General features: G+C 64.3%; 53 protein-coding genes (2 of these 53 cut by a window edge). 22 read left to right on the plus strand and 31 right to left on the minus strand.

All coding sequences use genetic code 11. The features are described 5' to 3' along the window. Positions 1-508, minus strand: the 5' portion of a protein-coding gene (locus HNS03_RS16595) for a methylmalonyl-CoA mutase family protein (protein ID WP_367196849.1). The gene continues 1,487 nt to the left of window position 1, outside the view; the window shows 508 of its 1,995 coding nt (coding positions 1-508); the start codon lies at positions 506-508; the stop codon falls past the left edge of the window. Between the two features lie 270 nt (positions 509-778). On the opposite strand from HNS03_RS16595, the gene ccrA reads away from it, so the two are divergent. From ccrA to HNS03_RS16615, 4 genes are all read left to right on the plus strand, one after another. Next, a complete protein-coding gene (ccrA, locus tag HNS03_RS16600; RefSeq protein ID WP_367196851.1) occupies positions 779-2,053 on the plus strand; it encodes a crotonyl-CoA carboxylase/reductase in 1,275 nt (424 codons plus the stop codon). Between the two features lie 252 nt (positions 2,054-2,305). Then, positions 2,306-3,322, plus strand: coding sequence for an ABC transporter substrate-binding protein (locus tag HNS03_RS16605; protein ID WP_367196852.1), 1,017 nt, complete (start codon positions 2,306-2,308; stop codon positions 3,320-3,322). A 667-nt stretch (positions 3,323-3,989) separates the two neighbouring features. Further along, positions 3,990-4,904: an oxaloacetate decarboxylase gene (locus tag HNS03_RS16610; RefSeq protein WP_367196854.1), complete on the plus strand. Its 915-nt coding sequence runs from the start codon at positions 3,990-3,992 to the stop codon at positions 4,902-4,904. Positions 4,905-4,931: 27 nt separating this feature from the next. After that, complete coding sequence (locus tag HNS03_RS16615; RefSeq protein ID WP_367196856.1) at positions 4,932-6,080, plus strand: 2-methylaconitate cis-trans isomerase PrpF family protein; 1,149 nt, start codon at positions 4,932-4,934, stop codon at positions 6,078-6,080. A gap of 113 nt (positions 6,081-6,193) precedes the next feature. Here the strand turns inward: HNS03_RS16615 and tcuA are convergent, their stop codons facing one another. From tcuA to HNS03_RS16645, 6 genes are all read right to left on the minus strand, one after another. Then, complete coding sequence (tcuA, locus tag HNS03_RS16620; protein ID WP_367196858.1) at positions 6,194-7,708, minus strand: FAD-dependent tricarballylate dehydrogenase TcuA; 1,515 nt, start codon at positions 7,706-7,708, stop codon at positions 6,194-6,196. A 155-nt stretch (positions 7,709-7,863) separates the two neighbouring features. Continuing rightward, entirely contained in the window at positions 7,864-8,577 is a 714-nt protein-coding gene (locus tag HNS03_RS16625) for an ABC transporter ATP-binding protein (protein ID WP_367196859.1), read from the minus strand. After that, entirely contained in the window at positions 8,574-9,347 is a 774-nt protein-coding gene (locus HNS03_RS16630; protein ID WP_367196861.1) for an ABC transporter ATP-binding protein, read from the minus strand. The genes HNS03_RS16625 and HNS03_RS16630 overlap by 4 nt, the downstream gene beginning before the upstream one ends. Before the next feature lie 2 nt (positions 9,348-9,349). Then, positions 9,350-10,336: a branched-chain amino acid ABC transporter permease gene (locus HNS03_RS16635; protein WP_367196863.1), complete on the minus strand. Its 987-nt coding sequence runs from the start codon at positions 10,334-10,336 to the stop codon at positions 9,350-9,352. Further along, positions 10,337-11,206 (minus strand): branched-chain amino acid ABC transporter permease, encoded by an 870-nt coding sequence (locus HNS03_RS16640; protein WP_367196864.1) that lies wholly within the window; start codon positions 11,204-11,206, stop codon positions 10,337-10,339. 49 nt (positions 11,207-11,255) lie between these two features. Then, on the minus strand, positions 11,256-12,416 hold the full coding sequence (locus HNS03_RS16645; protein ID WP_367196866.1) for an ABC transporter substrate-binding protein: 1,161 nt from the start codon (positions 12,414-12,416) through the stop codon (positions 11,256-11,258). 140 nt (positions 12,417-12,556) lie between these two features. Here HNS03_RS16645 and HNS03_RS16650 point away from each other — a divergent pair, with 140 nt between their 5' ends. The 4 genes from HNS03_RS16650 (at position 12,557) to HNS03_RS16665 (ending at position 17,487) form a co-directional block, all read left to right on the plus strand. Beyond that, the gene (locus HNS03_RS16650; protein WP_367196868.1) at positions 12,557-14,029 is read left to right on the plus strand and encodes an aldehyde dehydrogenase; all 1,473 of its coding nucleotides are present in this window, start codon (positions 12,557-12,559) and stop codon (positions 14,027-14,029) included. 184 nt (positions 14,030-14,213) lie between these two features. Then, positions 14,214-15,197 carry an NAD-dependent epimerase/dehydratase family protein gene (locus HNS03_RS16655; protein ID WP_367196869.1) on the plus strand — a complete coding sequence of 328 codons (984 nt, stop codon included), beginning with the start codon at positions 14,214-14,216 and terminating at the stop codon, positions 15,195-15,197. 35 nt (positions 15,198-15,232) lie between these two features. Continuing rightward, on the plus strand, positions 15,233-16,027 hold the full coding sequence (locus HNS03_RS16660) for an N-acyl homoserine lactonase family protein (protein ID WP_367196871.1): 795 nt from the start codon (positions 15,233-15,235) through the stop codon (positions 16,025-16,027). A gap of 47 nt (positions 16,028-16,074) precedes the next feature. Then, positions 16,075-17,487 carry an MmgE/PrpD family protein gene (locus tag HNS03_RS16665; RefSeq protein ID WP_367196873.1) on the plus strand — a complete coding sequence of 471 codons (1,413 nt, stop codon included), beginning with the start codon at positions 16,075-16,077 and terminating at the stop codon, positions 17,485-17,487. Positions 17,488-17,504: 17 nt separating this feature from the next. Here the strand turns inward: HNS03_RS16665 and HNS03_RS16670 are convergent, their stop codons facing one another. From HNS03_RS16670 to HNS03_RS16710, 9 genes are all read right to left on the minus strand, one after another. Then, positions 17,505-18,188 carry a GntR family transcriptional regulator gene (locus tag HNS03_RS16670; RefSeq protein ID WP_367196875.1) on the minus strand — a complete coding sequence of 228 codons (684 nt, stop codon included), beginning with the start codon at positions 18,186-18,188 and terminating at the stop codon, positions 17,505-17,507. 488 nt (positions 18,189-18,676) lie between these two features. Beyond that, entirely contained in the window at positions 18,677-20,191 is a 1,515-nt protein-coding gene (locus HNS03_RS16675) for an AMP-binding protein (RefSeq protein ID WP_367196877.1), read from the minus strand. An 82-nt stretch (positions 20,192-20,273) separates the two neighbouring features. Then, positions 20,274-21,314, minus strand: a complete 1,041-nt coding sequence (dctP, locus tag HNS03_RS16680) for a TRAP transporter substrate-binding protein DctP (protein ID WP_367196878.1) — start codon at positions 21,312-21,314, stop codon at positions 20,274-20,276. 39 nt (positions 21,315-21,353) lie between these two features. Next, complete coding sequence (locus HNS03_RS16685) at positions 21,354-22,637, minus strand: TRAP transporter large permease (protein WP_367196880.1); 1,284 nt, start codon at positions 22,635-22,637, stop codon at positions 21,354-21,356. Then, the gene (locus tag HNS03_RS16690) at positions 22,634-23,206 is read right to left on the minus strand and encodes a TRAP transporter small permease (protein ID WP_367196881.1); all 573 of its coding nucleotides are present in this window, start codon (positions 23,204-23,206) and stop codon (positions 22,634-22,636) included. The genes HNS03_RS16685 and HNS03_RS16690 overlap by 4 nt, the downstream gene beginning before the upstream one ends. A 168-nt stretch (positions 23,207-23,374) precedes the next feature. Continuing rightward, positions 23,375-24,244, minus strand: coding sequence for a CoA ester lyase (locus tag HNS03_RS16695; protein WP_367196943.1), 870 nt, complete (start codon positions 24,242-24,244; stop codon positions 23,375-23,377). Further along, on the minus strand, positions 24,244-24,699 hold the full coding sequence (locus HNS03_RS16700) for a MaoC family dehydratase (RefSeq protein ID WP_367196882.1): 456 nt from the start codon (positions 24,697-24,699) through the stop codon (positions 24,244-24,246). The genes HNS03_RS16695 and HNS03_RS16700 overlap by 1 nt, the downstream gene beginning before the upstream one ends. A 20-nt stretch (positions 24,700-24,719) precedes the next feature. Continuing rightward, entirely contained in the window at positions 24,720-25,886 is a 1,167-nt protein-coding gene (locus HNS03_RS16705; RefSeq protein WP_367196883.1) for an acyl-CoA dehydrogenase family protein, read from the minus strand. A gap of 10 nt (positions 25,887-25,896) precedes the next feature. Further along, positions 25,897-27,132: a CaiB/BaiF CoA transferase family protein gene (locus HNS03_RS16710; RefSeq protein ID WP_367196884.1), complete on the minus strand. Its 1,236-nt coding sequence runs from the start codon at positions 27,130-27,132 to the stop codon at positions 25,897-25,899. 268 nt (positions 27,133-27,400) lie between these two features. On the opposite strand from HNS03_RS16710, the gene HNS03_RS16715 reads away from it, so the two are divergent. Next, positions 27,401-28,174 carry an IclR family transcriptional regulator gene (locus HNS03_RS16715; protein WP_367196885.1) on the plus strand — a complete coding sequence of 258 codons (774 nt, stop codon included), beginning with the start codon at positions 27,401-27,403 and terminating at the stop codon, positions 28,172-28,174. Positions 28,175-28,280: 106 nt separating this feature from the next. Further along, positions 28,281-29,039 carry an aspartate/glutamate racemase family protein gene (locus HNS03_RS16720; RefSeq protein WP_367196886.1) on the plus strand — a complete coding sequence of 253 codons (759 nt, stop codon included), beginning with the start codon at positions 28,281-28,283 and terminating at the stop codon, positions 29,037-29,039. A gap of 226 nt (positions 29,040-29,265) precedes the next feature. Here the strand turns inward: HNS03_RS16720 and HNS03_RS16725 are convergent, their stop codons facing one another. Beyond that, the gene (locus HNS03_RS16725; protein ID WP_367196887.1) at positions 29,266-30,645 is read right to left on the minus strand and encodes an FAD-binding oxidoreductase; all 1,380 of its coding nucleotides are present in this window, start codon (positions 30,643-30,645) and stop codon (positions 29,266-29,268) included. Between the two features lie 17 nt (positions 30,646-30,662). Next, on the minus strand, positions 30,663-32,315 hold the full coding sequence (locus HNS03_RS16730; RefSeq protein ID WP_367196888.1) for a thiamine pyrophosphate-requiring protein: 1,653 nt from the start codon (positions 32,313-32,315) through the stop codon (positions 30,663-30,665). 278 nt (positions 32,316-32,593) lie between these two features. On the opposite strand from HNS03_RS16730, the gene HNS03_RS16735 reads away from it, so the two are divergent. The 4 genes from HNS03_RS16735 to HNS03_RS16750 all read left to right on the plus strand — a co-directional run bounded on the left by HNS03_RS16735 (position 32,594) and on the right by HNS03_RS16750 (position 36,803). After that, a complete protein-coding gene (locus tag HNS03_RS16735) occupies positions 32,594-33,610 on the plus strand; it encodes a TRAP transporter substrate-binding protein (protein WP_367196889.1) in 1,017 nt (338 codons plus the stop codon). 152 nt (positions 33,611-33,762) lie between these two features. Then, a complete protein-coding gene (locus HNS03_RS16740; protein ID WP_367196890.1) occupies positions 33,763-34,788 on the plus strand; it encodes a TRAP transporter substrate-binding protein in 1,026 nt (341 codons plus the stop codon). A gap of 203 nt (positions 34,789-34,991) precedes the next feature. Further along, a complete protein-coding gene (locus HNS03_RS16745; RefSeq protein WP_367196891.1) occupies positions 34,992-35,507 on the plus strand; it encodes a TRAP transporter small permease in 516 nt (171 codons plus the stop codon). Then, the gene (locus HNS03_RS16750; RefSeq protein ID WP_367196893.1) at positions 35,508-36,803 is read left to right on the plus strand and encodes a TRAP transporter large permease; all 1,296 of its coding nucleotides are present in this window, start codon (positions 35,508-35,510) and stop codon (positions 36,801-36,803) included. Positions 36,804-36,913: 110 nt separating this feature from the next. Here HNS03_RS16750 and mdlC read toward each other — a convergent pair whose 3' ends face one another. Beyond that, positions 36,914-39,997: a benzoylformate decarboxylase gene (gene mdlC, locus HNS03_RS16755; RefSeq protein ID WP_367196895.1), complete on the minus strand. Its 3,084-nt coding sequence runs from the start codon at positions 39,995-39,997 to the stop codon at positions 36,914-36,916. 191 nt (positions 39,998-40,188) lie between these two features. Here mdlC and HNS03_RS16760 point away from each other — a divergent pair, with 191 nt between their 5' ends. Next, positions 40,189-41,088: a LysR family transcriptional regulator gene (locus tag HNS03_RS16760; RefSeq protein WP_367196896.1), complete on the plus strand. Its 900-nt coding sequence runs from the start codon at positions 40,189-40,191 to the stop codon at positions 41,086-41,088. An 8-nt stretch (positions 41,089-41,096) separates the two neighbouring features. Here HNS03_RS16760 and HNS03_RS16765 read toward each other — a convergent pair whose 3' ends face one another. The 7 genes from HNS03_RS16765 to HNS03_RS16795 form a co-directional block, all read right to left on the minus strand. Continuing rightward, positions 41,097-41,609 (minus strand): flavin reductase family protein, encoded by a 513-nt coding sequence (locus tag HNS03_RS16765; protein ID WP_367196897.1) that lies wholly within the window; start codon positions 41,607-41,609, stop codon positions 41,097-41,099. Beyond that, complete coding sequence (locus tag HNS03_RS16770; RefSeq protein ID WP_367196899.1) at positions 41,606-42,139, minus strand: NAD(P)H-dependent oxidoreductase; 534 nt, start codon at positions 42,137-42,139, stop codon at positions 41,606-41,608. Before HNS03_RS16770 ends, HNS03_RS16765 begins: the two co-directional genes overlap by 4 nt. Before the next feature lie 82 nt (positions 42,140-42,221). Beyond that, positions 42,222-43,784: a gamma-glutamyltransferase family protein gene (locus HNS03_RS16775; RefSeq protein WP_367196901.1), complete on the minus strand. Its 1,563-nt coding sequence runs from the start codon at positions 43,782-43,784 to the stop codon at positions 42,222-42,224. Positions 43,785-43,821: 37 nt separating this feature from the next. Beyond that, positions 43,822-44,835 (minus strand): TRAP transporter substrate-binding protein, encoded by a 1,014-nt coding sequence (locus HNS03_RS16780; protein WP_367196902.1) that lies wholly within the window; start codon positions 44,833-44,835, stop codon positions 43,822-43,824. A 43-nt stretch (positions 44,836-44,878) separates the two neighbouring features. Then, on the minus strand, positions 44,879-46,717 hold the full coding sequence (locus HNS03_RS16785) for a TRAP transporter large permease subunit (RefSeq protein WP_367196904.1): 1,839 nt from the start codon (positions 46,715-46,717) through the stop codon (positions 44,879-44,881). A gap of 65 nt (positions 46,718-46,782) precedes the next feature. Next, positions 46,783-47,913, minus strand: coding sequence for an LLM class flavin-dependent oxidoreductase (locus HNS03_RS16790; RefSeq protein ID WP_367196906.1), 1,131 nt, complete (start codon positions 47,911-47,913; stop codon positions 46,783-46,785). A 23-nt stretch (positions 47,914-47,936) separates the two neighbouring features. Further along, on the minus strand, positions 47,937-48,788 hold the full coding sequence (locus HNS03_RS16795) for an ABC transporter substrate-binding protein (protein WP_367196944.1): 852 nt from the start codon (positions 48,786-48,788) through the stop codon (positions 47,937-47,939). A 272-nt stretch (positions 48,789-49,060) separates the two neighbouring features. On the opposite strand from HNS03_RS16795, the gene HNS03_RS16800 reads away from it, so the two are divergent. Then, entirely contained in the window at positions 49,061-49,435 is a 375-nt protein-coding gene (locus tag HNS03_RS16800; protein ID WP_367196907.1) for an ArsR/SmtB family transcription factor, read from the plus strand. A gap of 209 nt (positions 49,436-49,644) precedes the next feature. On the opposite strand, the gene HNS03_RS16805 is transcribed toward HNS03_RS16800, so the two are convergent. From HNS03_RS16805 to HNS03_RS16815, 3 genes are all read right to left on the minus strand, one after another. Beyond that, positions 49,645-50,550, minus strand: coding sequence for an NADP-dependent oxidoreductase (locus tag HNS03_RS16805; RefSeq protein ID WP_367196909.1), 906 nt, complete (start codon positions 50,548-50,550; stop codon positions 49,645-49,647). A gap of 128 nt (positions 50,551-50,678) precedes the next feature. Next, positions 50,679-51,446: an SDR family oxidoreductase gene (locus HNS03_RS16810; protein WP_367196910.1), complete on the minus strand. Its 768-nt coding sequence runs from the start codon at positions 51,444-51,446 to the stop codon at positions 50,679-50,681. Between the two features lie 66 nt (positions 51,447-51,512). Then, positions 51,513-52,433, minus strand: a complete 921-nt coding sequence (locus tag HNS03_RS16815) for an NmrA family NAD(P)-binding protein (RefSeq protein ID WP_367196912.1) — start codon at positions 52,431-52,433, stop codon at positions 51,513-51,515. Between the two features lie 226 nt (positions 52,434-52,659). Here HNS03_RS16815 and HNS03_RS16820 point away from each other — a divergent pair, with 226 nt between their 5' ends. Further along, the gene (locus HNS03_RS16820) at positions 52,660-53,040 is read left to right on the plus strand and encodes a winged helix-turn-helix transcriptional regulator (RefSeq protein WP_367196913.1); all 381 of its coding nucleotides are present in this window, start codon (positions 52,660-52,662) and stop codon (positions 53,038-53,040) included. 105 nt (positions 53,041-53,145) lie between these two features. Here HNS03_RS16820 and HNS03_RS16825 read toward each other — a convergent pair whose 3' ends face one another. Both HNS03_RS16825 and HNS03_RS16830 read right to left on the minus strand, forming a co-directional pair. After that, positions 53,146-53,397 carry a hypothetical protein gene (locus HNS03_RS16825; RefSeq protein ID WP_367196914.1) on the minus strand — a complete coding sequence of 84 codons (252 nt, stop codon included), beginning with the start codon at positions 53,395-53,397 and terminating at the stop codon, positions 53,146-53,148. Then, a complete protein-coding gene (locus HNS03_RS16830) occupies positions 53,334-53,609 on the minus strand; it encodes an LLM class flavin-dependent oxidoreductase (RefSeq protein WP_367196916.1) in 276 nt (91 codons plus the stop codon). The genes HNS03_RS16825 and HNS03_RS16830 overlap by 64 nt, the downstream gene beginning before the upstream one ends. 188 nt (positions 53,610-53,797) lie before the next feature. Between HNS03_RS16830 and HNS03_RS16835 the strand changes: the two genes are divergently transcribed. The 5 genes from HNS03_RS16835 to HNS03_RS16855 form a co-directional block, all read left to right on the plus strand. Then, positions 53,798-54,661, plus strand: coding sequence for an intradiol ring-cleavage dioxygenase (locus HNS03_RS16835; protein ID WP_367196917.1), 864 nt, complete (start codon positions 53,798-53,800; stop codon positions 54,659-54,661). A gap of 67 nt (positions 54,662-54,728) precedes the next feature. Next, positions 54,729-55,904, plus strand: a complete 1,176-nt coding sequence (locus HNS03_RS16840; protein WP_367196919.1) for a muconate/chloromuconate family cycloisomerase — start codon at positions 54,729-54,731, stop codon at positions 55,902-55,904. A gap of 5 nt (positions 55,905-55,909) precedes the next feature. Beyond that, positions 55,910-56,299, plus strand: coding sequence for a hypothetical protein (locus HNS03_RS16845; protein ID WP_367196921.1), 390 nt, complete (start codon positions 55,910-55,912; stop codon positions 56,297-56,299). Further along, positions 56,296-57,144 carry an alpha/beta fold hydrolase gene (locus tag HNS03_RS16850; protein ID WP_367196923.1) on the plus strand — a complete coding sequence of 283 codons (849 nt, stop codon included), beginning with the start codon at positions 56,296-56,298 and terminating at the stop codon, positions 57,142-57,144. The genes HNS03_RS16845 and HNS03_RS16850 overlap by 4 nt, the downstream gene beginning before the upstream one ends. Before the next feature lie 12 nt (positions 57,145-57,156). After that, positions 57,157-57,671: the 5' portion of a LysR substrate-binding domain-containing protein gene (locus tag HNS03_RS16855; RefSeq protein WP_367196925.1), read on the plus strand. Its footprint extends 385 nt past the window's final position; the window shows 515 of its 900 coding nt (coding positions 1-515); the start codon lies at positions 57,157-57,159; its stop codon lies beyond the right edge, outside the window.

Raw genomic sequence — 57,671 nt, forward strand, 5'->3', positions numbered from 1 at the left:
TGATCGGATTGAATTTCGGCGCCTCGCGTCCGGTCCAGGAAATCACGTCGGTGATCAACTTCAGCGACGGTGCCGGCGGAAACACATAGGTGCCGCGCGAGAGATATTCCTTGATGATGTCGTTCTGGGTGGTGCCGGTGAGTTTCGCCCGCTCCGCCCCGGTTTCGTCGGCCACCGCCACATACAACGCCAGCAGCCAGGCCGCCGTCGCGTTGATGGTCATCGACGTGTTCATCTGGTCGAGCGGGATCTGATCGAACAGGACACGCATGTCGCCGATATGGGCGATCGAGACGCCCACCTTGCCGACTTCGCCGCGTGCCAGCGCGTGGTCGGGATCGTAGCCGGTCTGGGTCGGCAGGTCGAACGCAACCGACAGGCCCGTCTGCCCCTTGGCCAGGTTCGACCGGTAGAGCGCGTTCGACGCCTTGGCCGACGAATGGCCCGCATAAGTGCGGAAGATCCACGGCTTGTCCCGCGCCCCGGCGGTGTCGTTCACGCCGCTCATTTGACATCCCTCCCTCAATCGACGGAAAGCCGGGCCAATACCCGTCTTCCGCACGCGCGCGTCCGTTGTGAAGCGTGCGCCGCAGCAAATCTTGAGACAACCCGACCGCGCATGCAACCGACGAGTGGGGCTTGCGGTTTGGCCGCTTCGTGACAGATGCTGGGCATCGGTATCGGGCTCGTGTCACGGTCGGCGATCATGGCCACGACCTCTGGACACGTGAATATTGCACTGCAATATAGCAGAATGCCGTCGACAGGGGAGGAAACAATGTCGGGTGCACCGGCCACTGCCGAAAAAGACCTCTACGAAATCGGAGAGATCCCGCCGCTCGGCCATGTGCCGTCGAAGATGTACGCCTGGGCGATCCGCAAGGAGCGTCATGGGCCGCCGGAGACCTCCATGCAGGTCGAGGTCGTCCCGACCTGGGAGATCGACAGCCACGATGTCCTGATCCTGGTGATGGCGGCCGGCGTCAACTACAACGGCATTTGGGCGGCCCTCGGCACGCCGGTCTCGCCGTTCGACGGCCACAAGCAGCCCTATCACATCGCCGGCTCCGACGCTTCCGGGATCGTCTGGGCTGTCGGCTCCAAGGTCACCCGCTGGAAGGTCGGCGACGAGGTCGTGGTTCACTGCAACCAGGACGACGGCGACGACGAGGAATGCAATGGCGGCGACCCGATGTTCTCTCCGTCCCAGCGGATCTGGGGCTACGAGACGCCGGACGGCGGTTTCGCCCAGTTCGCCCGGGTGCAGTCGCGCCAACTCATGCCCCGGCCGAAGCACCTGACCTGGGAAGAATCGGCCTGCTACACGCTGACGCTCGCGACCGCGTACCGGATGCTCTACGGCCATCCGCCGCACACGGTGAAGCCCGGCGACAACGTGCTGGTCTGGGGCGCTTCCGGCGGGCTCGGCGTGTTCGGCGTTCAACTCTGCGCGGCCGCAGGCGCCAACGCCATCGGCGTCATCTCCGATGAGGACAAGCGCGAATTCGTGCTTTCCCTCGGCGCGCGCGGCGTCATCAACCGCAAGGAGTTCGACTGCTGGGGGCAACTGCCCAAGGTGAACAGCGAGGAGTACGGGGTCTGGGCCAAGGAGGCCCGTCGCTTCGGCAAGGCGATCTGGGACATCACCGGCAAGGGCAAGAATGTCGACATCGTGTTCGAACACCCCGGCGAGGCGACCTTCCCGATTTCCACCTTCGTGGCCAAGCGCGGCGGCATGATCGTGTTCTGCGCCGGCACCACCGGGTTCAACATCTCCTTCGACGCCCGGTATGTCTGGATGCACCAAAAGCGCGTGCAGGGCTCCCATTTCGCGCATCTGAAGCAGGCGACGGAGGCCAACCGGTTCGTGATCGACCAGCGTGTCGATCCCTGCATGAGCGAGGTCTTCCCCTGGGCGCAGATTCCGCGCGCCCACATGAAGATGTGGAAGAACGAGCATGCGCCGGGCAACATGGCCGTGCTGGTCTCCGCCCCGACGACGGGCTTGCGCACCTTCGAGGACGTGCTCGAAGCCGGCCCGCAGGCGGCCTGACGACACAACGCTTTTGCCCGCGCAGCGAACGCGCGGGCAAAGCTTTCTTCCACCGGGACATGCTTCAGCGCCCTCCCTTTTCGATCATATCGACAAGGTCTGGACAGGACGTCCCCCAAGAAGCCGATTTCGTTTGCGGGACGACTGCATTAGGGTTCGGGTCGGCTGGGCGCGCCGGTGTCGTAGACGGAGCGCGTGTGGCCATGCGCCCTCGCCCGTTCCGACCGCAGCCGACACGATAGGATCCGGACCATGCCTTCCGCCTCTTACCCGTATGCGCTCGCCGGCGCCTTGCTCTTTGCCTCGCTCGCGCCGCTTCCGGCCGTTGCGGCCGACGATACCTGCGAGCTCGACCGCCCGGTGATGTTTGCGGGCCTCGACTACCAGTCGGCCGCCTTCCACACCGAAATCGCCAAGTTCATCACCAAGAACGGCTATGGCTGCGCCGTCGACGACCTGCCCGGCTCGGTGATCCCGCTGATCAACGGCGTCGCCCGCGGCGATGTCGACGTGATTATGGAGATCTGGACCGCCAATCCGGCCCAAGCCTGGGTGGATGCCGAGGCGCGCGGCGAGGTGGTCCCGCTCGGCACCACCTATCCCGATGCCCAGGAAGGCTGGTTCGTGCCGAGCTACCTGGTCGACGGCGACGAGGCGCCGATCCCGACCCTGAAGCGCGTCGAGGACCTGCCGGACTATGCCGACACGTTCCAGGATCCGGAAGAGCCGAGCAAGGGCCGCTTCTACAACTGCCCGGCCGGCTGGCAGTGCGAGGTGGTCAATTCCAAGAAGCTGATCGCCTACGGGCTCAGCGATTCCTACACCAACTTCCGCCCCGGCACGGGAACCGCGCTCGCCGCCGCCGTGGAGGCGGCCTATCTGCGCAAGAAGCCGATCCTGTTCTATTATTGGACGCCAACGGCGCTGATGGGCGAATACGCCTTCGAGAAGCTTGAAGAGCCGGAGTTCAACCAGAAGATCTGGGACGACATGCTGGCGAGCGACGATCCCGACACCGCGACCGCCTATCCGGTCAGCAAGGTCATCATCGGCGCCAACAAAGCCTTTTCCGAAGAGGCGCCGAACCTGACGGCGTTCCTCACCGCCTACACCACGACCAGCCAGCTCACCAGCGAAGCCCTGGCCGGCATGGAAAAGAACGGTACCTCCGCCGCCGAAGCCGCCAAGACCTTCCTCAAGAACCGCGAGGACGTCTGGGGCAAATGGGTGCCGGAGCCGGTCGCCGAGAAGGTCAAAGCCGCGCTGTAGCCTCTAAGGACTTCGGGCCGAAGAGACCTGAAGTCTTCGCAAATGGTTCCAATGAATTGGAGCGGGACGCCGGCTGACATCGGCTCCCGCTTTTTTTTGCGATCCCGCTCCGGCTCGTACGTTCGCGAGACCCGTGTAGCTTTTCCTGGAATCGCCAAACGGCTCCAACCCTTTGTTTTGGCGCATTTCCGGGCGGAGGCGATTTGGTCGAATGCACCGATCGGTCCGCGTTCGGCAGGTGCCGAATACGGACCGATCGGAGCTTTCTACGTCGAGCACCTTATCGGCGCGCAGGATGCTCGATGAGCAAGAGCGTAGGAAACCGGCCGGTTTTGCCGTTCCGGCTTCTTCCAGGGGCCGGCTGCTGCGAGGCAGCAGTCGGGCACATCGACCCGTTTCTCGAGCTTTTCCAGGAAAAGCAGGGACCACTTTTCCGTCCGGGAATGCGGTCTTTCTTTCGGCCGCATTTTCCGACGCTTCGTGCGAAGAGCGCATCCCTGGAAGCTGGTTGCGTCGCCGGCGTCTCCGATCGGTCATCGGCTCGACGATCGTAACGCTGACGCCCACCATATCCCTCTGCCTCACCCCTTGCCAACGGTTAAATGTCAACAGTTGACATATCGCAATGGCCAGCCGTAATTTGGCGAACAACAATCCGGAACGCGATATGCTTGAAACACCCGAAACGCCGAAACAGCCGCGCTTCAACGAAGACTTCGGGGGGCGCCGTTTGGCGTTCCGAAGCCTGGTGGAGGCCCGGAGCGCCGCGCTTCTGCCAGGCACGCCGAACCCGCTCAGCGCGCGGATCGCGCAGGACGTCGGGTTCGAGGCGCTCTACTTGACCGGCGCCGGACTGACCAACACCAATCTCGGCCTGCCGGACCTCGGGTTGATCACCGCCAACGACGTCATCGACATGACCGCGCGGATCAGCGACGTCTGCACGCTGCCGCTGATCGTCGACATGGATACCGGGTTCGGGAACGCGCTGAATGCCTATCACACGGTGCGCCAGCTCGAGCGCGCCGGCGCCTCCGCGATTCAAATCGAGGATCAGATCTTCCCGAAAAAGTGCGGTCACTTCGCCGGCAAGGCCGTCGTCCCGGTCGAGGAGATGCTGGGCAAGCTGAAGGCCTGCCTCGACGCGCGGCGCGATCCGAACACCTCGATCATCGCCCGCACCGACAGCCGGGCGGTCGAGGGCTTCGAGGCGGCATTGGACCGGGCCTATAAAATGTCGGAGGTAGGGGCCGACATCGTTTTCGTGGAGGCCCCGCGCAGCATCGAGGAGATCAGGGCCATCGGCGGGCTGCCAAAGCCGCAGCTGATCAACCTGGTCGTGGGCGGGCAGACGCCGATGCTCGGGCTGGAGGAACTCCGCGACGCCGGCTTCTCGCTCGTCCTCTACGCCAATGCCGCCCTTCAGGCGTCGATCAAGGCGATACAGGACGTGCTGACCTCGCTGCACACCCATGGTTCTTTGGCCGAGGTGGAAGGTCAACTGGCGACGTTCGTGGAAAGACAACGACTGGTCGGCAAGCCGGAAATCGATACCCTGTCGGAGCGATACCGAGGCGCCTGACCGAAGCCGGGACATCAAGAGCGGACCATGAAGCTACGTGAACTGCCGGCCGTCTTCATGCGCGGCGGAACCTCGAAGGCTTTGGTTTTCAAGATCGACGACCTGCCCGCCGACCGGACGGACTGGGACGCGATCTTCCTGGCGGCGACGGGATCTCCGGATCCGTACGGGCGGCAGCTCGATGGCATGGGCGGCGGCCTCTCATCGCTTTCCAAGGTTTGCGTCATCGGCCCCCCGACTAGGCCCGATGCCGATGTCGACTACACCTTTGCCCAGGTCTCGATTCCCACCGAGAGCGTCGACTACGCCGGGAATTGCGGGAACATGGTGTCCGCCATCGGCCCCGCGGCGATCGACCTTGGCCTGGTCCCCTGCCCGCCCAATGGCGAGGCCTGCTTGCGCATTCACAACACCAACACCGACAAGATCATCGTTGGCCGGTTTCCGGTCGAAGACGGCGTGCCCGCCGTGGATGGCGATCTCGCAATAGACGGGGTCGCCGGCACCGGCGCGCCAGTCCGTCTTGATTTTCTCGAGCCCGGCGGATCGAAGACCGGCGTGCTGCTGCCAACCGGCGCCCCGGTTGACGTATTGCCCCTCGAAGACGGCCGCACCGTTCGCGCAAGCCTCGTCGATGCCGCCAATCCGTGCGTCTTCGTGGCCGCGACGGATCTAGGAAAAACCAGCACTGAGGCGCCCGACGCGCTCGCGGACGACGTCGACTTCATGGCGACGATGGACCAGATCCGCTGCGCCGGCTCCGTAAAGATGGGGCTGGCGCCGGATCTGGCAGCGGCGCGCAAACTCGGGAGCATTCCCAAGGTCGCGATGGTTGCGCCGCCCACCGCGGTCACCACCCTTTCCGGCGTGCCGATTGCGGCGGAGCAGATGGCATTGCTGGTGCGCATGATCTCCATGGAGCAGCCGCATCGGGCCTTGCCGATCACCGGAGCGATCTGCCTTGCTATCGCCACGCGGATCCCCGGCTCGATCCCCCAGACCTTGGCCGCAACGGACGATGGCCCGCTGACCCTTTGCCATCCATCGGGCTCGCTCCTGGTCGATTCAGCGGTCCACCAGCGGGACCGCACATTCCTGGCCGAAAGCGGAACCGTCTACCGAACCGCCCGCAAGCTGTTTGCCGGCCATGTCTTTTTCCGCGATCGTCGGGACTGACAACCGAACCGAGGCACGGCCATTTGCTGCCAAGCCGAATTGAACGGATCGGCTCGGCGGTCTCCTGAACCGGAAACCGCCGAGCCGAGCCGTCATTATTGCGCGGGCGGCCGTCAGCCGCTCACCGTCGCCAGGTTCTCGGTCGCCGAGGCGCCGACATAGGCCGCCGCACTTTCGCCGGCGAGCTTCCCGAACACCGAGCCGGACATCAGCCCGGTGCCGCCGGGATAGTTCTCGAAGAACAGGCCGCCGACCAATTCGCCCGCCGCGTAAAGGCCGGGGATCGACTGATCGGTCATGTCCTGGACTTCGCCCTTGGTATTGATCTGCAAGCCACCGAAGGTGAACGTAATGCCTGTTGTGGTCACGAAAGCCACATAAGGCGGCTTGTTGATCGGCAGTGCCCAGTTCGACTTGGGCGGCGTGATGCCCGTGGTCGTCTTCCCGTCGAGGATCGCCGGGTTGTACTTCTGGTCGCCACAGGCGGCGTTATACTCCGCAATCGTCGCCGCGAGCTGCTGCGGGTCGAGCTCGAGCTGCTCCGCCAGCTCCTCGATCGTATCGGCCTCCGCCTTGGTGACCTCCTTGATGCGGTATTCTTCGCGCAGCATGTGCACGGTCTGCTGATCGAAGATCTGGATGGCGGTGCGCTGCGGCTGCGCCATGATTTCGCGGCCGAACTTCGCATAGGTGAGATTGCGATAGTCCTCGCCCTCGTCGACGAAGCGTTCGCAATTCACGTTGACCATGATGCCGAGCGGATAGGAGTGCTTCTGGAAGTTGTCCAGCACCCAGCGGTCGCCATAGGGCGGCGCGGAGATGTCCCACTCGCAGGCATGGCAGCTCGACCAGTTGCCGTAGGGTTTGGCGCCGATGTCCAACGCCATCTTGATGCCCTCGCCCATATTGTGCCGGGTTCCGCGCACGCGGCAGAGGTCCCAGCCAGGGCCGAGATAGCGCACGCGCATCTCCGGATTGGACTCAAAGCCGCCGCACGCGAGGATGATCGCCTTGGCGGTGATGGAGGCGTAACCCTCCTTGGTCCTGACGCGTACGCCAGTCACCGTGCGATCTTCCGACTGCAACAAGCCGACAGCGGCGGTGCCGTAGCGGATCTCCACGCCCAGCTTGGCCGCGCGCGTCAACTCCGCCTCGACAAGGCCGGCACCGCCGCCGACGGCTTCGATGTTCACGCCGCCATAGAAGTGGTGCTTGCCGTCGACGAGATAGGACTGGCGTCCGAACATCGGCACGAACCGGATCGAATGGCTGCGCAGCCACGCCATTGTCGGCCGCGACCGGTCAATCAGAAGATGCGCCAGGTCTTCGTCGGCCTGGTGGTGCGTCACGTCCATCAACTGGTCGTAGAAAAACTTCCGGCTGTGAGACGGCAGCACGATCTGGTCGCGCTCGGCATCGGAAAGATCGGTCAGGATGTCTTGAACGACATCCTCCAGTCCCTCATGGGCAAACCGAAATCCGCCGGCGGTGAAATAGGAGTTGCCGCCCTTTTCCTCTTCGGGAGCGCGCTCCAGGACCAGAACGCGGGCGCCGTTCTCGGATGCCGACAGCGCGGCACATAGCGCCGCATTGCCGGCGCCGACGACGATGACATCATATTCACTCACCCAGTTTCCTCCTATCGCTCGAACTGCCGCCTTGCGACGGCGTCATTTCACCAAAATGTAAACTGTCGACAATTTGAGATCAATCGGCCCGTCTCGGGAGCCGGCGGACGTCCCACCCTCCCGGTCCTTGGCGCCACACTGCGAAAGGGCACAGATCAACTTCCGAGATAGGCCTTGCGGACGTGTTCGCTCTTGGAAAGCTCGGCCGCCGTCCCCGACAGGGTGATCTCGCCGCTCTCGATCACATAAGCGCGGTTGGACAGGCGCAGCGCCATGCTCGCGTTCTGCTCGACCAGCACGATCGAGATCCCTTCGTCCCTGTTGATTTCCTCGATGATCTTGCCGATTTCCTGGACGCGGATCGGGGCCAGACCGAGGGAGGGCTCGTCCAACAGCAACAGTCGCGGCCGCGCCATCAGCGCCCGACCGATCGCCAGCATCTGCTGCTCGCCGCCGGACATGGACCCGGCCATTTGCCATTCCCGCTCGCGCAGGCGCGGGAAATAGCCGTAGACACGCTCGATCGAGCGCGCGATCTCCTCCTTGTCCTCTTTCAGATAGGCCCCGAGGAAAAGGTTTTCGCGCACCGTCATGCGCGGAAAGACGCGCCGGCCTTCCGGCGAGAGCGTGATCCCGAGCCGGACCACCGACGGAGGCGCGAGCTTGGAGATATCAGTATCTCCGAACGTGACTTTCCCGCGCGACGGTGGCGTCAGGCCCATGATCGCTCGAAGCGTCGTCGTCTTGCCGGCCCCGTTGCTGCCGATCAAGGCGACGACCTCCCCCTCCCCGACGGTCAGGGAAACCGACCGCAAGGCCGACCGCTGGCCGTAGTTGACGTCGATGTCGTCGATCGCAAGCGCGCTCAATGGACTGCCTCCGCCCCCAGATAGGCCTCGATGACCTGCGGATTGGACTTGATCTCGTCCGGTTTGCCTGCGGCGATCTGCTCGCCGTGATCGAGCACAATGATCCGGTCGCAAATGCCCATGACGAGGCGCATATCGTGCTCCACGATCAGGACACTCGCCTGGCCGCTCTCGTGGATCTGGCGGATCAGCCGTCCCATCGCGGCCGATTCCTCCGGATTCAAGCCAGCCGCCGGCTCATCCATCATGATCACCTTGGGCTCCGAGGCGAGCGCGATCGCCACTCCCAGCCGACGCTGGTAGCCGTAGGGCAACGCCCCGGCCAAATGGTCGTGGACATGGGCAATCCCGACCTGATGGAGCAGCTGCATGCAGCGCTCTCGGGCGCGCTCCATCGCCTCTGCCGATCCCGGCGTCGGCAGCAGCGAGCCGAGGAAGCTGACATTCATGCGGGTGATGGCGCCGCGGATCACATTCTCCAGAACGCTCGCCGCCGGGAACACGCTGGTCGCCTGGAATGTCCGCGACAGGCCCAGGCGCACGATGCGGTTCGGCCTGAGCCCGACGATGCTCTGGCCGTCGAACGAGATCTCACCCGAAGACGGCGGCAACTGTCCGCTGACGACATTGAAGCAGGTGGTCTTGCCCGCGCCGTTCGGGCCGATCAGACCCACCACTTCCGCGTCCCCCACCATGAAGGAGATGTTCTTCAGCGCCCACAGGCCACCGAACCGCTTCTGGACGTCTTTGACTTCGAGAACCGGTTTCATCGTCAGCCCCTGTTCGGCTTCACGAGCGAGGCGAGCGAAATGAGGCCGCCCGGGAGGAAGCGAAGGACAACGATCATGACGGCGCCGTAGAGGATGTGCTGCATCCCCGCGAAATCCCGCAACAGCTCGGGAAGCGGCGTCAAAAACAACGCTCCGACCAGCGCGCCCCAGTAAAGCGACCGCCCTCCCACCACGATCATCGTGATGAAGGCGACCGAATTCTGGAAGGTGAAGGTGTCCGGCGAGATGTAGCGAATATAGTGCGCCATCATCGCCCCGCCGACGCCAGCGATCCCACTGCCGATGGCGAACGCCACGATCTGGAAGCGCGACGTGTCGATCCCGCAGGATTCCGCCAGATCGATATTCTGCTGGATCGAATGAAAGGCCCGACCGAACATCGACCGGTTGAGCGCCCAGGTCAGCAGCAGAACCAGTATGAACATCGCAAACGCGAAGTAGAAGAACGACGACCGCGATGCGAAGCTGAGCCCGAACAGGGCCATCGGCGGAATGCTGATCAGCCCGTTGGCGCCGTTGGTGACATCCGACCAGTTGAGCGCGACCAGCGTGAAGATCTGGCCGAACAGGAAGGTGACCAGAACGAAGTAGACCCCGCGCAGCCGCAGGATGACCGCCCCCAGAAGCGCAGCCGACGTCGCCGTCGCCAAACCGCTGATGACCAGCGACAGGAGCGGCGGCACCCCAAGTCTCAGCGCCAGCAACGCGGAGATGTAGGCGCCCAGCCCGGCAAACGCGGCGTGGCCGAGCGACAGCTGGCCCACCGAGTAGATAATCCACAGGCTGAGCGCGAAAATCCCGCTGAGCAGCGTCAGGTTGGCGATGTGGACGTAGAACAGGTTGGGCAGCAGGCTGGGCACGAACGCAGCGGCGCCACAGGCCACAATCACGAGCACCAAGGGCGTCCAGGACCGCCGCGCCGGATCCGACGGGGCGGACTTGTCGAGCACCATCGACGTCTCCCTCATCTATGCCTCCCGATGGCCCAGCAGGCCGGAAGGCCGGATCAGCAGGATCCCGATCACCAGGGCAAGCTGCAGGATGTCGGCGACCACCGAGCCCAGCATGGTCGCGCCGTAGCTTTCGATCAGCCCGAGCAGGAGCCCGCCCAGGATCGCTCCCGGGATCGACCCCAAACCGCCGAGAATGACGACGATGAAGGCTTTGAGCATCGGCGTCGTGCCCACGAAGGGCGAGACCGCGAACACCGGAGCCATCAGCGCACCGGCAACGGCGGCCAGCGCCACGGAGATCCCGAACGCCAGAGGAAAGATGCGATCCACCGAAATGCCCTGGATCAGCGCCGCTTCCTGATCTTGGGCGACCGCCCGCATCGCGCGTCCGAGCTTGTGCTTCTGCATGAACAGCCAGAACCCGCCGACGATCACGGCCGCCGCGGCGATGACCAGCAGGCGCGACCAGGTGAAGACGACGGGCCCGACATGCAGCGACCCTTCGACCACGTCCGGAATCGCACGCGGCGAGGCGCCGAAGAACATGAGAACGGCGTTCTGCAGAACGACCGAAATCCCGAGGGTGGCGATCATGCCGGTGAGTTCGTCGGATCTCAGCGGACGAATGACCAGCCATTCGACCACCATCCCGATCAGACCCACGCAAACCGCCGCCAGAACCAACGTGAGGACGAACGGGACTTCCCACTGGGCGAACGTGTAGAACGCGACAAGACTGCCGATCATGTAAAATTCGCCGTGGGCGAAGTTCACGATCCTCATGATTCCGAAGACCAGCGTAAAACCGACCGCCATCAGCATGTACATCATGCCGATGACCAGGCCGTTCACTCCGGCCTGGACCGTGAGCGTCATAAAATCCATTTCGCATCTCGCGGAATTTGAGGTGGCGCAGAGCGCCACCGTTTTACGACTACTCGCAGCGAGTCGGGCTGCAGGTCGCCACGACCTTCGGCTCGCCGTCGGTCACATGACCGATGCTGTAGGGGACGAAGAGCTGCCGCTGGGTGCCCCAGTAGTCGTTGCCGATCCACCGGGCCTTGCCGGCCGGCCCTTCGAAGTCCGAAATCTTGCTCATCGCTGCCGCAACGGCGTCTGTGTCGTCGACCGATCCGGTTTCGCGCATCGCCTCGAACACCATCATGATCGAAGTATAGAAGCCCGGGCTGAACGCGTTCATCGTGCCGCCATAAGCCTTCTCGAACCGTTCCTCATAGGCAACGGCGCTCGGCAGCGACGGGTCGTATTCCTGATGAACGTAGAGCCCTTCGGAGGCTTCGGGGCCGGCAACGGCCAGAATGTCCGGCGTGGCATCGCCGCCGGTGCGAACGATATTGCCCTTGAAGCCGAGTTCGCGGAGCTGCTTCACCAGAAGGCCCGCGGTCTGGGGCGGGCTGCCGTCGAGCTCGAAAGTGTCGATGCCCTGGGCCAGCACACGGGTCAGGATCGGTACGAAGTCGACGCGACCGCGCTCGTAGAATTCCTGCGCGGGAAAGCTCGCCCCGGCCGCCTCGTAGGCCTTGGCCAGATCGTTCACCATCGCCTGACCGGTCTCGTCGTTCGGGAACAGCCCGCCGACTTTTTTCGCGTCCAGATTCTTCACCACCCATTCGATCTGCGGCTTGGCGTACACTTCCGTCGGCAGAATGGCGCGGAAGCTGTAGGGATATTCCTTCGCCGCGGCGATCGGCGTGAAACCGGCCGTCAGGGTGATCTTCTTGTTTTCGGTGGCCATCGGAACGAGAGCGGCCAGCGGCGCGGACCCGAGCGGCCCGACGACAAACGCCGCATCGTCCTCGAAGATGAGGCGATTCATCGCAGTCACGGCATCGTTCGGCTTATAGTGACTGTCGTAGGCTGCGATCTTGAGATCGTAGGTGGTGTCCCCGACCTTCAGGCCGCCGTCCTTCTGGACGTCCTCGATTGCGAGTTCCAGCGCGCCCTTCATCGCGCTTCCCCAGGCCGCGGCGCCACCCGACAACGGCGCAACAAGGCCGATTGTCATGGTCTCTGCATGCGCGGCGGTCCCGAGGGCGATGACCGGAACACTCAGTGCCAAAGCGAGTGATCTCACGACTTTCCTCCCCTGTTTTCGGGCGGAGCACCCACCCGGTTGATGGACTTATGTCCGCAATCCAGCCTTCAGTCAACTGTTGACACTTTACAGTTTGCCAATCAGGTTGTGCCCGCTTCTAGGGCGGCAGGGAGGAAACAATGCGTGCGTACGGGCTTTTCATCGGCGGAGAGTGGGTTGGAGCCTCGGCCGGTCGAACCTTCCGGTCGACGAACCCTTATACGGGAGAGCCGTGGGCGACTTTGCGGGAGGCAACCGCCGAGGACGTCGACACCGCCGTCGCCGCCGCGCGAACCGCTCAGAAAGACTGGCAGGCCACAAGCGGGGCACATCGCGCGGAGGCCCTACACGCGATTGCCTCCGCCGTGCTTTCCCATGCCGACGAGCTGGCTGTCTTCGAGACCACCGACAACGGAAAAATCATCCGCGAAACGCGCTCCCAGATGCGCTTTTTCGCCCGCCTGTGCCGCTACTATGCCGGCTATGCCGATAAGCTCTACGGCAGCGTCATTCCGCTCGACCAGCCGACCGTCTTCGATTTCACCGTGCGCGAGCCCTATGGCGTCGTTGGGCTGATCACGGCGTGGAACTCGCCGATCAGCCTGCTCGGCAACAAGCTGCCGGCCGCACTCGCCGCTGGAAACTGCGCGGTGGTGAAACCGTCCGAACACGCCTCGGTCTCGACGCTGGAGCTGTGCAAGATCTTTCAGGAGGCCGGACTGCCGGCCGGCGTCGTCAATGTCGTCACCGGAGGCCCCGAAGTGGGCGCCGCGATGGTGGCCCACCCGGACGTGGCCAAGATCAGCTTCACCGGAAGTCCCGGGGTCGGCCGGAAGATCGCGGCGGCAGCGGGTAAGTATCTGAAGCCCGTCACTCTCGAACTCGGCGGCAAGTCGCCCAACATCGTGTTTGCCGACGCCGACCCGGAAGCGGCGACCGTCGGAGCGCTCGCCGGAATCTTCGGAGCGACCGGACAGACCTGTGTCGCCGGCTCGCGCCTCCTGGTTCAACGTCCGGTCTACGACGACATCGTCGGGCGCCTTGCCAAGCGGGCCGAGGCGATCAAGCTCGGTGATCCGCTCGACCCCGCCTCCGAAATGGGGACCGCGGCCAACCAGCCCCAGTTCGATCGCATCATGGCGTCGATCGAACGCGCAAAATCGGACGGCGCCCGTCTGGTCACCGGCGGCGCCCGCGCCACCGGCGATGGGCTCGACAAGGGCCTCTTCATCCAGCCCACGATCTTTTCAGATGTCGCCAACACCATGCACGTCGCGCAGGAGGAGATCTTCGGCCCGGTGCTGGCCGTCCTGCCCTTCGACGAAGAGGACGAGGCGGTCGCGATCGCCAACGACATCCCGTTCGGGCTTGCCGCCGGCGTCTGGACCAAGGACGTTTCGCGCGCGATGCGCATGATCCCGAAGCTGAAAACCGGCGTGGTGTGGGTCAACACCTACCGGGCCGTTGCCGCCCAAGCCCCCTTTGGCGGCGTCAAGGACAGTGGCTTCGGCCGCGAGCGTGGCGAACAAGGGCTCCTGGAGTTCTCCACCGTCAAGAACGTAATGATCGACTATTCGAGCGAGATCCGGGACCCGTTCGCCATCAAGAACTAGAGCATGTCCAGGCCAAGTGGAAACCGGTTGGCCGTCCGGACATGCGTCAAAACAAAGGGTTAGAGCCGATCGGCGTTTCCGTGAAACGCTGACAGGCTCTAAGACCTGGCTTCTGAACTGGACTGCGCCGCGGCAACAACCAGCGCGCAGCGAAACAAGATCGACGTGAAGGAAACGCAAGACGATGAAGATCAAGGACGGAAAATTTCTGATCACCGGCGGCGTCAGCCTGATCGGGTCGCACATCACCGAGCAACTTCTGGCGGCCGGCGCCGGCGAGGTGATGCTGTTCGACAATTACTCGCTCGGCTCGCCCGACCTGATCGCGGACCTTCTGAAGGACGAGCGCGTGACGCTCGTGCGCGGCGACATCACGCGCATCAACGAGCTCTATGACGCACTGGACGGGGTCGACGGGCTGTTTGCCGCCGCCGCCTTTCTCACCCTGCCCTTCAGCCAGAACCCCGGCCTCGGGCTCAACGTCAATGCGATCGGCCAGTTCAACGTGTTCGAGGCGTGCCGCTATCGCGGCGTGAAGAAGGTGATCTTCTCCTCCTCCGTGGCGACCTACGGCGATCCCGAGTCCGGCCTGATTGACGAGGATACACCGTTTCGCTGGCACACCATGCAGCCGGCCGGCGTTCTCTACGGAACGACCAAGATCCTGGGCGAAACGCTGGGCAACCTCTATTCGGCCCGCCACGGCGTGAACTCCGTGTCGCTGCGTTACGCGACCGTCTACGGCGAGCGCCAGCACTATCGCGGTGTGAACGCGCTCTACATCATCAAGACCTACGACGAGCTCGTCCAGGGCCGCCGGCCGGTGATCCCGGGCGACGGCAGCGAGGTGCACGACTACGTCCACGTCGCCGATGTGGCGCGCGCCAACCTGATGGCGATGGAAAGCGACGTCACCGGGGAATCGTTCAACGTCGCGACCGGCAAGGCCACGTCGCTCAACCGCCTGGTGGAGATCATCAGCGACATCATCGGGACCGACCTGAAGCCGGAGTACAAGGAGACCGCCGGGCAGGTCCGGGTGACAACCTCCAGCACGCTCGACTTTTCCATCGAGCGGATCGAACGCGCGGTTGGCTGGAAACCCGAGATCTCCATCGAAGACGGCATCGCGCGCCTGATCCGCTGGCGCCAGAGCCAAGCGGCTTAAGCACGCTCAGGCCGCGAGAACGAGAACATCTAACCATGTCCGACTATGTCATCCACGCCATCAAATATGCCGAGATCGCCGACCGCACGGCATCCCAGAACTTTCTCAATGGCAACGACGCCCACGACGGACCCATGCCGATGGATTTCTTCGTTTGGGTCGCGGTCGGCGAGGAGCGGACCTTCGTCATCGACACCGGTTTCGACCAGGTGACAGGCGCCCGGCGCGGGCGCCAGGTCTGGCGGCCGGTGGCGGAAGGGCTGAAAGCGGTCGGCGTGGCCCCACAGGCGATCGACGACGTGATCGTCACGCACATGCATTACGACCACTGCGGCAACCACGAGCTGTTTCCGCAGGCGCGCTATCATCTACAGGAACGCGAGATGGCCTACTGCACCGGACCGTGCATGTGCCATCACGCGCTCCGGCACGCCTTCGATCTCGACGACGTGCAAACCATGGTGAAGCGCGTGTTCGAGGGTCGGGTTCAGTTCCACGACGGCAACAGCGAGATTGCGCCCGGCCTGAGCGTCCACTGGGTGGGCGGTCACTCCAGAGGGCTGCAGGTCGTGCGGGTCCGCACGAAGCGCGGCTGGGTCGTGCTAGCCTCCGACGCCTCACACTACTACGCCAACATGGAGGGTCACGCGCCGTTCCCCGTGGTGGTCGATGTCGCCGATATGCTCAACGGCTACGACACGATGCAGGCGCTCGCCTCCTCGCCGCGCCACATCGTGCCGGGGCACGATCCGCTGGTGCGCGCGCGCTATCCCTCATCCGACAAAGGCGACGCGATCGTCCGGCTCGACCTCGACCCGGCCGCCGCGTGAGGCAAGCCGGTCAGCCGTCCGCCCTCCATTTCCTCAGAAAGACCGACATGACGACGCAGGCTGCCGCCGACGAGGCGCACGAGATACTGGCCCCCTCAAGCGCATTCGCAGCGTTTGCAGCGTCCACCCGCTATGAGGACATTCCGGCCGCCGTCCTCGAGCGCGCCCGCATCCACATCCTCGACGGGCTCGGGCTTGCGCTGGCCTCCACCACCTTCCCGTTTGCCGGCCCGACGCTTGCCGCCATGGCGGAGCTCAGCGGCGGCGGCGGAAGCACGATCATCGGCTCAACGGCAACCGCCGCGCCGCGCGATGCCGCAATCGCCAATGGTGTTCTGATCCACGGGCTCGATTACGACGACACCCACCTGCAGGCGATCGTGCATCCAACCTGCGCCGTGCTGCCTACCGTCCTTGCGCTTGCCGAACAGCACGGCCTCAGCGGACGCGAGGCGCTGACGGCCTTCTGCATCGGCATGGAGATCGCCGTTCGGATCGGGGCTGCGGTGAACGGCGGCTTCCACCACACCGGCTTCCACGCGACCGGCGTGATCGCGCATTTCAGCTCCGCCGTGGCCGCCGGCCGCCTGCTCGGCAACGATGCCGCCCAACACGTCTCCGCCCTCGGGATCGCGGCCAGCACCGCGTCCGGCATCCAGGTCTTCCTGGAGGAAGGCGCCTGGACCAAGCGGCTGCATCCGGGTTGGGCGGCCGCCGGCGGGATCACCGCCGCCATGCTGGCGCGCCACGGCTTCAAAGGGCCGAGCCGTGCGCTGGAAGGCCGGTTCGGCCTGTTCGAGACCCACCTCCACGACCACATCGCGGACGTGAAAGCGCAATTCCTGACCGAGGGTCTCGGCGAGACCTGGATGATGGCCGACACCGCGCTGAAGCCCTACCCTGTCTGCCACTTCATCCATGGCTGCGCAGACGCTGCGCTTGCGCTGCGCGAAGAAATCGGCGGTGCGCAAATCGAGGCGGTGGAGATCCGGCTGCCCGAGGACACGCTGAAGATCGTCGCCGAACCGATCCAGCAGAAGCGCAACGTCACCAACGAGTACGAGGCCAAGTTCAGCGCCCCGTTCGTCGTCGCTTCGGTGCTTCTCAAAGGACGCTTCGGGCTTCCAGATCTGACCGACGAGGCACTGGCCGACCAGGCCGTGCACGCGCTCGCTCGAAAGTGCGACTGCCGCGCCGATCCCCAGTCGCTGTTTCCGACCTATTTCTCCGGCGGCGTCTTGGTCCGGCTGCAAGACGGTCGCACGCTGGAGCGCCACGTGCCGATCAACCGTGGTGCCGGCGAGCGGCAGATGACGCTGGACGAGGTGACGGAGAAATTTCGGGAGAACGCGTCGCTGGCTATTGCGAGCGAGCGGGCCGCGGCAATCCGCGCGGCCGTTCTCTCAATTGCGCAACATCCGTTTGCGCAATTGACGCAGACGCTGCGCACCGTCGGCTGAGCGCGAAAGAGACGACGCTACGATCCCTCGGACGCCAAAGCCAAACGAGCGTGGATCCGGGCATTGCGGATATGGGTCCGCATCGCCTCCTCGGCGGTGTCCGGATTGCGCGATTGAAGCGCTGCGACAATCGCCTGATGCTCGGTCAGCGCCTGGGTCGCGCGCCCGACCATCGTGGAGGATTTATAGCGATAGATCCGCAGGAGATCGTAGAGATCGCCAGTGATCATCGCGATCAAAAGGTCGTTTTCGGAAGCTTTGGCGATCCGGAAATGGAAGTCGAAGTCTCCGCTCTGCTGATAGTAGCCCTCGCCCGAGGTGACTTCGCGCTGTTGCGCATGCTGATCGAGCAGTCCGCGCAGCCGATCGAGCTCCCTTTCGGGAATGCGTTCCGCCGCCAGCCGGCAGGCCATGCCTTCGAGCGCTTCGCGCACCGTCAGAAGATCGTCCAGCCGCTGCGGGGATAATTCCGGCACCCGCACGCCGATATTGGCGGTCCGTTCGAGGAGGCGCCGTCCTTCCAACCGACGGATCGCCTCGCGCAAAGGGCCGCGACTGATCCCGAAATCGACGGCGAGCGTCTGTTCGCGCAACCGCTCGCCGGGAGCGATTTCCCCGCCGATGATCGCCGCCTCGAGCCGCGCCGTCACTTCGTCGACAAGAGATTTTGCCTCGATCTTTGAAGAAAACTTCTTCGTCACCGCTGGCCCATCCATCTGAACTCGCAAACCGTTTGCGCCCTCATAAGCCATTCTAGAATTCAATGAAATCAACAAACTGTTGATTGTCGACAGAAATACGTCGGCAGCCGGTAAATGGGAGTCGGAGCGCGCACCTCCTCACGGCCGAGGCCGAGCCGGCACAGCCACTCGAAGCCCGAGCGAACGTATTTTCAGGCGAAGTGGAAACCGGCTCGCCGTACGAAAATGCTTTGAAACCGCAACTGAAAGCCGTTCCGCACTTCCGTGGAAAGCAAAACGTCTCCGAGTTCAAGAACTCGCAAATCTGCAGGTCATGGCACCTGAAAGCGCTCTACAAAAAGAAAGAGCCGCTCCGCAGTCTCTCGAATGCGGAGCGGCTCCAAAAGCCAAAAGATCGCTCGGGGCTGCCGGCTTTAGGCCCGTTCATCCTTTTACAGAATCGCAAAACAGTTTGGCCAGGACAGGGCCCGCACGGGGCCGAAGGCCGGTCAGCCGTCCATCTGCTCGCGCAGATGGGATCTGAGCTCGGTTTTCAGGATCTTGCCGTAGTTGTTCTTCGGCAACTCCGCGATGAAGACATAATCCTTGGGTCGCTTGAACCGTGCGATCTCGGACCGGCAGAAGCGATCCAGCTCGTCCGCGGTCGGCGCGCCATCCGTCGCCGCGACGACGAAGGCCACAACATCCTCGCCCCATTCCCGGCTCGGACGTCCGACAACGGACACTTCGACGACTGCAGGGTGGCGAAGCAGCACCTCCTCCACCTCGCGGGGATAGATGTTGGTGCCGCCGGAAATGATGACGTCCTTGGAGCGATCCTTCAGCGCGACGAAGCCGTCCTCGTCCATCGCGCCGGTGTCGCCGGTCCGCAGCCAGCCATCGCGCAACGTGTCGGCGGTTGCCTCCGGATTGTTCCAGTAACCGGCCATCACGGAGGGGCCGCGCACGACGATCTCGCCGGTCTCATCCGCCGGAAGAACGGTGCCGTCCTCCCCGACGATGCGCACCTCCACGCAGGAATGCGCCGTACCGACGGAACCGAGGCGCTCGCGCCAGCGGGGATGGATCCGGTCGGCCACCACGCCACGCGACAACGCGGTAATCGTCATCGGGGACTCGCCCTGGCCGTAGATCTGCGCGAAACGGGGACCGAACTGGTCAACCGCTTCCTCGATGTCGGCCACATACATCGGGCCGCCACCATAGACGATGGTCCGAATGCCCTCGCCGGAATGTCCGATCGATTTCGCGTGCGCGATCAGGCGGCGCACCATCGTCGGGGCGGCAAACATCGAGAGGTTGCCGACCGTATCCGCAAGCTCCAGGATCTCCGCCGGATCGAAGCCACCGGAGACCGGCACGACATGCCGGCTACCCCGCAAGACGTGCATGAAATTGTAGAGCCCCGCCCCGTGCGACATGGGCGCGGCATAAAGCGTGGCATCCTCGGCGAAGACATCGTCGACATCCACGAAGTAGGCAAACGTCATCGCCTGCAGGTTGGCAACGGAGAGCATGACGCCCTTCGGCCGACCTGTGGTGCCGGACGTGTAGAAGAGCCAAGCGAGCGCATCCGAGGGCAGCGCAACCGGCTCGGACAACCCGCCATGGGCCCGCATCTCATCGAACCCGGTGCCGATCAGCGACACGGTCGCCACGTCGCCGCAGACCTCGTCTCCCCTGCTCGTCAGCATCAGCCGCGCACCGGAGTCCGCGACGATGAAGGCCGCCTCGCGGGGATGAAGCTTATGGTTGATCGGCACAGCGACGGCGCCGGCAAACCAAATGCCGTAGAGCGCCTCGAGATACGCCGTGCAATTGCCCGCGAAGAGGGCGACACGATCGCCGCGGCCGACCCCGTAGAGCTCCCGAAGCGCACCGCCGATCCGCGCGGCCCGTTCCGCGAACACGCGGTAGTTCACCACGACGGTCGAGCCCTGAAGCAAGGCCGGCGCATCGGGCACGCGCCGCGCGGTGCGCACAAGCCAGTCAGCGAGGTTCATCTGAGCACACTCTTTGCCTCTGTGGCGGGCGGACCGGTCAGGCGAAAACACCTGGCCGGTCGTTTCTCGGCCGCCGATTGGGTCAGTCCGACGCGCCCTTGTTGGCAAGCGCCTCGCGGAAGGCCTTCAGCACCTCCGTTCCCGGCTTGCCACGCCCGTCGAGCCCGGAAGCCCATTCCGTGCCGATCGTAGCAAGGGCGTCGTCGATCTGCGCCTTATCGGCCTCCGGCAAGGCCACGAAAGACACGCCTTGCTTGGCCATCGCGTCCTTATCGGAGCTGTCGAGCTTATCCGCCACCTGGCAGGCCGACTTCGTCACCTCATCGCCCGCGTCGGCCATCGCCTTCTGAACGTCTTTCGGGAGCTGGTCCCATTTCTCCTGGCTGATCATGTAGCTGAAGATGAACGAACCGAAATTCATGTCCTTGGTCGCGTAGGACAGCATCGACGTCAGATCGTACGGACCAATACTGGAGGCCGGGAACAGGACGCCATCGATGGTGCCGCGCGAAAGCGCCTCGCGGGTCTCCGGAGCGGAAATCGCGACCGGAACGGCCCCGAGCTTCTTGACGGCCAGCTCCTTGGTGCCGCCGGTGGCCCGCAGCTTCAGACCCTCGAAGCTGGACGCGCCGGTGATCTCCTGGGACTTCGTGAAGATCTGATAGGGCGGCAGAACCAGCACGAACAGCATGCGGACGCCGTTCTCCTTCAGCTCCACCTCGTCCAGCGTGCCGCCGGGCTTGGCCAAGGACCAGTAGGCGAGCGTGCCCTTGCAGGACGTCGAGAAGGCTTCGGGAAGCTCGCCCACGGTGGAAAGCGGCAACTGGTCGGCGACATAGGAAATGCCGACATAGCCGACATCGGTCACCCCGGTCTGGGTCAAGGACAGGAGGTCCTTGGCCTTGCCCAACTGCTGGGCCGGGTAATATTCGAAGTCCACCTTCCCGTCGGTCAGCTCGGCGACCCGGTCCATCCAGACCTTGGTCATGTTTTCCGCAATATAGTGGCCAGTGGGCAGGCTGTCGGCCACGCGCACAGTCACCTCCTGTGCAGAGGCCGCCGTGGTCGCAAGACTGGCCGCCACGACGCATGCCGCCGTCAGCCCTCTTTTCATTATCGTCATTGTCAGGTCCTCCCTTTTTTCAGCTCAAGTCATCCCGCCTCACATCGTCGAAGGCAGCCACAGCACGAGGGCGGGAAAGGCGGTGAGAAGCGCGATCACGATCAGATGCGCCCACACGTGCGGCATCACCCCCCGGAACAGCTCTCCGAGCGGTCGGCGCGTATAGCGCGCCACGACGAACACGTTCATGCCGAGCGGCGGCGTCACCATGCCCACCTCCGCGGTGACGACGATGATGACGCCGAACCAGACCGGATCGAAGCCGAGGGCCATCACCAGCGGCAGGACGACCGGCACGGTGAGGATCAGGATTGCGATCTGATCCATGAAGAAGCCGAGGATCAGGTAGCCGATCAGGATGATCGTAATGATGATCCACGGCGAAACGGCCAGCGCCGCGACCCAGTCGGTCAGGTCGTTGGTTACCCGGGTCAGGGTGAAGAAGTAGCCGAAGATGTGGGCGCCCAGGATAATGAACAGGATCATGCAGCTCGTCTGCGCCGCGCGCCGCAACGCCCGCCACAGGCCCTGCCCCGTCAGCCGACGCTCCCAGGCGGCAAGCAGCATGGCGACAAACGCGCCGATGCCTGAGGCTTCCGTCGGGGTGGCGAGACCCGTGTAGATCGACCCGGTCACCGCGATGAAGAGCAGAAGCATCGGGCCCACGCGCTTCAGCGCGGCAATCTTCTCGGCGAACGAGTAGCTCCGGCTCTGAGGCGCGGCGCCCGGCTCGATGCGGACCAGAAGCGCCACCGTCAGGATGATCGCCAGGGTGACGATGATGCCGGGAATCAAACCAGCGATCAGCAGTTGGCCGATCGGGATGTCGGCAATGATGCCGTACAGGATCAGGGCGATCGAAGGCGGGATCAGCATCGCCAGCGTGCCGGAAATCGCCACCACGCCTCCGGCGAGCTTCGGATCGTAGCCCTCGTCCATCATCGCCGGGATCGAGGTGGAGGCGAGCGTCGCAGCGGCGGCGGTGCTGGATCCGGAAATCGCACCAAAGCCGGCGCCGGCAAGCGCGGTGGCCATCGCGACGCCGCCGCGCACGCGGCCCATCCAGATCGTCGCCGCCCGGAACAGGTCCGATGCCACGCCGGACAGGATGACGAACTCCGCCATCAGGATGAACATCGGGATCGTGATGATCTCGTAGGAGTTCGCCGACGACAGCGGCGCGGTTTTCAGGATCCCCCCGAGAATCGGCATGCCGCCCACCAGATAGAGCCCGAGGGCCCCGGACACCGCCATCGCAAGAGCGACGGGAAGGCCGATGAGGAGAAGCAGCACGAGGGCGCCGAGGGCGATGGCGACGGTCATTCGGCGTCCTCCCCGGCGGACGAGGTGACCGGCGGCGGCGGCAGCTCGACGAGATCGTGGCCGCTAATGCAGGAGGCAAGGTGCCCGAAAACGCGAAGGATGCTCCGCAGCATGACAAGCCCGGTTCCCACCACCACGATCGCGTAGGTGGGCCAAGTCGGCCAAGGCATGGTCGTGCTCAGCCGGCTGTCGGCCGCCCAGGCGCTTTCCAGTCTAAGCCACGCCTGCCAGGCGATGAGCGCCAGGACCACGGTCGCAGCCGCATAGCCCAAGGCAAGCAGCAGATGCCGCGTTCGGTGCGGGATCAACGGCTGGAACAGATCGATCGCGACATGTCCGTGGTGATGCAGCGTATCGGAGAGCGCGAAAAAGAACGCGGCGACAACCAGATAGGCGGCGATCAGCTCGTAGGACCAACCAAGCGGCGCGGAAAACGCGTAGCGCATGATCACATCCCACACGACGATCAGCATGATCGAGCCGATCGCAATCGACGACAGTGCGACCAGGACGGTCTCCACTTTCGCCAGCACGACAGACGGCCAGCCGATCTCGGTGCGCTCGCTCACGCCTTCCTCTCCCAAGCCCTAGAGCCTTTTCCGCTCAGACGGGAACATCTGAACGATAAAAAAGGCTCCAGATTCAATTACTTGAGTAAGTCCTTGCCGTTCAAATCGATGCAATTTGAACGGGACCTGCTCTCTCCTCCGGCACCCGTCTGCGCGGGCCTGTCCCGGTCATGATCGTCGACTACGCGCGACCGCCGCCAGGATCTTCTGCGCGGCCCGCTCGTGCGGCTTGTCGACCATCCGTCCGTCGATCGTGACGACCCCGGCTTTCGGATCGTCGCGAAAGGCGGAGACAACGCGTTCGGCCCAAGCGACCTCGTCCGGCCCCGGCGTGAACGCACGGTTGACCGGCTCGACATGGCTCGGATGGATCACCGCCTTGGCGGCAAACCCGTCGCGCTGGGCCGCGCGCGCCTCCCGCTCCAACCCGTCGAGATTGCCGATGTCGGTGTAGACCGTGTCGATGGCGGCAATGCCGGCGGCCGCCGCTCCCATCAGGCACAGATTCCGCGCAAGCCGGAACGGCTCGCAGAGCATGCCGTCGACGATGTTCTCGCTCGCCCCGAGCGAGGCGGAGAGATCTTCCGCGCCCCACATCAGCCCCCAAAGCCGCGGGCCCGCCGCCTTGTAGGTGCCGAGGCCAAAGACGGCATCCGCCGTTTCCGTCGCCACCGCGATGATCGAGGTCGCGCCCACCTCATGGCCGGCGGCAGTTTCGAAGGCCGACAGATAGTTCGCCAGGGTAGCGACATCGCCCCCGCAGGTCGATTTCGGCAACACGATGCCGTCGGGGCGGAGCGGCATGACGGCGGCGAGATCGTCGAGGGTCAGTCCCGTGTCGAGCGCGTTGACGCGCACGAACAGGCGCTGCGCGGTCCGTTCCGCCTCCAGCATGGCGCGTGTTTCGCCGCGTGCCGACACCTTGGAGGCGGCTGAAACGGAGTCCTCAAGATCGAGGATCAACGCGTCGGCGGACCCCTGCCTGGCCTTTTCGAACTTGCGCGCGCTGTCGCCGGGGACGAACAGGAAGGAGCGCATCACGCCGTCTCCCGCTTGCGCATCATCGCCGAGCGCCGACACACCGCCACCACGTCGCCATGCTGGTTGAAGCACGTGTGTTCCAGCTCGACGATGCCGACGTCGCCGCGCGACTTGCTTTCGCGCTTTGAGATCACCCGGGTCTCCGCGCGCAGCGTATCGCCATGGAAGACCGGCTTGGGAAAGCGCACGTCGCTCATGCCGAGATTGGCGACGGTGGTCCCGAGCGTGGTATCCTGCACGCTCATGCCAACCATGATGGACAGCGTGTAGAGGCTGTTGAACAGTCGCTGCCCCCACTCCGTCTTGGCGGCGAAATCCGCATCGATGTGAAGCGGCTGCGGATTCATCGTCATCAGGCTGAAGGTGGTGTTATCCGCTTCCGTCACCGTCCGCGTGAGCTCGTGACGGAACACGTGATCGACGGTGAAGTCCTCATAATGTAGGCCGGCCATGGTCTGTGCGCCTCCCTGTCTCAATAGGATTTTGGAAGGCCGAGCACGCGCTCGGCGACGTAACACAGCGCCAATTGCTGGCTGACGGGCGCGATCCGGGGCACCATGACTTCGCGCAGGTAGCGCTCGACGTGATACTCCTTGGCGTAGCCGAAGCCGCCATGGGTCATGACCGCGGTCTCGCAGGCGGTAAACCCCGCCTCGCCGGCCAGATATTTGGCCGCGTTCGCCGCCGCTCCACACGGCAGCCCCTGGTCATATTGCCAGGCAGCCGACATCGTCATCAGCCAGGCGGCTTCCAGATCCGCCCAACACTTGGCGAGCGGGTGCTGGATCGCCTGGTTCTGCCCGATCGGCCGGTTGAAGACGACGCGCTCCTTGGCATAGGCAGACGCCCGATTCACCGCGAGCATGCCAAGGCCGACCGCCTCCGCCGCGATCAGGACCCGCTCCGGGTTCATGCCATGGAGGATGTACTCGAACCCGCGCCCCTCTTCGCCGATCCGGTCGGCCTCGGGGATCTCGAAATCCTCGAAGAAGAGTTCGTTGGAATCGACGGCCTTGCGGCCCATCTTCTCGATCTCGCGCACGCGAATGCGCTCACGGTCAAAGTCGGTGTAGAAAAGGCTGAGCCCGCGCGTGGGCTTTTCGACCTCTTCCAATGGCGTGGTCCGCGCAAGCAGCAGGATCTTGTCGGCAACCTGCGCGGTCGAAATCCACACCTTCTGCCCATTGACCACGTAGCGATCGCCGCGCTTGTCGGCGCGCAACTTGAGCTGGGTCGTGTTCAGCCCGGTGTTGGGCTCGGTCACCGCGAAGCAGGCCTTCTCCCGCCCCTCGACCATGGGCCGGAGCATGCGCTGCTTCTGCTCCTCCGTGCCGAACATGGCGATGGGGTTCAGCCCGAAGATGTTGATGTGCAGGGCGGATGCCCCACTCATCCCGGCCCCGGATTCGGCAATCGTCCGCATCATGAGGGCAGCTTCGGTCACCCCCAGGCCGGAGCCGCCATAGGCCTCGGCGGTGCAGATGCCGAGCCAGCCTTCCCGCGCGAACGCCTCGTAGAAGTCGGTCGGGAACCCGCCCTCTTTGTCGCGCGCGAGCCAATAGGCATCGTCGAAGCGCTCGCAGATCCGGGCGACCGCATCGCGAATGGCATCCTGGTCTTCGCTGTAGCCGAACTCCATGGCCCCGTCCTCAAGCCTGCTTGCCGTGCGCCGGCGCGTCCACGCCCGGTTCGACACGGCCCAGAACGCCGGCCTCGCGAAGCCGCGCGATCTCGGCTTCGTCGACACCGATCTCCCTTAGGATTTCTTCGCCATGCTCGCCCTGGCGCGGGGCATAGCGCTCCGGCTCGGCCCTGGTGCGGGACCATGTCGCCGGCACCGCCATCTGGCGGATCTCCCCTTCGCTCGGATGATCCACCATGTGGAAGAAACCGGTCGCGACGAGGTGAGGATCCTGCAGCACGCCCTCGAAATCGTACATCGGCATCGCTGGCACGTCGGCTTCCTCCAGAAGCGCCAGCCACTCCGCCGTGGTTCTGGTCAGGAAGATATCGCCGAGCTCGGCATAGACCGCGTCAATGTTCGCCATGCGCGCGGAGAAGGACCGAAACCGCGGATCGGCCTCAGGCATATCGGGGCGACCGATCGCCGCGAAGAAGCGGCGCCAGTGGCCATCGGTGTAGATCAGCGCGCAGACGTGGCCGTCCTTGGTCTGGTAGGGCCTGCGATCGGGCGAGAGCTGCCGCGCATAGCCGCCCTTGTCCAGCGGGGGCTCGAAGGTCAGCCCCGACAAGTGATCGCCGAGCACGAAGCTGACCATGGTCTCGAACATCGGGATGTCGACGCGCTGGCCGACGCCGCTGCGGTCGCGCTCGACGAGCGCCGCCAGGATCGCGTTCACCCCGACCAGCCCGACCACCCGGTCGGCAATCGCCTGCGGGACATAGCGGGGTTTGCCGTCGTTGACCCGGGAGAACAGGTAGGGAAGCGTCGCCCCACCCTGGATGAGATCGTCATAGGCGGGACGGGCGGCATAAGGTCCGTTTTGGCCATAGCCGAACAGGCCGGCGTAGACGATCTTCGGATTGACCGCCGCCACCTCCTCATAGGACAGGCCGAGCCTGCTCATGGCCTGCGGCCGCACATTGTAGACCAGCACGTCGGCGCTTTCGCACAGGCGCAGCAGCGCCGCACGGCCTTCCGGCTTCTTCAGATCCAGCGTGATCGACCGCTTGGACCGATTGGCGTTCAGAAACAGCGCCCCCATCCCCTCATGCCGGGCCGGACCGATCTGGCGCGCGACGTCCCCATCGGGCGCTTCGACCTTGATGACGTCGGCACCGAAGTCCCCGAGCATCTGGGTCGCATACGGCCCCATTAGCACCGTGGTCATGTCGACGATCCGTATGCCGCTAAGCGGCCCCATGCGCGTTCTCCAACATTCAATATGTCCATATATATGGACATAAATTCCAATTATTTGGACATTCTTTCGATTGCAGGTCGAATGTCAATCGGAAGCCTAGCTGCACCGCAGCAATTCCGGGACCGTACGTCCTACGAGCTCGCCGACAGAGCGATTGGTATTGTCCATATATGTGGACATCGAATTTCAAATTGGGTTAGGCGGAAGGTGCGCGGATTCTTGGCTTTGTCGAAACGACAAGGCGTGCGCAGCGGAGAAAGAGACTTCGATGACCGTGAAACAGGTGGCGAACGTTCTGGACTTGCTGGAATTTTTCGCCGCGCGCGGAAAGCCGGCGAGCCTTGCGGAAATCGCCCAACACTTCGGGTGGCCACGATCGAGCGCCTTCAACCTGCTTTCGACGCTGGTGGAGCGCGGCTATCTCTACGAGCCGAAACGCCGGGGCGGCTACTATCCGACCCCGCGCTGGCTGGCGCTCGCACGCGAAATTTCCGCCGCGGAGCCGCTGCCGGACGAGGTGCCAACGCTCTTGCGGGAGCTTGCGAAGACGACAGGCGAAACGGTCTGGATCGCTTCGGCAAGCGGCCAACACGCGGTGCTGCTGGAGGTGATTCAATCCGAGCATGCGGTGCGCTACACGGCGGAGGTGGGCAAGCGCGTGCCTCTTCATGCCACCGCCACCGGCCAGGCGATCATCAGCCAGATGCCGGAGACTCAGCAGGCAAGCGTGCTGCGCAAAGCGGTCTTCGAGCGCTACTCGGAAGGCACGCCGATGAGCATCGACGCGGTGGAGCAGAGCATTCGACGATCCCTCGCGCGGGGCTGGTTCGAAAGCGCGTCGGCCTTCAGCCACGATCTGGGCGGCGTCTCCGTGCCCCTCGTTCTGGACGGGCGTGTGTTCTCCTTAACCGTCGCCGGCCCACTCTTTCGGGTCCGCGAGCGCATGGAGGAGATTGCCGGCGCGCTCCAAAGCGCGGTGAAACGCCACCTTGGAGCCGACTATTTTACGAAGAACGTTCCCAACCTAGCCACGCTGCCCTAGTCACGGTGCGACGGGCTAGCCGTTGCAGTCTGCGAGCAACTCTTCGAAGAATTGCAAAGCGACCGTCCGCGCGGGGACAGGGCAAAGGATAACAAGAGGCCGAACCATGACATCCGCATTCGCATCCGCCGGCGATCGGCTCGCAAAGACAGGTCACCTACCGACGATTGGCATGATCGTGCCGCCAAAGCCGGACATCGTGCCGCCGGAGCCGCTCAAGCTTTATCCCGAGGGCGTTCGGTTCCTGGCCAAAGGGCTCGGCCTCACCTCGCTCACGCCGAAAGGATACGATCAAGTCATCGACCGGATCGCCGAGGCCTCGGCGGAGCTGGCCGAAGAGGGCGCGGACGCGATCGCGCTGATGGGTACGTCGATCAGTTTCTATCGCGGCCACGCCTTCAATGCCGAACTCGTCGCCTCGATGGAAAAGGCCTCCGGACTGCCGGCCACCACCATGAGCAATGCCGTGATCGACGCGCTCGGGCAACTCGGCGCGCGCAGGCTCACCGTCGCCACCGCCTATGGGGACGAGGTAAACCAACGCCTCGCCGATTTTCTACGGGAGAGCGGGTTCGATGTCCTCGCGCTGGAAAGCCTCGGGATCGTCGACGTCGATGCCGTATTCGGCGTGACGAGCGACGATCTCCTGGCGCTGGGCCGTCGGGCCGCCAAGGCGGCTCCGGACGCCGACGCGATGGTCCTCTCGTGCGGAGGTCTCAGAACCCTCGCGGTCACCACGCCGCTCGAGCGCGAGACGGGGCGGCCGATCGTCTCCAGTGCGGTCGCGGGGGCATGGGCGGCGGTCCGCCTGGTCGGACACAACCCTTCGGTCGCCGGCTACGGCCGCCTGCTGGCAGGCGAATAATCTGCGACGCGGCGCCCTCTCGCCCGCAACGCTGAAAGCTGCGCGCGCCTATCAAAACGCGCTCGCTAGACCCGTTCCGCTGTTCTCGGGCTCGCGGAGCGAATCTAAGTTATTGTCTCGACGCGTTTCCGGACGGCCACCGGGCTTCCACTTGGCCTGAAATAGATCAGATTCAATAGCTTAAGCATGTCCCGTTCAAATTGATTCAATTTGAACGGGACATGCGCTAACCGGCGTGTCCCATCTTTCCGGGGTTCATGAGGCCATCCGGGTCGAGGGCCGCTTTGATCCGCTTCATCACGTCGACGGCGTCGCCATGTTCCTTACGCATATGCTTGATCTTTTCGGTGCCGACGCCGTGCTCGCCGCTCGCCGTGCCGCCCACGGCAAGCGCGCGCTCGATCGCGCGTTCGGCCAGACGATCGGCTTCGGCAAGATGCTCGGGATCGTCGGGATCGATCAGATAGGCGGTGTGAAAATTGCCGTCGCCGACATGGCCGATGATCTGCCCGGTGAGCGGTGAAGCGTCGATGTCCTCCCGCGAGGCCAGGATGCTTTCGGCCAGCCGCGAGATCGGCACGCAGATGTCGCCGGTGTAGAGATCGTAGCCAGGCTTGATCGCCTTCGTTGCAAAATAGCTGTCATGCCGGGCCTGCCAAAGGCGCGCCCGCTCCTCGGGATCCGTCGACCACCGGAAATCTTGGCCGCCATATTCGCGCGTCACCGCCTCCGCGATTTCCGACTGCTCGGCGACCCAGGCCGGCGTGCCGTGGAACTCGAAAAACAGCGTCGGCGCGACCTTCAAATCCAGCTTGGAGTAGTTGTTCGTCGCCGCAACGGCGACCTCGTCCATGAATTCCACGCGCGCCACGGGGATGCCGTACTGGACTGTCGCGATCACGGCTTCCACGGCGTCCTTGACGGTCTCGAACGCGCACACCGCCGAAGAAACGGTCTCGGGGATCGGATGCAGGCGCATGGTCAACTCGGTGATGATGCCGAGCGTGCCCTCCGCGCCGACGAACAGATGCGTCAGATCGTAGCCGGTGGACGATTTCTTCGCGCGCGAACCAGTGTGGACAACGGTTCCGTCGGCCAGAACGACGCGCAGGGCCATGACGTTCTCGCGCATGGTGCCATAACGCACCGCAGTCGTGCCGGACCCGCGCGTCGACGCCATTCCGCCGAGCGAGGCATCGGCGCCGGGGTCGACGGAGAACATCATGCCGGTGTCGCGCAGATGCTCGTTGAGTTGCTTGCGGGTCACGCCCGGCTGAACCACGGCGAGGAAATCTTCCGGGCGAACCTCCACGATCGCATTCATCTCGCGGGTGTCGACCGAAATCCCGCCGCGAATGGGGATCGTGTGGCCTTCCATGGACGAACCCGCCCCGAATGCCACGATGGGCACCCCCTCGCGCGCGCAGGCCTGCACGATGGCCTGAACCTCTTCCTCGGTGCGAGGAAAGACGACGGCATCCGGCATTCGGGCCGGCAGCCGCGACATGTCGCGGCTGTGATGCGCGCGGACCGCTTCCGAGGTAGCGAGGCGATCGCCGAGCAAGGGGCGAAGGGTTTCAACAACCCTGGATGCAGCATCGGACATGGTGTCTCTCCCCTCGCCTACTGCCGCGGCCCGGCGGATACCGGAAACTTCGACAGCGCAAGCTCTTGGCTGGTGATGAACTCCAACAGCGCGGGCACGCCTTTCCGCGTCTGCTCGATCGCCCGCCTGATCGCCGGCACGATCTCGGATGGCTCGCTCACCCGCTCGCCGTAACCACCCAGGGATTTGGCAAAATCGGCGTAGTTCCCGGAGATGTCGGTCGCGCGATATTTCTCCGTCGAGACCTGCATGATCGGGAGCTCCATCGCCATGGAGAAGTTGTTGAGCAGGATCGATAGGATCGGAATCCGCTCGCGCACGGCGGTTTCGAAATCCATGCCGGTAAAGCCGATGGCCGCATCGCCCCAAACGTTGATGCACAGCTTGTCCGGGCAGGCGAGCTTGGCGCCCATGGCCAGCCCAAGCCCATAGCCGAGCTGGGTCGTCTTGCCCCAGCCAATATAGGTGAGCGGCGCTTTCGTCACCCAGAACGGGGAAAGCTGGTCGCGCGGACTGCCGGCATCATGGGTAATGATGGTGGTTTCGGGGTCGACCGTATTCTGCAGATCCCACAGCACCCGATAAGGAGACAAGGGCGTCTCGCTGGAGGTGAGCTTCGGCATCCACTCCGCAAGCCAGCCGGCGCGAATATGTGCGATCTCGTCGGCGACATGGCTCAAGGGCCGCGCCTTGACGTCCCTGCGGTCGAGTTCGGCGAGCACGGCGTCGAGGGTCAGTCCCGCGTCGCCCACGAGGGCAAAGGCGGCTTCATAATCCTTGTTGATGTGGTCCGGATCGAGAGTCGCGTGGATCACCGTCTTGCCGGCCGGCATCTGCACCCCGAATGCCGTTTCGGTGAACGAGCAGCCAATACCGAAAATGACGTCCGCCCCGTCCAGGAAATGCCGCACCGTCTTGGGAATTGCCGCGCCGCCGGAACCGAGCGCAAGCGGATGGTCCTCGGGAAAGGCGCTCTTGCCTTCCAGGCTGGTGCAGACGGGAATCGCAAGCCGCTCCGCGAGCGCCTTGAGCTGCGGCCAGGCCTCAGCGTAGTGAATGCCCTGGCCGGCATAGATGACCGGCGCCTCGGCAGCGAGAAGCGCATCGACGGCGGAGCTGACGGCCTCAAGATCGGGACCATAACGCGTGGCGACCACCGGGTGGTAGGCGAGCGGATCGGCAACCTCTTCGCCCCAGATGTCGTTCGGGATTTCCACCAGAACCGGCCCGCCGCGGCCGTTGCGCAATCTGGAGAAGGCGCGCCGAAAAATGCTGGGGATGTCGGCCGAAAAGACGATCGGCTCAGCCGATTTGGTCACGTCGCGCATCGATCGCGACGCGTTGTAGTTCGCGCCCACGTGGGCCAGCCGCCGCGCATAGCCTCCGGGCATGACCAGGACCGGAACGGATTCCGAATAGGCCTGGGCGATGGCGCCGTAGGAATTCTCGGTTCCCGGACCGCTTTGCATCACGAAGACGCCCAGCTTGCGTCCGGACGTCAGCCGCGAGATCGCATCGGCCATATGGAGGCCGGTCCGCTCCTGGCGCACCACGATCGGCCGGATGCCGGCCATCGCCGCATACTCGAGCACGTGATTCACCGGATAGCCGATAACGATCTCGACGCCCTCGCGCCGAAGGACTTCGGCGATGGCGTCGCCAACCTTCATACCCACCTCCCTCGATATTCTTGATCGGCCATACAAGCGCGTTCGAGCACACGCCTCGACGGACCATTTTGTCTATTTTGTATGCATATACAGCAAGCGCCGCAAGAACTTCTCCGCCCGCGCTTGCGATAGCCGACGCCCTTGGAATGTTCGCGAAAAGCCGCCAGCGGCTTGTTTCTGCGCCCGTCCTGTGGTGATACTGATCGAAATCCCTGCGATCGAAAATGCGCCGTCCGCCGAAAACGAGACTGGCGCGCGTCAGGGAAAGGGAGGGAGGTATGTATACACACGCATTGGCCGCGCTTGCTGTCTCGCTTGCGATCTCCCATCCGGCCTCAGCCGCCGATGTCGATCTGACACTGGCCCACTGGGTGCCGGCAACGCACCCGCTCCAAAAGCTCGGGATGGAGCCTTGGGCGGAATCGATCAAGCAAGCGTCGGACGGGCGAATCGAGATCACGATCTATCCCGCCCAACAGCTCGGCGCGGCGCCCGATCACTACGACATGGCCCGTGACGGGATCGCCGATATCGGCTTCATCAATCCGGGCTATCAGCCCGGCCGCTTCCCGATCATGGCGGCGGCGGAACTCCCGTTCAATTTCGCCAATGCCAAGGGCGGCGTTCGCGCGCTCACCGAATGGTATAAACCTTACGCCGTCGAGGAGATGAGCGACGTCTATTTCTGCATGGCGATCTCGCACGATCCCGGCACCATGCACGGCAAGGAGCCGATCCGGGTTCCCGCCGATATCAAAGGCAAGACGGTGCGGCCGGCCAACGCCACCGAGGCCCGGTTCGTGAACCTGCTCGGCGGCGCCTCCATTCAGGTTCCCGCCCCGGAAATGCGCGAAGCGCTGTCCAAGGGAACGGCGGACATCACCCAGTCGCCCTGGGAATCTCTCTACATCTTCGGGGCCGATTCCCTGGTCCCCTATCATCTCGACATGCCCTTCTATGCCTCCATCAACGCCTTCGTCATCAACAAGGACACGATGGCCGCGCTCTCGCCCGAGGACCGCAAGGTGATCGAGGACCATTGCACGCCGGAGTGGGCGGAGAAGATGTCGGCCGGCTGGGCGGATGCGGAAGCGGCAGGGCGCGACAAGCTCGCCGCCGATCCGGACCACACGCTCTATCAACCTAGGCCGGAGGAGACGCAGATGTGGAAAGACGCAGCTGCCCCTCTGACAGAAGAATGGAAACAGAATATCTCCGATACAGGCCGGGATCCGCAACCGATTATCGACGGGCTGATCGAAAACCTAAAGAAATACAACTCCTACGCTGGCTAGAATAACTTCGTAAAAACGGATATAAAACTGCTGAACCTGCGACTTAGCGCAGCTTTAGAAAATCAGACAATGAGAACGTCGTTAAACGCACGCCGACGGGGCATCGAAACGGCCATACGGTCTTCAGACCGACGATGAAAAGGACGAGGCAAATGAGATTTACGACACTGCTCGCATCGCTTGGCGTGGTGGCGGTCACCGCCGCGGCCGCCCATGCCGCGGATGTGGAGCTCACCCTGTCTCACTGGGTGCCGCCCACGCATCCGCTCCAGCCGCAAGGCATGGAGCCGTGGGCGGAATCGATCAAAGAAGCCTCCGACGGGCGGATCGAGATCACCATCTATCCCTCGCAGCAGCTCGGCGCGGCGCCCGACCACTACGACATGGCCCGCGACGGCATCGTCGACATCGCCTTCATCAATCCCGGCTACCAGGCCGGCCGCTTCCCGATCATCGCGGCGGCGGAGCTTCCGTTCCTCGCCTCGAACGCCAAGGGCGGCTCGCGCGCGGTGGACGAGTGGTATCGCCAGTATGCGGCGAAGGAGATGAGCGACGTCTATGTCTGCATGGTGCACCTCCACGATCCGGGAACGCTGCATGCCAAATCCGGTCCGCTTGCCGTCCCGTCCGATCTTGAGGGCAAGAGCGTAAGGCCGCCGAACGGCACCATGGCGCAGATGTTCTCCTCGCTCGGCGCCGCGAACGTGCAGGTCTCGGCTCCGGAAATGCGCGACGCCCTGGACAAGGGCACGGCCGACATGACTGGATCGCCCTGGGGATCGCTCTTCACGTTCGGCGTCCAGGACACCGTCAAATATCATCTCGATGTCCCGCTTTATGCGACCGTGTTCGCCTTCGTCATGAACAAGGACCGGATCGACAGCCTGTCGCCTGAAGACCGGAAGGTGATGGACGAGCACTGCACGCCGGAGTGGGCGGAGAAGATGGCTTCCGGCTGGGCCGATGCAGAGGCGGCGGGTCGACAGAAGATCATCGATCTCGGCGACCATGTCCTACACAAGCCGACGCCGGAGGAAATGGAGTTGTGGCACGAAGCCGCCGCTCCGACGGTGGAGCGCTGGAAGACGGGTGCGCAAAAGGCCGGGATCGATCCGGACGCGGCTCTCTCCGACCTGAAGGATCGGCTCGAGAAGTACGACTCGCTGCAGGGGCAGTGAGCCACGGGCGGTCACAAAACGGGCGGTGGGCGGCAGCGCCCGCCGTCCGCGCTGTGTGCGCGGCATCCAGTTGGCTGCCGCCTGTCTGTTCAGGTCGAATCGCACTGAACGAAGCGGCTCCCGAAAGCCGCTCGCCTTTTGAATTCGCCGTCCCGCGGTCTCCTTCGAAGATGGCCGGACGCGTCTGACGGTTCCCTACGCCCATGATCCCTATTCTTGAACGCTTTTGCAAAGTGGTCGAGATCGTCGCCGGACTGCTGCTCGGCCTCGTGACCACGCTGATCGTCGTCTCCACGACGGGGCGCTATCTGTTCGCCTGGCCGGTGCCGGACGCCTTCGACCTGTCGCGGCTGCTCATCGGCGCCTGCATCATGTGGGGCTTCGCTTCCGTCGGCTATCGCGGCGGCCACATCCAGGTGGATCTCTTTGCGGAGCTGATGACGCCGCGCGTGCGCCGCGTCGTCGACGTGTTCGCATGGGCGATGCTGCTGTTCTTCGTGGTGCTTCTAACCTGGAAGATGTTCGACCGCGTCGCGAGCGCAATGCGCAGCAACGAGGCGACCTTCGATCTGATGATCCCGGTCTGGCCGTTGCTTGGGCTGATCTGGGTTGGAACCGCCGTCAGCATCGTGACCGTTCTGGTCCGCCTATATCTCATCGCGACCGGGCGGGGCGAACCGGAACCGGGTGGAATGACCGAGCTCGAGGAAGACGTTTAGATGGTAAGCGGTGACTTTATCGCGCTCGGAGGCTTCATCGCCCTGTTTGCGATGATTGCCCTGCGCGTGCCGGTCGGCATCGCCATGGGGCTGGTGGGCGTGTTCGGCTTCGCGGCCATTCGCGGCCTCGGGCCGGCGCTCAACTTATTGGCGACCTCGCCCGTGCGGGTGGTGGCCGACTTCAACCTCAGCCTGGTCAGCTTCTTCATCCTGATGGGGATTTTCGCGACCAACTCCGGCATGTCGCGGGAGTTGTTCCGGGCGGGCAACGCCTGGCTCGGCGCGTTCCGCGGCGGGCTCGCCTTGTCGACCATCGCGGCTTGCGCCGGCTTCGCGGCGATCTGCGGGTCCACGGTCGCCACCGCCGCGACCATGACCAAGATCGCGCTGCCCGAAATGCGCCGCTTCGGCTACGAGGACCGGACGGCGACCGGCGTGATCGCGGCCGGCGGCACTCTCGGCATCCTGATCCCGCCGTCGGTGGTGCTGGTGGTCTACGGCTACATCACCGAGACCGACGTCGGAAAGCTCTTCATCGCCGGCATTCTGCCGGGCCTTTTGGCCATGGCGATGTATATGGCGACGGTGCTGATCGCCCATCGCAAGGGACTTCCCGAAGGCCAGCCCTTCCGGCTGGGCGATGCCATTCGCTCCCTTTCGGGGATCTGGGCGGTTCTTGTCCTCTTCCTGGCGATAATCGGGGCCATCTATCTGGGCGTCGCCACCCCCACCGAGGCCGCCGCCGTCGGTGCCTTCCTGACCATGCTGATCGGCGTGATCCGGGGTCGCCTCAACGTTAAGACCATCGTGGAAAGCCTGGTGGAGGCGCTGAGGACTTCGGTCGCGGTCTACACGATCCTCATCGGCGCGGTGCTGTTCAGCTATTTCCTGGCCATCACCCAGTCGCCGCAGCGCATCACCAACATGCTGATCGGGCTCGACTTCGGCTCCTACGGCACGCTTGCGCTGATCCTCGGCATGTTCGTGCTCGCCGGCTGCATCCTCGATTCCATGGCGATGATCATCCTGCTCGTGCCGATCGTGTTCCCGGTGGTGGTTCAGCTCGGGTTCGATCCGATCTGGTTCGGGATCATCATCGTGATGACGGCCGAGCTCGGCCTGATCACGCCGCCGGTCGGCATCAACGTCTTCGTCATCAATTCGATCGCGAAGGACGTGAAGCTCACGACCATCTTCAAGGGCGTGGTGCCATTCATCGTGTCCGACATCATCCGCCTGATCATCCTGGTCCTGTTCCCGGCAATCATCCTGTTCCTGCCGATGACGATGGACTAGGTCATGAACTCATAAATCCGGACGCCTCTCCGCGAGACAAGGTGACGGAAACGAAAAAGCCGCCGGGGACACCCGGCGGCTTTCTTTTGTCGCTCAAGGCCTTTTGTTTGTCAGGCGAAATGGATCGTCTTGGTCTCGACGTAGTTGTCGAGGCCTTCCGGCCCGCCTTCGCGGCCCATGCCCGACTGCTTGAAGCCGCCGAAGGGATGTTTCGGATCGACGATCATTCCGTTGACCGTGATGGACCCGGTCCGCATCCGCCGCGCCATCGCATAGCCGCGTTCGGGATCGGCGGAGAACACGGCGCCGGAAAGGCCGTAGGCGGAGTCGTTCGCCTTTCGGGCCGCGTCATCCTCGTCCGTGTAGCCGATGATCGACACCACCGGACCGAAGATTTCCTCCTGCGCAATCTTCATCGACGGATCGACGTCGACGAACACCGTCGGCTCGATGAAGTAGCCCTTGGAGAGCCCCGCCGGACGGCCACCGCCGCAGGCAATCGTCGCGCCTTCCGCACGGCCGGCCGCGATATAACCCTCCACGCGCTCGAGCTGGCGCGCCATGGTGAGCGGCCCCATCTGGGTCTCCGGATCGAACGGATCACCGACCTTGATGCTCTTGACCGCTCCCACATAGAGATCGACGAACTCCTGCTTGCGCGTCTCCGGCACCAGGATGCGGGTCAGCGAGAAGCAGACCTGGCCGGTGATCGGCATCGAGTAGATCATCAAGGGCGGCAACGCCGCGCCGAAGTCGGCATCGTCGAGCAGGACCGCCGCCGATTTGCCGCCGAGCTCCAGGCTGACCCGGGCCAGTCGCTCCGTGCAGGCCGCGGCGATGTGCTTGCCGGCCGCGGTCGAACCGGTAAAAGCGACCTTGTCGATGTCGGGATGGCGCACCAGATGGTCGCCGCTTTCGCGGCCGGCCGGCACCAGATTGAAGACGCCATCGGGAATGCCGGCTTCCTTGATGCATTCCGCCAGCGCGTAAGCCTCAAGCGGCGTCTCGGGCGACGGCTTGGCCACCATGGTGCAGCCGGCGGCCAGCGCGGCCGACACCTTGTAGGACAGCAGCACCAGCGGCGCGTTCCACGGCGTGATCGCCGCGCAGACGCCGACGGGTTCCTTGACGACCCGCACCTTGCCGCTGTCGTCGCGGCTGCGTTCATCGACGAAGGGATAGGTTTCGATCAGGTCGGCATAGTAATTGAACAAGGTCGGGTTCTGGCCGACCAGCTTCTTGGTCAGCATGATCGGTGCGCCGACCTGAAGCGTCCAGGCTTCGGCGATGGCGTCGAGCCGATCGCTCAGGAGGGACGCCACCTTGCGCAGATAGCCCGCGCGTTCGGCCGGCGTCATCCGCGGCCACGGCCCTTCGTCGAACGCCTTGCGGGCGGCGGCGACCGCGCGGTCGACGTCCTCCGGCGACGCCTCCGGATAGGACATCAGGACTTCTTCCGTCACCGGCGATACGACGTCGAGCATGCTCGAGGAGAGCGGGTCCACCCACTCGCCGCCGATAAAGAATTTCTCCGGCGCTTGGGGGACGGATGTCGGCTTGGTCTGAACGTTCATGGCGTGGTCCTCCGCTGTCAGCGCGACTTCCAGAAGTCGCGGACCCTTTTTTCCAAGGGCAGTTTTGAGCGCGTCCGGCAAGGCGGCCGCGCGGTCGACCCGGCTCGCCGGGCAGCCCTGAGCCTCGGCGATACCGACAAAATCGAGATGGTTGATGTCGACGCCCGAAACCCGACCACCGTCCGCTGCTCCGGCGATCTCGCGAAGCGCGGCATAGCCACCGTTGTTCAAAACGATGAACAGGACGTCGGCATCGTATTCGACCGCCGACCAGAGCGCCTGGATGGCATAGAGGCTGGAGCCGTCCCCGACGATGGCGATTACCGGCTCGGCCGGACGCGTCAGAGCACTGCCGACGGCTGCGGCGATGCCGTAGCCGAGCCCACCGCTCGCCGTGGCGAAGAAGCCGGCGGGCCGCTCGATGGGGAAGTGATCGTGCATGATCCCGCGGGTGCTCGGCGCTTCCTCCACCACGACACTGTCGGGCGAGCGGAGATCGGCAAGCGTCTGAAAGAAATAGGCCGGTGTGACCCCTTCTGCCGCTTGCACGCGATCGACCCGGCGCGCCGGTGCATTGAGGCGCGGCTTCGCGGGCCCCGCGTTCGCGTTCAGTGCCTCTACGGCGAGGCGAACGTTCGACACGATTCCCTCCCCGATGGCCGCAGCGGCGACCTGGCCGGGATCGTCGGAGATCTGGATCAGCTCGGCGCCGTCCGGCAGGTGCGCTCCGGTCCCGGCGAAATGATAGGTGAATACCGGCGCACCGAGCACGATGACGAGATCCGCCCCCGCCAGGCAGCGCGACAGGGCCGGCTGATGCGCCGGAAGGAAGCCGGCAAACAGCGGATGGCGTTCCGGAAAGCTGCAACGGCTCGACATCGGGCTCACCCAGACCTTGGCCTGGTGGCGTTCGGCGAGTCGCACCGTGTCGTCCCACGCGCGGTCGATGTCGACGCCGGGTCCCACGACGAAGGCCGGCGCGCGGGCCTCGTTCAGTCGTGCGGCGACCTGCACGATCGCCGTCGGGTCCGGCCCCAGACCGGGCGCCAGCGGGCGAAGATCGACCGGCGTAGTGGTCTGCCCCCAATCGCCGAGCGGGATGGAGACCAGAACCGGCCCGCGCGGCGCCTGCATCGCCACATGATAGGCCCGGGCCAGCGCGAGCGGCACATCCTCCGCCCGAGCCGGCTCAACCGCCCATTTGACATAGGGCTTGGGCAACTCCGTCGGCGCCTCGGATCCGAGGAACGGATCGAACGGGAGGAGTTCGCGCGATTGCTGCCCGGCAGTGATCAACAGCGGCGCGCGATTGCGGAACGCCGTGTAGATGTTGCCGAGCGCATGACCGACGCCGGCGGCGGAGTGCAGATTGACGAACGCCGCGTTGCCGCTGGCCTGGGCATAAGCGTCCGCCATGGCGATGACGATCGATTCCTGCAGGCCGAGATAGTAGCTGAAGTCGTCCGGCAGATCCGCGAACATCGGCAATTCGGTTGAGCCGGGATTGCCGAACACATGAGTAATGCCGCGCGCCCGCAAGAACGCGATCACGGCATCACGGACCGTGATGGCAATCGGTGCCGCGACTGAGGACGGGCGATCGGTCGCGCGATCCAGCATAAATCCTCCCTGATTGAGCCCTTGGCGAGGCCCGGCGCGGCGGCGCCGAAGGGCCTCCATGCCGCCTCGCTTACCGAGCGAACCGGCCAAGCTTGGGAACGCCGCGATTGGCCACGGTCGTTCGGGCGAGTGTGACCCCATCACCCCGGCGTTTGAATTGCAAAATCGAACCCAACCCATTACGCAAAGGCATGACCCTCGATCATCGCGGCTTTGCGGTTCTGGTTGCCTGTGTGACCCACGGTAGTTTTGGGCGCGCGGCCGCAGCGCTGAACATGACGCAGCCCGCCGTGACCCGCATGGTGCGGCGGATGGAAACACAGCTCGGGGTGCCGCTTTTCGAGCGTGGCTCGACCGGGGTGATCCCCACCATCTATGCCCGCGGGCTCCTCCCCTATGCCGACACGGTGGTGGCGGAGATCGGCAATGCGATCGATCTTCTGCAGGAGCTGAAAGGCGCCAGCCGGGGCACCGTGCGAATCGGCGGGGTGGCCAGCGCGACCAATGGCCTGGTCGTGGAGGCCGTGGCCCGCGTGCGGGCGCACGCCCCGTCGCTACAATATCTGATCGTGGAGGAAATCGAGGACAAGCTGATCGCCGAACTCAAGGCCGGGACGATCGACCTGGTCGTCTCGCCGGGGCCGATCGTCGACGACGAAATCACCCTCGCCTGCGAGGAAAGCGTCGCTGACGAAGTCCAGGTGTTCGCCCGTCCAGACCATCCCGTTTTCGGCCGTGGGCCGGTGACGCTGGAGACCGTCAACGCGCACGACTGGGCGCTGCCCCCCTCCGACACGCCGGTGACGCGGGAGTGGCGGCGACGTTTCCACGTCGCCGGTCTCGAGCCGCGGCCGCCTTGCGTGTCCTCGCGCTCGGTCAAGACATTGATCAGGCTGGCCGCCTTGACCGATCTTCTGTGCTGGATGCCGATCCAGCTCGTGGCGGCGGAGACCGACCGTGGATCGCTTCTGCCGGCGGACGTACCCGACCTGAGCTGGCACCGCATGTTTCGGATCTATCGCCGCCGCCGGGGCGTGCTTGCGCCGGCCGCCGTCCAGTTCCTCGAGCAGGTGCGCCAGATCGCGGCCTGAGGCGCCAGCTATCCCGAGACCGCCCGTTCCAGTCGGGTGAACCGAGAGCGGAAGAACAAAAGCGGCGCCTTGCCGGCATCGTGGGTGATCGCGTTGACCCGACCCACATGGATCAGGTGATCGCCGCCGTCATATTCGGCGTAGGTGCGGCAGGAAATGTTCGCGATGCAGCCATGGAGGTGGGGCTGACCGAAGCGGTCGCTCGTCCACCCCGTGCCCGCCCATTTGTCGGGGCCGGAGCGGGCAAACCGCATCGCGAGCTCCTCCTGATCCTCCGCAAGCACGTTGATCGCGTAGTCGTCCAGCCTGCGCAGCGCGGCATAGCTGCGCGAGCCCTTACCGGCGAAATAGGCCACCAGCGGCGGATCGAGCGACAGCGAATGGAAGCTCTGGCAGGTCATTGCGTAAAGCGCACCGTCCGACGCCTGGGCCGTAACGACGACGACGCCTGAGCAATAGTTGCCGATGGAAACCTTGAGATCATCGGGGCTCGCGATCTCGGAGAGAACAAGCTCGCTCACGCCATGCTCTCCTCAAGCAACCGCAGGCCGTGGGCCGCCCCCTGCAAAACGAAGCGATGGTCGTGAACGAAATCGGCGGCGATGCTGTTCGGCTCCTCCAGGCGAGAGCTGACGACATAGAGGCTGCGCGTCGGCACGCTCGCGCCAAGTTCGACCAGCAATGGCCTGAGCGTGAAGTCCGGTGCGAGCGCGTGCGCCGCCGACCCGCCGGTGAAGATCGGCACCACGACATGGCCGGTCAGGTCGCCGGCGCTGTAGGTATCGAGAAACGCCTTCAACAGACCCGTGAAGCTCGCTTTGTAGGTCGGCGTCGCAATCACCAGGAACCGCGCCGCGCCAAGCCGGGCTTTGAGATCGGCCACCGCCGCGTTGCCCCATTCGAACAGGCCGGAGGCGTACGCGGACAGCTCGACCACGTCCTGCGGAGCCGGCAGGTCGAGACAGGAGGCAAGTTCCTGGCCGACGTCGCGCGCGAGCCGGCTGGTGCGGCCGCCCGGTGACGGGTTCGCGGATAGAATTTCCAGGTGCATGGATCGCTCCATTGAGGAATGCAGATACGGATCGCACCCGCCTCGCCGCGGGCCGATCGTCGAAGGTGAAGGCTTCCCGTTGCTACACGGCAGCCACCGCACCGTCGGAGCGCGGGTCCGCCGCGCCGAGCAACAGGCCATCGGGCGCGCTGAGGATCGCGCCGGCATGCCCCATGAAATCCTCAAACGGGCCGGTCACCTCCACCTCGTGGCCAGCCTCCGCGAGCCGTGCGATCGTCTCTTCGGCAACCCGGCTTTCCACCTTCAGGCTCAACGAGCCCTCCCCCCAGGTCTTGCCAAGCAGCCAGCGTGGCGCGGTCACCGCAGCCTGTGGTGCCATGGCAAACTGGGCGATGCGCGTGAAAATCGCGGCCTGTGTCTGCGGCTGCCCCTCGCCGCCCATGGTTCCGTAAGTGAGCCGGCGACCGTCGTCGAACCGCGCCATCGCCGGGTTGAGAGTCGTAAAGGGTTGGCGGCCGGGCGCGAGGCGGTTCCAGCGACCGCCGAGGCGGAACGAGGAGCCCCTGTTCTGCATGAGAACCCCGGTTTCCGGAGACACCACGCCTGAGCCGAACTCGTAGTAGAGCGATTGGATCAGGCTGACGCTGCGGCCCTTGGCATCGGTCACGCCGAGCCAAATCGTATCGCCCGGTTCTGCCGGTCGCGGCCAAGGCAAGGCGCGCTGCGGATCGATCTCGCCGGCAAGCGCGTCGAGGCACGCATTGGTCAGGAACGGCTCCGGCGCACCCACGGTCGTCGGATCGGCGACGTAGACGTCTCGGATCAGAAACGCCCGCTTGGTCGCCTCCACGATCGCATGGAGATGGGCGAAAGAGCCCTCCTCGCCGAGATCCAAACGGTCGGCGATCCCGAGGATGATCAGCGAGGCAAGGCCCTGGGTCGGCAGCCCCGTGTTCCAGACCTGCGCACCCGCGCGCGACAAACGAACGGACAGCGGCGTTCGCCACTCGGCGTCGTGGACGGCGAGATCCTCCGCCGTGACCGGGCTGCCGATCCGGGCGAGATCGGCCGCCAACCGGCGGCCCGTCTCGCCTTCGTAGAAGTCCCGCAGCCCCGCCTCCGCCAAGCGTCGCAGGGTCGCCGCGAGGGCCGGCTGGCACAACCGCTGCCCGACGCCCGGAGGCTCGCCTCCCGGCAGAAAGACGTCGGCAAAACCGGGCACTTCGGCAAGCTCGGCGTGTTTGGCGCGCGTCAGCCGCGCCTGGCTTTCGGTGACGGCGGAACCGGCCTCGGCGAAGTGGATCGCCGGCTCCAATAGCCGGGCCAGCGGCAGGGACACCTGCCACTTGCCCGAAGCGGCAAGCGCGGCCTCCCAGCCTGCCACCGTGCCTGGCACGGTGAGGGCTGCGTCCGGACCGCGCCAGGGGACCGCGTCATAGCCCTTGGCGGCATAGGCCTCCGGTGTGGCGTGCGCGCCCGCTCTCCCGGTCGCATGGAGCGCTGTCGGGGCCGCATCGGACCCGTCCGAAATTAGCCAGAACGCGTCTCCGCCGATCCCGGTCATGTGCGGATAGACCACCGCGAGCGTTGCGGCGGTGGCGACAGCCGCCTCGATGGCGGTGCCCCCCTCGCCAAGAACGTCACGCCCGGCCTGCGCCGCCAGGTGATGGGGGGCCGTCACCATGCCCCCCAGGCTCATCGGTGACCAAAGCACTTCGACGTCAGCCGATCTCGCGGATCATATCGATCCGGTCCATGCCCCCGACGGTGTCGGCCATGGTCGCCCAGACCGGCTTCGCGCCCGCAATCCAGGCCTCCATCTCGGTCGGCTGGATCACCTCGGCCCCGGCTTCGGCGGCCTGGGCCATCGCGGTGTCCTCGTCGGCACGTACCAGCTCGTTGAAATAGCCAGCCCCTTCCACAGCCGCCTCGCTCAGGACCTGCTTCTGCTCGTCGGAGAGCGTGGCCCAGAACGGCTGCGCAAAGTAGACCACGCCGGCTGCGCGAATGTGCGCAGTCTCCGTCATGTACGGCACGACCTCGTAGAGCTTGAACGACACGTAAGCGCTCTTGGTCAGGTCCATGCAGTCGACCACGCCGGTCTGCAGCGCGTTGTAAGCCTCCACGATCGGGATCCCGGTCGGATTGGCGCCGTAGCTGGACCACAGCTCCATGTGCAGCGGGCTCTGGATCACCCGCATGTTCAGCCCCTTCAGCGGGCCGGGCGCGGAGATCGGCGTCTTGGTCAGAAGCTGGCGGGCGCCGTAGTCGATGAAGGCCGGCACGATGAAGCCCTGATCGGCGAGCTTCGCCTTGATGTCGTCGCCCACCTTGCCCTGGGCGGCCGCCATTAGGTGTTCGGAATCGCGAAACAGGAACGGCAAATCGAAAATCTGCGCCTCCGGCACCCAGGTCGACATCAGCGAGATGGTCGACAGGGACGCCTGCACCGAGCCCAGCTTGGCGGCCTGGGCCACTTCCTTCTCCGCCCCCAGCGCCGCGTTCGGCACGACGTTGAAGCTAAAGGCACCGGGAAGCTTCTCCTCCACGATCTCGCCGATACGGACCCAAACCTTCGATTCCGGCCGGTCCGGCCCCATCAGAGAGGCAACGGTCAGGGTCGTCGCAGCTTTGGCCCGGCCGATGAGAGCCGGCGCCGCGAGGAGACCGACAGCGGCGACGCCACCGGCTTTCAAGACGGTGCGGCGAGTGGGGGTCTTCAATCCTGAAACCATGGGTCTCTCCGTGTTGGAGCCTTGGGAAGATCGGCACGAAACATCAGGCAAGCGACGCCCAGGCGAGGGCGAACAGCGAGATCGCGAGCAGGGCCGCCGTGAGGCCCGCAACATGCGGCAGCACCGCCCGGAACAGATGTGCCGTCGGCACCTTGGTTACACCGCCGACGACGAAGACAAGCACGCCGAACGGGGGCGTCAGGCCGCCGATCATCAGGTTCACCACCATGATGACGCCGAACTGGATCGGATCGATACCGGCGGCAGTTGCAATCGGCAAAAGCAGGGGGCCGAACAGCAAAATCGCCGCACCGATATCGAGAACCAGACCGACAATGAACAGGATCACCGCCGAGACGAGGAGAGCGGCGATCGGCCCTTGCCCGAAGAAAGCCGCGAGATCGCCGATCAGACCGGAAATGTCGTCCACGGCGAGCAGAAAAGCGAACGGGGCGGCCGAGGCGATCAGGAGCGCGATGGCCGCTGCCTCGGTGGCGGATTGGCGGAACGCGGCGACCAGACCACGGGCGCCGACACCGAACCAGAGGCTCAAGCAGAACGTATAGAGTGCGGCCATGGCCGCGGCCTCGGTGGTCGTGACGAAGCCGAGCCGGATCCCGAACACGACAATCAGGCCCAGACCGAATGCCGGGACCGCGCGCAACGCGAGCCGCCACCGCGTCCCGCCCGAAGCATGCGCGCTCACCGGAGCGTCGTGGCAGGTCAGGCGGATGACGACGAACAACGCCACCGCCATCACCAGCCCGCCCCAAAGGCCGCCGACGAGAAGCTCGCCCACCGAGAGATTGGTCGCCATGGCCAGAATCAGGAAAGCGATCGACGGCGGAATGACGTTGTCCAGTACCGAGGTCGCGGCGATGATCGCCCCCGCCTTGGCCGGCGGATAGCCATGGCGCTCCAGCTCGGGCTGGAAGGTCGCCGCCCCAAAGGCGGCAGAGGCGATCGAAGAGCCCGAAGCGCCGGAAAAGAACACGTTGGTCAAGAGCGTGGTCTGCGCCAGCCCGCCTCGCATGTGGCCGACCAGCGCGGCGGCGAACTCGATCAACCGCGTCGCCACGCCGGACCGCGCCAACAGCGTTCCCGTCAGCAGGAAGAACGGGATCGCCAGAAGCAGGAATTTCATGATCCCACTCACTGCGGAATTGAGGATCGCCGGTTCCGGCAGCGGGCTTCCGAAGGGGACGACGAGAAAGGCGGCAGCAAGAAAAGCGTGGGGAAGCGGCGCGGCGACCACCAGTCCGACGACGACGATCAGTCCCAGGATCAAGCTCTTCGGCAGGCCGGCGTCCACCCTTACCCCGGTCCCGGCGAGCCAGAAGGCGAGCGCCGCAAGGGCTGCTGCGGCGACGAGAGTCACCACCTTGCCTTCTGCGACCAGCTTGAGCCCGGTGAACAGGATCACGAGGCCACCGCCGAGCGCGAACAGTGCGAACGGGATCCATTCCGGCAACCCGAGGCCGGCATTGGTGCCGCCGACGATCTGGGTCACCACGTAGCTGCCGTGAGCGATGAGCAGCCCGGACAGCAGCGTCATCGCCTCCGCGATCACATCGGCGCCGGCTTGGGCCGCGCGCGGCAGCAGCCGGTGGAACACGTCGAGACGCATGGCGAGGGCGGAGTTGAGAGCAAGCGGCGCACCCAACCCGACGATCGCGACATTGAGCCAGATGCCGGCGTCCTCCGCGCCCAGGATGGAGCTGGAGAAGGCATAGCGCAGCACGAAACCGGAAACGACGAGCACCATCAGCGTCGCCAGCACGGCGGCCGCCAGCGTCGACAGCCATGCGCTCGCGATTTCCAGGACCCGCCCGGCGCGCCAAGCGAGCCCTTCGGGCACAACCTGATCCAAGGTCAAGCTCATCGGGTTCCTTCCGGGTCAGGGCTTCGCGCAGATCGGACCGGCCGGCAACCCCCGATCGGCCCGCTTCAGCTCGCCTTGGCGTCCAGATCGCGGTCGAACAGCGTGTTCCAGGTGAAATGTTTTTTCGCCGGCGCCGCCTCGCGGGTGACGTCGAGCTTGGGCAGCACCAGCTCTCCGAAGCGGTAGGCCTCTTCCAACAGCGGCATCCCGGACAAGATGAAGGTGTCGATGCCGACCTTTCTGTATTCGTCCAGCGTGCGGATCACGGTCTCCGGCGAGCCGACGATGGCACTGCCCGGCCCCGGACGCACGAGACCGATTCCGGCCCAAATGTTGGGCGCCACTTCGAGATCGCGCAGGTTGTCGGGCTTCACCCCGCCATGCATCTCGCTCATGCGACGCTGGCCGATGGAATCGGTGCCGCCAACGAACTTCTGGTTCCCGGCAATCGAAGCGGCGTCCATGTGGTCGTAGAGGTCGGCGGCGGCGTCCCATGCCTCCTCGTCGGTCCGTCGCACGATCACATAAAGGCGTATGCCGTAGTTGAGTTCCCGGCCATATTTCGCGGCCTGGGCACGCACTTTGTCGACCTTGATTTTCATCTGTTCCGGGGTTTCGCCCCAGCTCAGATACGTGTCGACGTGCTTGGCGGCCACGTCGATCGCCTTGTCGGAGGAGCCGCCGAACCAGAGCGGTGGCGGCGCGATGCTCTCAGACACGGGCAGCGCCAGCTTGGCGCCGACGGTGGGGAAGTACTTGCCTTCCTGGGTCACGCTCTCGCCCGCCATCAGCCGGTTGAAGATGGTCAGATATTCGTCGGCCATCTCGTAGCGTTCGTCGTGGCTCATGGTGAGCCCGTAGGCACCCATCATCTTGGCGTCGCCGGAGACGACGTTGAGCAGCGTCCGGCCACCGGAAAACTCCTGCAGGGTCGCGGCCATCTTGGCGAGCAAAGTCGGCGCGACGACACCGGGATGGACCGCGCAGAGAAATTTCATCCGCTCGGTGTAGGGCAAAAGCGCCGCCGCCAGCACCCAGACGTCATGGGCCCCCGTGGCAAACAGGGCGCCGGTGTAGCCGAGATGATCGTAGGCCTGAGCGAGCTGGCGATAGTAGCCGTAGTCGACCGTCCGCGATCCGTCCGGGGTCCACGGATAATGACCGTCCGGCGCGCACATATACCAGAGGACGTTCATGGGACTTTCCTTTGTTCTGGCGGTCAGGCCGCGCCGACGGCGGCGCGAAAGGATTCGATCTTCAGCGGCGCCTTGAAATCACCGTGGGCGTGAAGAACGTCGGCCTCTTCCTGCTGCTCGGCCACCAGGGACGCGCTTGCGGGAACGACGGTCCAATCGCGCCCCGTGATGACACCTTTCCAGGCGGCGCGGGCCTCCGCATTCGCCTCTTTGCCGGCAAGCAGCGCGACGGCGCGCTCCGGATCCGCCGAAACCGCACGGCCCAGATCGATCAGGCCGGCCACGAAGCCCTCGAGCTCTTCGGACGTGGCGTCCGCTCCGCGGAGCGTCCAGAACACGGAGCGGTTGGGAATGGTGGAACCGCAAAGCGACAGAAGGCGGGTTTCGCCGCTGGCGATGGTCTGATCGATCATCGGCGCCATCGCGATCCAGACGTCGACGTCGCCCTTGGACAGCGCGGTCCGGGAGTCCTGCGGGCTCATTTCGCAGCGCTCGACATCGGCCAGTCCGAGCCCCGCCTGTTCCAGCGAGCGGGCAAGCAGATAGGTATGGAACGAGCCGTCGATCAACGCCACGCGCTTGTCCTTAAGCTCCGACAACTTGGTCAAGGAGCTGTCGGCCGCAACCAACAGCGCACCGTTGGCCGGACGCGGAGCGGACGCGGCGAGATAAATGACCGGAAGGCCTTCCGACTGGGAGATCAGCGGCGGAGTGGAACCGGTTCCTCCCACCGCGAAGCGCCGCTGATCGATCAGCCTGCCCGTATCGCGGCCCTCCGGATAGGCGACGAACTCCACCTCCATGCCACCGAACGCGCCGGGCCAAAGTTGAGCCAGCCGCAGGTGCAGATTCATAGGGTGAACGCCGATCTTCAGCATCGCTCGACTCCGCTGCGCCACGGGCTGCTAACCCGCAACTATTCAATATATATTTTTATAAACTATGGGCGCATCGAAGCCGTTGTCAAACGCTACCTGACAATTTCTCAGCCATTAAAAAATCTGCCTAAAAATGCATCTTTGGCTGCAAATCGAGACCGCATAGCGCTTCTTGCGTAGGCGCGATTTGCGTTTTTTATAAATTAATGGCAGCTATTCGAGATGCCGTTTCAACGCGCGAAAGCGGACGGCGCGGAGAGGAGAGGCCGGTGAGCAAGCGGAAACCGGAGAAGGTCTGTCACAGCGTCGTGGAGGCCAGCGAGCTGATCAAGCACCTGGCCAACCCCAACCGGCTCGCCTTGATCTGCTACCTGATGGAAGCGCCGCGCACGGTGACCGAGCTGGAGGAGGACCTCGGCATCCCCCAGCCGACTCTTTCGCAGCAGCTCACCCAGCTTCGCGAAGCCGGCATGATCGCCCGGCAGCGCCAGGCCCGCTCAGCCACCTATTGGATCAACGACGCCCGGGTTCTTCCCCTGGTCCAGGCACTGCGGCTGGTCTTCGCGGAACTCAAGGACATCCGCATGCAGGAGCGCGGCCCCATGGACGGCATGGTACCGGGCCTGCCGGATATGTTCGACTAGAGCCGTTCCGCTTTTCTCGGACTCGCGAAACGAGTCTAAGTTATTGTTTCGACGGGTTTCCGGACGGCCAAACCGGCTTCCACTTGGGCTGGAAAACGCCTTGGAGCCCTTTCCGCTCGGACGGAAACATCCGAGCGGAAAGAGAGGGGCGCATATTCAATAGGTTGAGTATGTCCCGTTCGAATTGAAGCAATCCGAACGATGGCTCCTCAAGGGACGGAAATCACCAGCTTTCCGGTCACATGCTCTTCGGCGCTGAGCGCCTGCGCCTCGGCGGTTTGCGCCAGCGGGAACGTCTTTTCGACCTGCAGACGCAAGGCGCCCTCGGAATAGAGCCGTGCGGCCTCCGCTAGCGCGCGTTCCGGATGCTCCTGCTGCGTCGGCGAGAACAGCGCACCGTGTTCGGGGGCGGAAAAATCGACGAGAGACAGAACCCGCGCCGGATTGCCGACAATGTCGATCAACTCCGAAACGAGGCCGGACCCGATCAGGTCGAGGGCCGCATCAACGCCCTGTGGAGCAAGCGCCTTCACGCGGTCCGCCAGCCCCGAGCCGTAGGTGGTCGGGATCGCGCCGAGTTCGCGGAGATAGTCGTGTTTCGGCTCGCTCGCCGTGCCGATGACCGTGGCGCCGCGACTGCGCGCGAACTGTATCGCGGTTGAGCCAACCCCGCCGGCGGCACCGGTGACCAGAACTGTCTCGCCCGATTTCACACCAAGCAGATCGAGACTGCGCGTCGCCGTCTCCACGACGACCGGAAGCCCGCCAGCCATCTCGAACGGCATGTCGTCCGGCTTATGAGCCCAACTCGTCAGAACGGCATATTCCGCCGTCGTCCTGGCACCGAGCCCGAAGATGGCCTCCCCGATCGAGACGCCGGAGACGCCCTCCCCGATTTCGTCCACCACTCCGGCCGCCTCGAAACCCACGACATAAGGAAAGTCGAGCGGCATGATCTCGCGGAAAAACCCATCCCGTCGCTTCCAATCCGCAGGATTGACGCCGGCCGCCCGAACCGCGATCCGAACCTGCCCGGGACCGGCATGCGGCTCGTCAACCTCCTCGACCTTGAGGACCTCCGGGCCGCCATACTCGCTGAATTGGACTGCTTTCACGTTGGTTTCCTTTTCAATCTGTTCCGCAGGTCGCGGGAGGACAGAACAACGGCTCGGTGAAGGCGAAATATGCGGACGTTCGTCGATCGCTGGCGGGCGGCTTGACCTACCCCAAGACTAAACCGCATTCATTTCGAATAGACGTTCAGCTTCTGTAGGGTCTTCAGCATCTCTTTCTTGTCTTGACTGATATAATCCTGGTCCGTCGCCGCGGGGTCGGCAGCAATCGCGACAGTCACCAGCCCGACTTCATCATTGGAGACCCACTCGGGATCGATCTTACGGCGCGCCCGGGTGATGACCGGCCCCAACACCTGCGCCGCGACGCGGTGCTGATCGCCAGCCTCGACGGAAAGAACGTGGCGCATCATCAAAAGTGCGGCTTGCTGCATGTTGATGATGGAGGCGCCGGGCACGGGCGCCACCGCGCTGCCACCGAGAATGAGCTGATAGCTGCCTGTTTGCGGCAGACGCGGGATCCAGGCGCGAGCCGTTGCGGCATGGGCGGTGGTCATATCGACGAAATAGCGCTGCCACTCCTCCTTGGAGATTTCCCAGAGAGGTTTGCCTTGCCACCAACCGCCGATCGAGGCGACGACATCCGTGACCGGTCCATAGTCGGCCGTTATCCGTTCCGCAGTCGCTTGAGCCTCGTCGAAACCGGTATAGTCGCCGATCACGAAATTCAGCGTCTCGGTCGCGCCAAGATCGGACAGAACCTCGCGGAACCGCTCGACCTTGCCTTCGGTCCGCGAGGGCACGACCACCTGCGCTCCGGTCTTCAGCCAGGCGCGGACAACCCCTTCGCCCACATCCCCTGTGCCGCCGGCAATGACCACCCGGCGATCGCTGAGATCAGGATAGGTTGCTTTCTGAAGGTCGATAATCTCGGTCACGTCACATACTCCAAACACGAATGGCGTGGCAGAGCCCACGCGACTGCACCTTTGAGACAGGTCGCGTCACAGGCCTTCGCTGCGCACATATTCGGCGACGGTCGTGGGTTTGATGTGCGGATACCGGCCGTTGGCGATCGACTGGAGCTTGGCCTTTCCCGACAGCATCGCGCGCCAGTACATCAGCGGCAACCAGGCGAACATATTGTCCGGCTCGGCCTGCCGGCGCCGTTCAAGCTCGTCGTCGAGATCGGCCAGGCTTCCCAGCCTGCTCACAGTCACGGATTTGCCCGACCCATCCTCATAGGCCTTCACGAGCCCATGAAAGTCGAGACTTTCGCCGGCAACCTCGAACACGCCCGGCACCGAAGCCTCGTCGACGGCCACTTCCGCCGTGAAGCGGGCGGCGTCGGCGTAGGTCGTGAAATCCATCGCCGCGTTGCCGTCGCCCCACAGGAACGCACGCCCCTCGCCGAGATCGAACGCGCCGAGAAAGCCGAAAAGCACCTTGCGATCGAGGAAGGCGCCGATCTGAATCTGGACGACTTCGACGTCGCCGCACGTCTCATCGGCCGCGCGCGCAAAGGCCCGGCGGTCATCGGAATTGATGTTGTCGCCCTCGTCCAGGCCGAAGATGTTGTAGGAGAAGTTTGACGGGATGAACCGCCGCACCCCGGCCCTACATGCCGCCGCGAGCAGGCGAAGCTGCGCATCGACGATGATATCGGGACCACCCTGGATCGCGGAGATCACGCAAAAGGCGCCGCTCACCGCCTCATCCAAAAGCCTCTCTTGATCCGGACGCGCCAAGTCGACTTCGACGATCTCCACACCCTGCTCGCGCAGTGTCGCGACCTTCGCCATGCTTTCGGGACGGACAAGCACGCGCAGTCGCACGCCCGGCTTCTCCAGGAGGAGCCCCGCGATCAGGGAGCCCAGGTCACCCGTCGCACCCGCTAGCACAACGACCTTGCTTGCTTCGCTCATGTTCGTCCTCATATCCTCAACGGTTCGCAAGCTCGCGGGAGGCGGCAGAGACACCCGAATCCCGGCCAACGCGGCAACCATCCCCGATCGGGCGGTCGGTACCGTGAAGACGGAGTCCTTGGCGCCCGCGTTCCACTCCAGAACTTGGTTACCTTTCGTAACTCCCTATATCTATGAGGCTCTCGCCGAGCCCCGCAAGACGGCACACAACTGATACCGAGGTCACATGGAAGGAACCGAGCCCGCCATCCGCCACACAGCCGACTGCATGAAAGTCTCCCGCGTGCTGTCGCGCATCGCCGGGAAATGGAGCGTCCTCGTCATTATGCTGCTGCGTGCGCAGCCGCTCCGCTTCAGCGATCTGAAATACGGCATCGAGGGCATTTCGCAGCGGATGCTGACGCTCACGCTGCGCAATCTGGAGCGCGACGGGCTCGTCACCCGAACGGTCACGCCGTCCATTCCACCCAGGGTGGATTACGAACTGACCGACTTGGGGCATTCCCTCGCCGAACCGATCCAGGCAGTCGGCGCGTGGGCGTTCCACAATCTCGCTGAGATCGAAGCCGCCCAGACCCGTTATGACGCAAAGGCTCCGACACCCTGACGTGGGCTTTCGCAACCGGTCGGGATCGGGCCGGGCCGGGATACGTCAAGGGGCAGAGCGCCGAGCGAAAGCCGGAGGTCCGTTTTCGCCCGGCGCTCTGTCAGATTATTCTGCGGCGGCGCGGTAGGTTTTGAACCGCGGCATAACCTCGTTCACAAATAGATCCAGCGAGCGCTTGGAGTCCTCATAGCTCAGCCCGCCATAGGCGAAGCGTCCGACGACATAGTTCAGCCCGCCGCCCTCTTCGATCTGGCGCTCGATCTCGGCCGCGACGGTTTCCAGCGTGCCGAAAATCAGATTTCCGGTTGCCGTGTAGCGTGAATCGTCGCCGCATCCGGGCTTCCGGACGTAATCCACATCGGCGGATGCGGCTTCTGGTAAGGCTCCACCTGCATCTCGATCTTGAAGAGCCGGTAGTAGTGGCCCTTGCCGTCGACGAGGGGCTGCATGAGGACTTCGTTCACCTCCTTCAGCATCTCATGGGACTCGAACGGGTTGATCCCCCAAAGAGCCACCTCGTAGGGCACGATTCCGCGCCCGACCGCGAACTCGAAGCGGCCATGGCTCAAATGGTCGACCTCCTGAAAAGTAGGCGCGCATCGCCGGCACGAGCACGGCTCGGACCGTCTCCCGAAGCCGTCGCCCCCAATGCCAGCACTCGAATGAGGTATCGAAGGATACTTGAACGAGCATTGAGCCGGCTCCCCGCACAGACATATTCGACAATAAAATGAGACTTAGAATCTGGAGGAAACCGATGCGAAATATCACGATCGACAACATCACCGACGCCGTCATCAAGGCGATGTCGGACGACATTCCCGCGCGGAACCGCGAAATCATGGAGGCCCTGATCCGGCACCTGCACGATTTCTGCAAGGAAGTGCACCTGACCTACGACGAGTGGATGGAAGCGGTGGAGTTCCTGCGCCGGGCGGGAGACATCTCCAGTGACGCGCGCAACGAATTCATCCTTCTGTCCGACATCGTCGGCATGGAAGTGCTCGTCGATATGATCGACAAGCAGCCCACCCATGGGGAAACGGTGCCAACGGTTCTGGGCCCGTTCTATCGCGACAACCCCCCGGTGCTCCCGAAGGGTGCGAGCATCATCCAGAAGGACTCCGAAGGTCAGGAAACGCTCAAGGTGTCCGGTCAAATCCGCGACACGGACGGCAATCTGGTGCCCGGCGTGATGATCGACGTTTGGGAGGATGCTCCGAACGGCCTCTACGAGCAGCAGGACCCCGACCAGCCGGACTACAATCTGCGCGGCCGGTTCGAGACCGACAGCGACGGACGCTACGAGTTCGTCTGCATCCGGCCGATGCCCTACCCGATCCCGTATGACGGCGCCGCGGGCGAGCTTCTCAACTATATGGGCCACCATCCGTGGCGCCCCGGCCATCTTCACTTCCTGATCCAGAAGGATGGCTACAAGACGCTGATCTCGCAGATCTATGACTCCGAAACGCAATATCTCGACAACGACTCCGTCTTCGCGGTGAAGAAAGACCTGATCGCCCAGCTCAAAAAGGCGCCGGAAGGCTCTGGCACCGACCTGGAGATGGAGTTCGACTTTGTGATCCGGTCCAACACATTGCTGCAAGCGGCGGAATAGACTGCATTTCCAAAGCCCGGCCCGTTCTGGGCCGGGCCCTTTTCAAATGTTTGACTGGATACTCGCGATGAATGCCACCGACGCGACCGCAGCGGCTCGGACCATGACGCCTGCCACATTCGATCAGGATCTCCAGATCCGCGACATCCAGTCCGTCATTTTGGATGTGCCGACGCGCCGTCGTCACAAGCTCGCCAATACCGAGATCTCGCACCAGAATTACGTGCTGGTTTCGCTTCGGTTGGAAAATGGGGTTATCGGCTACGGCGAAGCTTCGACGCTTGGCGGGCCGCGCTGGGCGGAGGAAAGCGTCGAGTCGATCAGGTCCGTGATCGAGACCTATCTCGCGCCGGCGCTGGTCGGACGGTCCGCCCTTGCCTTCGAGGCCAACGCCAAGGCGATGAGTGCGGCCGCACAACGCAACTTCGCCGCCAAGGCCGCGCTCGAAGCCGCCATGCTGGATGCGGCCGGAAAAACGTTGGACCTGCCGGCCACGGCGCTTCTCGGCGGAGAGGTGCGCACTCGTTTTCCGGTAATCTGGGCCCTGGCATCCGGGGATGCGGCGCAAGAAATCGAGGAAGCCCAGGCGAAAATCGCCGCCGGCGAATTCAACCGGTTCAAGATCAAGATCGGGTTCGACGAGCCGGCCCGCGACGTCGCTCGGCTGCAGGCTGTGCGCGCCGGGATCGGCGACGCGACGCTGGTCGTGGACATCAATCAAGGCTGGTCCGAAGCTACCTGTTTGCGCTGGCTGCCTGCTCTGGAAGAGCTAGGCGTCGATCTGGTCGAGCAGCCGCTTCCCGCCGGACAATTGGAGGCGATGAGCCGCATTGCTCGCCGCACGCGCCTGCCGCTGATGCTGGACGAGGCAGTGTTCACCCCGGAAGAGGCCTTGCGCGGCGTGACCGCTGCGGCTGGATCCGTTCTGTCGCTGAAGCTCGTCAAGGCCGGCGGGCCGTTTGCCACGCGGCGGATTGCCGGCATCGCTTCGGCCGGAGGCCTGGAGCTCTACGGCGGCTGCCTGCTGGAAAGCAGCATCGGCGCCGCCGCGCACCTTGCCTGTTTCGCAACGCTCCCGACGCTGGAATGGGGCACGGAGCATTTCGGCCCCAAAATCCTCGTCGACGATGTCGCGCTCGAAAGCCTGACCTTCCGTGACTACGAAGTCCATCTGCCCGACGGGCCTGGTCTCGGCGTCGAACCTGACCCGGAACGCGTTCGGGCATTCTCCAGGAAGAACTGAGGGTCATGGCCGTGACCGACATGAGAAGCCAGCTGCAGCGCATGCAGGCGGCATGCGCCGACAAACCGCATCTCAGACGCCTCGGCGCGCTGTTCTCCGACACGGTGCTGCTGGAGATCGGAGACCAGGCTTTTTACCTGCATTTCCACCGCGGCGTGCTGGAGCGCATCGAGGAGGGCCCGAGCCGCAAGATACCGTGGCAATTTGCGTTGCGGACCGACGCGCAAGCGCTTGAGGAGTTTTGGAAGCCGCTGCCTAAACCCGGCTTTCATGACATTTTCGGGCTGGTGAAGATCGGCCGCGCCCGCATCGACGGCGACATCCTGCGGCTCGTCCGCAATCTCCGTTTCTTCAAGGAATTCATGGCACTCGGGCGGAGCGAAAGCGAACGATGACGGCGCGTATCGAGGCGATCACCGGGCGCTATCTCAACGTTTCGATCGAAGGCGTCGCACAGCGGATCTATTTCGAGGAAGCTGGCGAGGGCACGCCCGTGCTTTGCCTGCACACTGCCGGTGCCGACAATCGCCAATGGCGCTTTATCCTCAATGACGACACGTTCGTTCAAAATCACCGCTTCATCGCCTTCGACATGCCCTGGCACGGCAAATCCCTGCCGCCGGCAGGCTTCGAGACGGCGGAATACCTGCTGACCACCGAAACCTACATGCGGACCGTACTGGCCGTCTGCGACGCGCTGGAGCTTGAAAAACCGATCCTTGCCGGCTGTTCGATGGGCGGGCGCATCGCGCTGCAACTGGCGCTACACCATCGCGACCGCTTTTCCGGCTTCATCGCCATTGAAGCGTCCGATTTTCAACCGGCCTGGTACGACATCGACTGGTTCCATCGGCCGGACGCCCACGGCGGCGAAATGGGCGCAGCCCTGGTCTCCGCCAACATCGCGCCCCATGCGCCAAAAACGGAATGCTGGAACACCCAGTGGATGTTCATGCAGTCCGGCCCAGGCGTCTTTCGCGGCGACCTGAGTTTTTACACGAAGGACGATTCCCTGGTCGGCCGGCTCGGTGAAATCGATACGAAGAAAACGCCGATCCACATCCTGTGCGGCGAGTATGACCTGACCTGCACGCCGGAAGACGCCAAACGCACCGCCGATGCGATTCCCGGCGCCACGCTTGTGGTGATGGAAGAACTTGGGCATTTTCCAATGAGCGAACACCCTATGGCCTTCCGCCCCTATTTTGCCGATGCCTTGGCCAGAATGGAGAAGGCCTGATGCCCGGATCATATGGAATTCAAGCGGCTTAAATATTTCGTCGCGGTCGCGGAAGAACGGCATTTCGGCCGCGCCGCGGCCCGCCTCGACATGGCGCAACCGCCGCTGTCCCGGCAGATTTCGCAGCTCGAGAAAGATCTCGGCGTGCTGCTGTTCGATCGCAGCCGCAGCCAGATCGAGTTGACCCAGGCCGGCGAGGCGCTGTTTGAGCGCGCCCGCGAAATCCTCGACCGGCTGGATGCCGCCTATCGCGAGGTCCGCGTCATAGGGACCGGCGGGGCCGGTTGGCTGCGCATCGCCTTCGTCGGATCGGCCACGCACGGCCCCCTGCCCAACCTGATCAAATCCTACCGCTCGCACTATCCGGAAGTGGATCTGTCCCTGTCGGCGATGAACAACGCCGAGCAGAAGCGTGCGTTGATCCAACGCGAGATCGATATCGCCGTCGCCCGGCCGTCACTCGACGACGAAGGCTTTCGCGGCGTGTTGCTTCACCATGAGCCGCTGATCCTGGCGATTCCGGACAA

The sequence above is a fragment of the Amorphus sp. 3PC139-8 genome, from assembly GCF_040750475.1.
GTDB lineage: Bacteria > Pseudomonadota > Alphaproteobacteria > Rhizobiales > Amorphaceae > Amorphus.

What these genes read in the sequence shown, in the direction of transcription:
- ccrA (WP_367196851.1), top strand. Translation starts at nt 779, where the DNA reads ATGTCGGGTGCACCGGCCACTGCCGAAAAAGACCTCTACGAAATCGGA.
- HNS03_RS16605 (WP_367196852.1), top strand. Translation starts at nt 2,306, where the DNA reads ATGCCTTCCGCCTCTTACCCGTATGCGCTCGCCGGCGCCTTGCTCTTT.
- HNS03_RS16610 (WP_367196854.1), top strand. Translation starts at nt 3,990, where the DNA reads ATGCTTGAAACACCCGAAACGCCGAAACAGCCGCGCTTCAACGAAGAC.
- HNS03_RS16615 (WP_367196856.1), top strand. Translation starts at nt 4,932, where the DNA reads ATGAAGCTACGTGAACTGCCGGCCGTCTTCATGCGCGGCGGAACCTCG.
- HNS03_RS16630 (WP_367196861.1), bottom strand. Translation starts at nt 9,347, where the DNA reads ATGAAACCGGTTCTCGAAGTCAAAGACGTCCAGAAGCGGTTCGGTGGC.
- HNS03_RS16635 (WP_367196863.1), bottom strand. Translation starts at nt 10,336, where the DNA reads ATGAGGGAGACGTCGATGGTGCTCGACAAGTCCGCCCCGTCGGATCCG.
- HNS03_RS16640 (WP_367196864.1), bottom strand. Translation starts at nt 11,206, where the DNA reads ATGGATTTTATGACGCTCACGGTCCAGGCCGGAGTGAACGGCCTGGTC.
- HNS03_RS16650 (WP_367196868.1), top strand. Translation starts at nt 12,557, where the DNA reads ATGCGTGCGTACGGGCTTTTCATCGGCGGAGAGTGGGTTGGAGCCTCG.
- HNS03_RS16655 (WP_367196869.1), top strand. Translation starts at nt 14,214, where the DNA reads ATGAAGATCAAGGACGGAAAATTTCTGATCACCGGCGGCGTCAGCCTG.
- HNS03_RS16660 (WP_367196871.1), top strand. Translation starts at nt 15,233, where the DNA reads ATGTCCGACTATGTCATCCACGCCATCAAATATGCCGAGATCGCCGAC.
- HNS03_RS16665 (WP_367196873.1), top strand. Translation starts at nt 16,075, where the DNA reads ATGACGACGCAGGCTGCCGCCGACGAGGCGCACGAGATACTGGCCCCC.
- HNS03_RS16675 (WP_367196877.1), bottom strand. Translation starts at nt 20,191, where the DNA reads ATGAACCTCGCTGACTGGCTTGTGCGCACCGCGCGGCGCGTGCCCGAT.
- dctP (WP_367196878.1), bottom strand. Translation starts at nt 21,314, where the DNA reads ATGACGATAATGAAAAGAGGGCTGACGGCGGCATGCGTCGTGGCGGCC.
- HNS03_RS16685 (WP_367196880.1), bottom strand. Translation starts at nt 22,637, where the DNA reads ATGACCGTCGCCATCGCCCTCGGCGCCCTCGTGCTGCTTCTCCTCATC.
- HNS03_RS16695 (WP_367196943.1), bottom strand. Translation starts at nt 24,244, where the DNA reads ATGCGCTCCTTCCTGTTCGTCCCCGGCGACAGCGCGCGCAAGTTCGAA.
- HNS03_RS16700 (WP_367196882.1), bottom strand. Translation starts at nt 24,699, where the DNA reads ATGGCCGGCCTACATTATGAGGACTTCACCGTCGATCACGTGTTCCGT.
- HNS03_RS16705 (WP_367196883.1), bottom strand. Translation starts at nt 25,886, where the DNA reads ATGGAGTTCGGCTACAGCGAAGACCAGGATGCCATTCGCGATGCGGTC.
- HNS03_RS16710 (WP_367196884.1), bottom strand. Translation starts at nt 27,132, where the DNA reads ATGGGGCCGCTTAGCGGCATACGGATCGTCGACATGACCACGGTGCTA.
- HNS03_RS16715 (WP_367196885.1), top strand. Translation starts at nt 27,401, where the DNA reads ATGACCGTGAAACAGGTGGCGAACGTTCTGGACTTGCTGGAATTTTTC.
- HNS03_RS16720 (WP_367196886.1), top strand. Translation starts at nt 28,281, where the DNA reads ATGACATCCGCATTCGCATCCGCCGGCGATCGGCTCGCAAAGACAGGT.
- HNS03_RS16725 (WP_367196887.1), bottom strand. Translation starts at nt 30,645, where the DNA reads ATGTCCGATGCTGCATCCAGGGTTGTTGAAACCCTTCGCCCCTTGCTC.
- HNS03_RS16730 (WP_367196888.1), bottom strand. Translation starts at nt 32,315, where the DNA reads ATGAAGGTTGGCGACGCCATCGCCGAAGTCCTTCGGCGCGAGGGCGTC.
- HNS03_RS16735 (WP_367196889.1), top strand. Translation starts at nt 32,594, where the DNA reads ATGTATACACACGCATTGGCCGCGCTTGCTGTCTCGCTTGCGATCTCC.
- HNS03_RS16740 (WP_367196890.1), top strand. Translation starts at nt 33,763, where the DNA reads ATGAGATTTACGACACTGCTCGCATCGCTTGGCGTGGTGGCGGTCACC.
- HNS03_RS16745 (WP_367196891.1), top strand. Translation starts at nt 34,992, where the DNA reads ATGATCCCTATTCTTGAACGCTTTTGCAAAGTGGTCGAGATCGTCGCC.
- HNS03_RS16750 (WP_367196893.1), top strand. Translation starts at nt 35,508, where the DNA reads ATGGTAAGCGGTGACTTTATCGCGCTCGGAGGCTTCATCGCCCTGTTT.
- mdlC (WP_367196895.1), bottom strand. Translation starts at nt 39,997, where the DNA reads ATGCTGGATCGCGCGACCGATCGCCCGTCCTCAGTCGCGGCACCGATT.
- HNS03_RS16760 (WP_367196896.1), top strand. Translation starts at nt 40,189, where the DNA reads ATGACCCTCGATCATCGCGGCTTTGCGGTTCTGGTTGCCTGTGTGACC.
- HNS03_RS16770 (WP_367196899.1), bottom strand. Translation starts at nt 42,139, where the DNA reads ATGCACCTGGAAATTCTATCCGCGAACCCGTCACCGGGCGGCCGCACC.
- HNS03_RS16775 (WP_367196901.1), bottom strand. Translation starts at nt 43,784, where the DNA reads ATGGTGACGGCCCCCCATCACCTGGCGGCGCAGGCCGGGCGTGACGTT.
- HNS03_RS16780 (WP_367196902.1), bottom strand. Translation starts at nt 44,835, where the DNA reads ATGGTTTCAGGATTGAAGACCCCCACTCGCCGCACCGTCTTGAAAGCC.
- HNS03_RS16785 (WP_367196904.1), bottom strand. Translation starts at nt 46,717, where the DNA reads ATGAGCTTGACCTTGGATCAGGTTGTGCCCGAAGGGCTCGCTTGGCGC.
- HNS03_RS16790 (WP_367196906.1), bottom strand. Translation starts at nt 47,913, where the DNA reads ATGAACGTCCTCTGGTATATGTGCGCGCCGGACGGTCATTATCCGTGG.
- HNS03_RS16815 (WP_367196912.1), bottom strand. Translation starts at nt 52,433, where the DNA reads ATGAGCGAAGCAAGCAAGGTCGTTGTGCTAGCGGGTGCGACGGGTGAC.
- HNS03_RS16820 (WP_367196913.1), top strand. Translation starts at nt 52,660, where the DNA reads ATGGAAGGAACCGAGCCCGCCATCCGCCACACAGCCGACTGCATGAAA.
- HNS03_RS16835 (WP_367196917.1), top strand. Translation starts at nt 53,798, where the DNA reads ATGCGAAATATCACGATCGACAACATCACCGACGCCGTCATCAAGGCG.
- HNS03_RS16840 (WP_367196919.1), top strand. Translation starts at nt 54,729, where the DNA reads ATGAATGCCACCGACGCGACCGCAGCGGCTCGGACCATGACGCCTGCC.
- HNS03_RS16845 (WP_367196921.1), top strand. Translation starts at nt 55,910, where the DNA reads ATGGCCGTGACCGACATGAGAAGCCAGCTGCAGCGCATGCAGGCGGCA.
- HNS03_RS16850 (WP_367196923.1), top strand. Translation starts at nt 56,296, where the DNA reads ATGACGGCGCGTATCGAGGCGATCACCGGGCGCTATCTCAACGTTTCG.